The organism is Ideonella sp. sgz306126 (assembly GCF_056032705.1).
Genome location: NZ_JBVYWP010000006.1, coordinates 56,141 through 110,800, shown reverse-complemented (window position 1 = coordinate 110,800; position 54,660 = coordinate 56,141). Strand labels below are relative to the sequence as shown.

Sequence of the window (54,660 nt, the reverse complement as noted above, 5' to 3'; positions counted from 1 at the left end):
AAGCCGCCGCCGTCGACCCGCGCCGCCAGGAACAGCTCGTTCGGGATCGCCGCGTAGTAGTTGCGGAACAGCAGCGTCATCACCGGCATGCTGAACACGATGTGGATCAGCACGATGCCGGGCAGCGAGCTGTACAGGCTCAGCGCGGCTAGGATCTTCACCAGCGGATAAATCATCACCTGCACCGGAATGAAGGCGCCCATCATCAGCACCGCGAACAGCCACTGAGCGCCACGGGGTCGCCAGAAGCTCAGCGCGTAGCCGTTGACCGCGCCGATCAGGATCGGCACCAGGGTGCTGGGAATGACGATGCTGACGGAGTTCCAGAACCCGACCCGGATGCCTTGGCAGGACACGCCGGTACAGACCTCGCTCCAGGCCGCCCGCCAGGCGCTCAGGTCCAGCGCCTGAGGCAGGGCGAACAAATGCCCCAGGCGGATCTCGTCCATGGTCTTGAACGAGGTCGTCACCATGATGTAGAGCGGCAGCAGGAAGAACAGCGCGGCCATCGCGAGGAAGGCGTAGAGGCCGGCGCGGGCCACCGACCGCCGCGTGCGACGGCGCTGCGGCGGCGGACTCGATGCGCGGCTCATTGCGTCCTCCCCACGGCGGCCCGGCGCCACCGGACCAGCAGCAGCGGCACCACCAGCACCAGCACCATCAGCAGCAGCACGATGGAGCCCGCCGAGGCCAGCGCGATGTTGGCCCGGCCGAACAAATGGTCCATGATGAACTTGGCCGGTACGTCGCTGGCGATGCCGGGGCCGCCCTGGGTCATCGAGACGACCGAATCGAACACCTTGACCACGCCGGTGAACAGCAGCACGAACACGGTCGCCACCGTCGGCGCGAGCATCGGCAGCACGATCGACAAATAGGTGCGCCAGGCCGGAATGCCGTCCAGCCGGGCCGCCTTCCAGATCTCTTCGTCGATGCCCCGCAGGCCGGCCAGCATCAGCGCCATCACCAGCCCCGAGGCCTGCCAGACGGTGGCGATGACGATGGTGTAAATCACCTTGTCCTGGTCGACGATCCAGTCGAACGTGAAGCCCGCGAAGCCCAGCTGCCGCACCGCATGCTGCAGCCCGCTGCCCGGATTCAGCACCCATTGCCAGACCAGGCCGGTGGCCACGAAGGACATCGCATAGGGGTAGAGGAAGATCGTGCGCAGCACCCCTTCCCCGCGCACCTTCTGGTCGACGAAGACCGCCAGCACGAAGCCGATCACCATGCAGGCCGAGATGAACAGCACGCCGTAGACGGCCAGGTTCTGCAGCGACTGCAGCCAGCGATCGTTGTCGAACAGGCGTTCGTACTGCGCCAGGCCGACGAAGTCGCCGCTCGGAAAGGTCCGCGCGCTCGACAGCGACACGCGCAGCGACCACAGCGCCGTGCCGAGGTAGCCGACGAGGACGGTGAGCGCCATCGGCAGCAGCGCTCCCCAGGGCACCCAGCGGCGGCGCAGGCGGCCGAGCCGGGCGGAACGGGCGTCGCTCATCTCAGTCCCTCAAGGCCGCGACGATGTCCTTCTGCACCTTCTCGACCGGCATGTTGCGGTTCCAGTAGGTCGTCAGGATGTCGGCCAGCGCGCCGTTCTGGTCCGGCGTCAGGTAGATCTCGCCGTTGCCGAGCTGGCGCGACTTGTCCTTCATGATCGCGATGCCCTGCTGCGCGCACAGGTCCATCTTCGACGCATCGACGTCGGTGCGGATCGGGATCGAGCCCTTCTTGATGCTGAACGCCACCTGGGTCGCCGGCGTCGTCACCACGCTCGCCAGCAGCTTCTGCGCCTTGATCGCGTCGGGCTTGTCGGTCTTCGGAAACACCAGCACGTCGCCCTGGATGATGTAGGGCGAGGCCGGGCCGAAACCGGCGATGCAGCCGTAGTCCCGGCCCGCCACCTGATGGGCCAGCGAGAACTCGCCCTTGGCCCAGTCGCCCATGAACTGGACGCCGGCCCGGCCGTTGATCAGCATCGCGGTGGCGTCGTTCCAGTTGCGCCCGGGCGACGCCTTGTCGACATAGCCCTGCAGGCGCTTGAAGGTCAGCAGCACGTTGCGGAAGGCCTCGGACTCGATCGCCTTCGGGTCGCGGTCGCGCAGCACCTTCAGGTACAGCTCGCGCCCGCCGACGTTGGTCAGCACCGCGGTGAAGACGATGTTGTCCTGCCAGGACTGGCCACCGTGCGCCAGCGGCACCAGGCCGGCTGCCTTGAGCTTGTCGAGCGCGGCGAACAGCTCGTCCATGGTCTTGGGCTCGGCGGCGATGCCGGCCTTCTTGAACGCCGCCTTGGAGTACCAGATCCAGGTCGGCATGTGGATGTCGACCGGCACCGCGTAGAAATGGCCCTTGACGCGGATGACGTTGAGCACCGTCTCGGGCAGGAAGTTGGCCCAGCCGTCGCGCTGCGCCACGTCGTCCATCGGGTTGAGCATGCCTTGATCGACCAGATCGAGGAATTGCTTCGAGGTGTTGAATTGCGCCGCCGTGGGCGGGTTGCCGCCGACGATGCGGTTGATCGTCACGGCGCGGGCCTGCTCGCCGAGCGCCACCGCCATGTCGGTCCAGACGCCGCCCTGGGCGCGGTAGGCGTCGGCCAGCGTCTTCACCGCGGCCGATTCGCCGCCGGACGTCCACCAGTGGATCACCTCGGCCTTCGGTCCGGCCGCGTGGGCCGCCAGCGTTGCCGCGGCCCCCAGCGCGGCCAGCAGCGCGGCGCGGCGCCAGCCTCGTGCGACAGTCATGCGAATCTCCTTCATCTCAGGCTTTCAGGAAGTCGGCGTACCAGCGGCCGCTGGCCTTGACGGTGCGCCGCTGGGTCCGGTAGTCGACATAGGTCAGCCCGAAGCGTCGCACATAGCCCTCGGCCCACTCGAAGTTGTCCAGCAGGCTCCAGGCGAAGTAGCCCTTCAGCGGCACGCCGCGGGCCAGCGCCTGGCGGGCCGCGTCCAGGTGCCGCGCCAAGTAGCTCAGGCGCTGCGGGTCGTCGACGCGGCCGTCGGGCTGCACCACGTCGTCCCAGGTCGAGCCGTTCTCGGTCAGGTAGATCTCGGCCGGACGGTAGTCGCGATGAATGCGATCGAGCAGGCTCACCATGCCCTCGGGCGAGACCTCCCAGCCGAACGCCGTGCGCTCCACGCCCGGCCGCTCGACCACCCGGGTGGCGATCGGGCCGTGGCCGGGCGCGTCGGCCACCACCTCGGGAAAGTAGTAGTTGACGCCCAGGAAGTCGGCCGGCGTCGCGATCGCCTGCAGGTCGCCGTCGCGCACGGTCGGCGCCAGCGGGCCCAGCAGCGCCAGCAGATCCTGCGGATAGCCGCGGCCGTAGAGCGGATCGAGGAACCAGCGGTTGCGCGAGCCGTCGTGCCGCACCGCGGCCGCCGCGTCCTCGGCCCGGTCGGAGGCCGGGATGATCGGGTGCAGGCTCAGCGTGATGCCGACCCGCGCCTGCGCGACGTTGGCGCGGATCACCGGCAAGGCCTGCCCGTGCGACACCAGCAGGTGGTGGCAGACCTGCAGCGCCGCGCGCGGGTCGCGGATCCCCGGCGCGTGGTTGCCTTCCTGGTGTCCGAGGAACGCGGTGCACCAGGGCTCGTTGTGCGTGATCCAGTGCTTGACGCGGTCGCCGAGATGGCGGCTGACCACGTCCGCGTAGTCGACGAACGCGTCCACCGTGCCGCGGTGCTGCCAGCCGCCCTGGTCCTGCAACGCCTGCGGCAGGTCCCAGTGGTACAGCGTGGCCCAGGGCTGCAGGCCGCGCTCCAGCATGCCGTCGACCAGACGCGAATAGAAGTCCAGCCCCTTCTGGAGGGGGACCGCGCCGCGGCCCTGCGGGAAGATGCGCGGCCAGGCGATCGAGAAGCGATAGGCGTTGACGCCCAGATCGCGCGCCAGGTCCAGGTCCTCGGGCCAGCGGTGGTAGTGGTCGCAGGCCACCGCCCCGCTCGATCCGTCGCGGATCGCGCCGGGCTGGCGGCAGAAGCGGTCCCAGATCGATTCACCGCGGCCGTCTTCGGCGGCCGCGCCTTCGATCTGGTACGACGAGGTGGAGCAGCCCCACAGGAAATCGGCGGGGAACTGCTGGCGGCGCACAGCGGGCGCCGGCACGTCAAAGGGAGTATTCATGCGGACTCAGGATGAAAAGGCGCTGCAGGGCGCGGTGTCCGGGTCGTGGGCCGCGCCGGCGACGACGCGGATGCGCGCCAGCGACAGGCTCAGCGGCGCATCGGCCGTCAGGCGAAAGGGCACGTCGACCTGGTCGAGCCGGGCGCCCGAGTCGGCGAAGCAGCGCAGCGGGATCTTGAGCGTGGTGATCGTGTCCGGCGGGCGAGCCGCCAGCCAGCGGGTCAGGTCCAGCGCGCCTTCGCAATGCGCCGTGCAGCCCATCGCCAGCGTCACGCGGGCCGGGCCGGCGCGGTGCACGGCCACGTCGAACGCCAGCACGCCGTCGGCGTACGTGCTCAGCGCCACCGGACGGGGCGCGCCGAGCCACAGCCGGGCCGGCCCGAGCCAGGTCACGCGCTTGGCGTCCTGCTGGGTATGCAACTGGTTGGTGGCGACGCGGATCTGCGGCGTGGCGGCCGGTACCGACAGCACCGAGCCCAGGTCCTCGCCGACGCGGACCGGCTGCCAGCCGTCGGCCTGCGCCGCGACCTGCAGCGCATAGGGCGGGCGCGCCGATTGCTGGAACAACGAGAGTTCAGGCCGCGCCGCGCAGCCGCCGGTCGGCACGGGGACGTCCAGCCGCCCGAGTTCGCTGCGGCTGCCGAGGCCGAGCCCACCGCCCGGCGAGAACAGCGCCGGGATCGGCCGCGTCGTCGCGGCCGACGGGCAGTCCGACACTGGCCAGCGGAACGACAGCCGGCCTGTGAAATCGTGCGCACGGCTGCCGTCGGCCTGGCCGAACAGCAGGTCGGCGATGCCGCCGCCCTCGGTGCCCGGCAGCCAGGCCGCCACGAACGCGTCCGACAGGTTCAGCAAGTCGTTGACCATCAGCGGCCGGCCCGACAGCAGCACCGTGACGACCGGCCTGCCGTGGCCCGCCACCGCTTGCAGCAGCGCCAGGTCCTGCGGGTAGCGGCGCGTGTGTCGCAGCGTGTCCGAGGGCGCGATGTCGCCGCTGCCCTCGGCATAGGGCGCTTCGCCGAGCACTACAACCACGAGGTCGAAGCGGGCCGGGTCGACGTCCTTGGCGTCGACGCTGTACACCACGTTCTGCGGGCCGGCCGCTTCGCGCAGCGCCGCCAGGACGGTCTGGCCGGCCGGGAAGTCGGCGTTGTCGTTGCCCCGCCCTTGCCAGGTCAGGCTCCAGCCGCCGGTCTGCATCTCCAGGCTGTCCGCCCCGCGTCCCACCACCAGCAGCCGCCGCCCGCGCGCGATCGGCAGGGCCTGCGCGTGGTTCTTCAGCAGCACCAGCGATTCCCGCACGGCCTGTCGCGCCAGCGCGCGGTCCTGCAGGGCCGCCTGCCGGCCGGCGTCGGCGGCCTGCGCCGGGCCGTGCTCGAACAGGCCGGCGCGCATCTTGACCCGCAGGATGCGCGTCACCGCGTCGTCGATGCGGCTCATCGGAATCTCGCCGCGTTCGACCTCGGCGATGGTGTTGGCGATGAAGGCCTTCCAGTCGTCCGGCACCATCACCATGTCGATGCCGGCGTTGATCGCCTGAGCGCAGGCGGTGTTGCTGCAGCCGGGCACCTGGCCGATGCCGTTCCAGTCGGAGACGACGAAACCATCGAAGCCCATGCGCTGCTTGAGCAGGCCGGTCAGCAGGCGGTGGCTGCCGTGGAGCTTGCCGTAGCCGGGGCCTTCGGCGGCGTCGTGCCAGCTGTTGAACGAGGCCATCACCGTCTGCACGCCGGCCTGGATCGCCGCCTCGTAGCCCTGGCCGTGCACCGCGCGCAGCACCTCGAACGATGCGCGGTTCACGCCCTGATCGACCCCCTGGTCGGTGCCGCCGTCGCCGATGAAATGCTTGGCCGTGGCGACGACGCCGGTGGCGCCGCCCAGGCCCTGCTGCAGCCCGCTCACCGCCGCCGCCGCGAAGGCGCGGACCTCGGACGGATCCTGCGAAAAGCTTTCGTAGGTCCGGCCCCAGCGCACGTCCTGGGCCACCGCCAGCGTCGGCGCGAACACCCAGTCGATGCCGGTGGCCCGCACCGCACGCGCCGTGGCGACGCCGATGCGCTGCACCAGCGCCGGGTCGTGGGTCGCGCCGAGGCCGATGTTGTGCGGATACAGCGTCGCGCCATACACGTTGTTGTGGCCGTGCACGGCATCGGTGCCCCAGATCAGCGGGATCGGCGTGGCCAGGCCCGTGGCCAGCGAGGCCGCGTGATAGGCCTCGGACAGCGCCAGCCAGTCGCTCGCCCGCGCCTTCTTGTCGTTGCCGGGCCAGGAGCCGCCGCCGTTGAGCACCGAGCCGATCGCGTATCGCCGAACCTCGTCGGGGCTGATCGACTGGATCTCGGCCTGCGTCATCTGCCCGACCTTCTGGGCCAGCGTCATGCCGGCCACGATGTGCCGGATGCGGGCTTCGATCGCCGGGTCGCGGGACGACGCCGGGCCAGTGGCCTCGCGGCCGGCCGCGGCGCAGCCGGCGGTGGACAGCGTGGCGAGCCACGCCAGAGCAACCGCACCCGCGGCGAAGAGAGACGAACGACGGCGTCGGAAGATCATCAGAGGAACATGGAGAAGAAGGCACCGCCGCGGCGCCAGGCTCGCGGCGGTGACAGGGCGACGAGCTCGGCCCGTCAGAGCTTGTAGCTCAGTCCGACGAGGTACTGGCGACCGAAGCGGTTGAACTCCTGCGGTGCCGCGGCGCTGCCGAAGCCGGAGCCATCCTGGATGTTGCGGTCGGCCGCGTTGGTCAGGTTGACCACCTGGAACATCACCGACAAACCCTTGACCTGGCCTTGCTGGAATTCGTAGCTGGTCTGGAAGTCCACCGTGTTCTGGGCCAGCGTGCGCAGCACCGAGGTCGAGCCGAACAGCGACACGTACTCGCCGCGGAAGTCGGAGCGGTAGCGATCGTTGATGCGGGCCGAAAACCCGTTCTTCTCGTAGTACAGCGTCAGCCCCGCGACCCGCTTGGACAGGCCCGGCAGCGTGTCCCAGGCGGCGGTGGCCGAGCCCGGCCCGTTGACCTGGATCGAGCTGTTGGTCAGCGCCAGGCTGGCGGTGGCGCCGAAGCCGTCCAGGCTGCGCGCCAGCAGGCGCCCGTCGATCGCCGCACTCAGCTCCAGGCCGCGCATGTTGCCACCGTGGCCGTTGGCCTGCGTGGTGTAGGTGCCGGCGTTCGACAGCGGCACCACGGCCGGGTTGGGGTTGATGAAGCCGGTGTAGTCGAACGGGATGGTCTGCGAGTAGATGTAGGTGTCCAGGCTCTTGTAGAACAGCGCCCCGGCGACATAGCTCCGCTTGCCCCAGTACTGCTCGAGCGACAGGTCGAAGGACTTCGCACGCCACGGCTGCAGCGCCGGGTTGCCGCCGCCGCCGCCCCACAGGTGGGTGGTCGGGTCGACGCCGGCCGAGATGGCGGCGTTCATGTCGTCGATCCGCGGGCGGGCCAGCGTCTTGGCCAGGCCCAGGCGCAGCACCCGGTCGTGGCCGATGTCGCCGACCAGGTTCAGGCTGGGCAGCACGTCGTTGTAGCTGGCGCCGGCCGAGTAGGCCCCCAGCGCCGCGCCGGTGCTCGGGTCGAAGCGCTGGCTGTTGGACGACTGGTCGGTGTGGACCAGCTGGACGCCCAGGTTGCCATGCACCGGGATGTGGGCGATCTCGGTGTCGATGCCCGCCTTCACGTAGCCGGTGGTGATCTTCTCGTGGACACCGTAGTTCTTGGACAGGTCGCCGCCGGGCCCGCCGCTCATGTTGGGCACCATGTTGTAGTACTGGCTGGCGATGGTGTTGACGTCGTAGCTCAACACGCCCGGAATGCCCGCGAAGGCCAGCGAGACCGGCGACGCCGCCTGGCTGGGATCGATCAGCTGGGTGCTGCCGCCGTTCTTGAGCTGGGCGAAGTCGACCGCGAAGTTGCGGGTCTTGTCGCGGACCGAGTAGTCCACGCCCAGGTCCACATCGTTGAAGATGCCCGCCGTCAGGTCGTGCTTGCCATGCAGGTTGAGCGCCTTCATGACGTCGTTCTGCACCGCGTTCTGGCGCCGCCCGACGTGGCCCCAGCCACCCGGATCGCTCAGCGCCACCGAAGTCGGGTCGGCGAAGTTGACGCTGGGGGTGAAGGTCGGGAACGCCGGCGTGACCGGGATGTTGAACTGGATGCTGGAGGTCGGCGTGCCGGCGTAGGTCTCGAAGACGGTCTCGTTGCGGCGCGCGCTCGAATAGCTCAGGTCGGCGATCGCCTTCCAGCTGCCCAGCGTGGCCTCGTTGTTCCAGCCCAGCGAGGTGAGCTTGTCGTCGCGCCGGTTGTAGTCGTTGCGCACCACCGGCTGGTGCCCGGTGGCCGGGAAGGTGATGGTGCCGGAGTTCAGGATCGTGGCGTCGCCGACCTGCGCGAAGCCCGGGTTGGCGATCGTGTAGAGCGGCGCCCCGCAGGTGTAGTTCTGCGGCGCGGTGCACCAGGGGTTCGAGTCCCACATCACCCCGCGCATCACCTCGGTCTGGTTGAACTGCGAGTAGTAGGCGTCGAGGGTGCTGTGGAAGTTCTTGTTCGGCTTGTACTCCAGCACGCTCATCAGGCCGTCGCGCACCTCGTGGCGCGAGGTAGCCTCGACTTCCGCGCCGCCCAGCGCCTCGGCGCCGTTGTACCAGGCCGCCCCCGGGGCGCCCCACCACCAGGCCTTGTAATGCTGTTCCTGGCCCGGCGCGTCCAGATGGGCATAGCCCAGGGCCAGGCCCAGCGTGCGGTCCGCGAACTGGTCGATGTAGGCGGCGCTGAAGCGTCCGCCGTTGGCCGACGTGCCGCCCGCGCCGCCGTTCAGCGCGCCCAGCGAATTGTGCTCGGCACGCACGTTGAACGCCGCCTTGCGGCCATCGAGATCGAGCGGCCGCACGGTGTGCAGGTCGACGGTGCCCGACAAGCCCTGCCCCAGCAGCGTGGCGTCCGGCGTCTTGTAGACGGTGGCGCCCGAGAGCAGCTCGGACGGATACTGGTCGTACTCGACGCCGCGGTTCAGGCCGGTGGTCGTCTGCTCGCGGCCGTTCAGCAGCGTGCCGGCGAAGTCGGGCGACATGCCGCGGATCGCGATGACCTGCTCGCGCCCGTCGACCCGCTGGCCCGCCAGGCCGGGCAGGCGCGACAGCGATTCGGCGATGCTGACGTCCGGCAGCTTGCCGATGTCCTCGGCGGTCACCGCCTCGACGATCGAGTCGGCATTCTTCTTGACGGCGATCGAGCCTTCGATCGAGCCGCGGATGCCGGTCACGATCACCGTCTCGGGCGTGCCGGAGGCGGCCGGCGGCGAGGCCGGCTGCTCCTGCGCCCTCACGGCGCTCATCGTGAACAACAGGCCGGACACGGCCGCGGCGATCGGATGGATGCGCAGGCCGCGGTGGCGCGCCAACGCGCCATGGCGACCGGACCGGGAAGTACTCTTCATCGTTTGTCTCCTGGATTCGAAAGGGCGGGCACAAGGTCTTGGTGTTTGACTGAAATATTAACAACATTGAAACGTCGTTAATTTAGTGTTAACACTTAGGCCGTCGCATGAACACGACACGGCGCTATAGTCGCGGCCAGCCTCTTGGGGCGGCCGCGCGGTGCGGCCGCTGCCGCGGCTTTCACCGCCTGACGCCGGCCCGCCTTGTCCATGAACCTCCTGCTTGCCGAGGATGACGCGATCCTTGCGGACGCCTTGACGGCGCAGCTGCAACGGGCGGGCTTCCTGGTCGAACACGCGGCCAACGGCGCGGTGGCCGAGTACCTGCTGCTCAAGCAGCCCTTCGACCTGGCCATCCTGGATCTCGGCCTGCCCATGGTGGACGGGCTGACGGTGCTCAAGCGGGTCCGCCATGCGTCGCGCAACCTGCCGGTGCTGGTGCTGACGGCGCTGGACAGCCTGGACGACCGCGTGGCCGGACTCAACGCCGGCGCCGACGATTACCTCACCAAGCCTTTCGACTTTCCGGAGCTGGAGGCTCGCCTGAGGGCGCTGCTGCGGCGCACCCGGCCAGGTCATGGCCCGGCCGAACTGGGCCAGCTGGTGTTCGACCGGGAGGCGCGGCGCGCATCGCTGCAAGGCGAGGCGCTGGACCTGAGTCCGCGCGAATGGATGCTGCTGGACCTGCTGCTGTCGCAGCGCGACCGCGTGGTGACCAAGGAGCAGATCAACCAGGCCTGGGCGCCCGAACGCTCCGAGACCGGCGGCAACAATTCGATCGAGGTCTACATCCACCGGTTGCGCCGCAAGCTGGAAGGCTCCGGTCTGCTGATCCGCACCGTGCGCGGCCTGGGCTACCTGCTGGAAGCCGAAGGCGAAAGCGCCTGAGCCCGCCATGGCACGATGGCCGGCCTGGCTGCAAGGCGTACCGGGCGCGCGTTCGCTGCACCGGCAACTGCTGATCTGGCTGTTGCTGCCGCAGCTGGTGCTGTGGATGGCCGGCGCCTACTTCACCTACGACCTGGCGCTGCGCTACGCCAACCGCGCGATCGATGCCAGCCTGCTGCAGGCCACCAAGGCGCTGGCGCGCCAGGTCAAGCCGATCGACAGCGGCATGTTCATCGACTTCCCGCGCTCGGCACAGGAGATCCTCGAAGCCGACCCGAACGACCGCGTCTTCTACACCGTCAGCTCGCCGCCGGGCCAGTTCATCCTGGGCAATCTGCGGCTGCCGGCGCCGGCGATCGCCCGGCCGGCGCTGGGCGAGCCCTACTTCTACAACGACGCGGTGTCGGTGAGCTCGCGCGCCAATCCGCACCCGCCGTCCGAACCGGTGCGCGTGGCCGCGCTCTACCTGCATTTCGGCATCGACGCCAACACGCAGCAGACGATGCTGGTCCAGGTCGCGCGATCGAGCGCCAACCGCCAGGAGCTGACCCGGCGCATCCTGTTCGACACGGTGCTGCCGCTGTCGGGCGTGATCCTGCTGATGAGCATGATCGTCTGGACCGGCATCCGCGCCGGCCTGGCGCCGCTGGCCTTGCTGCAGCGTCAGGTCGAAGGCCAGGCCGCCAACCTGCTGGCGCCGATCCAGCTCGATGCGGCGCCGCCCGAGGTCCGCGCACTGGCCGGCGCGCTGAACGCGCTGCTGGCCGAGGTCAACCGCAACGTCAGCGCCCAGAAGCGCTTCCTCAGCGACGCCGCGCATCAGCTCCGCACCCCGCTGGCCGGGCTGAAGAGCCAGACCGAGCTGGCGCTCAAGGAGACCAGCGACCCGGCGCTGCTCGGCCGCCTGCAGCGCGTGCACGAGAGCGCCACGCGCAGCGCGCACCTGGTCAACCAGTTGCTGACGCTGGCCCGCGCCGAGCCCGAATCGGCCAGCCTGCAGGACCGCCACCCGGTGGACCTGCTGCGCCTGGCCCACGAACTGACGGCCGAATACGTGCCGCGCGCGCTCCAGGCCGGCATCGACCTGGGCGTCGACGAGCTCGACGAGCCTCCGGCGCTGCCCCTGCAGGTCAACGGCATCGCGCTGCTGCTGAGGGAGGCGCTGGCCAACCTGATCGACAACGCACTGCGCTACGCCGGCCGCGGTGCCACCGTCACCGTGCGGGTGCGGCGCGACGGCGCGCAGGCGCTGATCGAGGTGGAAGACAACGGCCCGGGCGTGCCCGAAGGCGAACTCGGCCATGTCGTCGAGCGCTTCGTGCGGGCCACCCACGACGGCAGCGGCTGCGGCCTGGGGCTGGCGATCGCGAAGGAGATCGTCGAGCGGCACGCCGGCACCTTCCGCCTGCTCGCGGTGTCGCCGCATGGCCTGATCGCCCAGGCCCGCCTGCCCGCCCTGCCTCCGGGTTAACACCTTATTCAATGCGTTAATGTTTCGTTAATATTGCGTGACACCCTGAACCCTTCGGGCAGGGCCCGACCTTCACGCGAGACGACGAACATGCGCTCCTTCGATCCCCGGCGCTCCTGGCGCCCCCTGGTTCTGCTGCTGGCCGGCGGCCTCTCGCTCGGCGCCGCGTCGCTGGCGCAGGCGGGCGAGGTCGAGGTGCTGCACTGGTGGACCAGCGGCGGCGAAGCCAAGGCCGCCGCCGCGCTGAAGGCCACGCTGCAGGCCAAGGGCGACACCTGGAAGGACTTTGCCGTGGCCGGCGGCGGCGGCGATGCCGCGATGACCGTGCTGAAGTCCCGCGTGATGGCGGGCAACCCACCCGCCGCCGCGCAGATCAAGGGTCCGTCGATCCAGGAATGGGCGCAGGAAGGCGTGCTCGCCAACATCGACGACGTGGCCCTGGCCGATCATTGGGACCAGGCGCTGCCCAAGGTGGTCAGCGACATGATGAAGTACCGCGGCCATTACGTCGCGGTGCCGGTGAACGTGCACCGGGTCAACTGGCTGTGGGCCAACCCGGCGGTGTTCAAGAAGGCCGGCGCCCGCGTCCCGGCCAGCTGGGACGACTTCTTCGTCGCGGCCGAGGCCTTGAAGAAGGCCGGCGTGGTGCCCCTGGCCCATGGCGGACAGAGCTGGCAGGACCTGACGCTGTTCGAATCGGTCGCGATCGGCGTCGGCGGCGCGGACTTCTATCGCAAGGCCCTGGTGCAGCGCGACCCGGCAGCACTGAAGAGCGCGACGATGGAGAAGGTGCTCGCGACCTATCGGCGCATCAAGCCCTACACCGATCGCAACGCCCCCGGGCGCGACTGGAACCTGGCCACCGCGATGGTGATCCGGGGCGAGGCGGCGATGCAGGTCATGGGCGACTGGGCCAAGGGCGAATTCCTGGCCGCGGGCAAGCTGCCCGGCCGCGACTTCGTCTGCGTGCCGGCGCCGGGCACGGCGAAGAGCTACACCTTCAACATCGACTCCTTCGCGATGTTCAAGCTGAAGAACCCGGCCAGCGTCCAGGCGCAGAAAGACCTCGCACAGGCCATCATGTCGCCGGCCTTCCAGGAGACCTTCAGTCTGAACAAGGGCTCGATCCCGGTCCGGCTGAACGTCAGGATGGACCGCTTCGACGACTGCGCGAAGGCCTCGTCGGCCGACTTCGTCGCCGCGTCGGCGGCCGGCACGCTGATGCCCTCGGTGGCCCATGGCATGGCGGTCCCGCCCGCGGCCGAGGGCGCGATCAAGGACGCCGTCAGCGAGTTCTGGAACAACGACCGGATCAGCATCGCGCAAGCCATGGACCGCATCGCCGCCGCGGCCCGCACCCGCTGAGCGCCGTGGCGATGCGCGCGCCCTCCGGTCGCGGCGAGGCCTGGCTGCCCAAGCTGGTGGTCGCGCCCTCGTTCGTGCTGTCGCTGTCGTTCATCTACGGCCTGATGGCGTGGAACGGCTACCTCTCGTTCTCGGCCTCGCGGATGCTGCCGAACTACGACTTCGTCGGCCTCGCGCAGTACCAGGACTTGTTCGCGTCGGACCGCTGGTGGGTCGCGATGCGCAACCTGGCGATCTTCGGCGGCCTGTTCATCGGCGGCGCGATGGCGCTGGGCCTGCTGCTGGCGATCCTGCTGGACCAGAAGGTGCGCGCCGAGGGCGCGCTGCGCACCATCTACCTCTATCCGATGGCCTTGTCGTTCATCGTCACCGGCACCGCCTGGAAATGGATCCTGAACCCGGGGCTGGGCATCGAACATCTGGTCCAGCAATGGGGCTGGAGCGACTTCCAGTTCGGCTGGCTGGTGGACCCCGACCGGGCGATCTACTGCGTGGTGATCGCCGCGATCTGGCAGTCCTCGGGCTTCGTGATGGCCTTGTTCCTGGCCGGCCTGCGCGGCATCGACGACGCGATCATCAAGGCCGCCCAGGTCGACGGCGCCAGCCTGCCGCGCATCTACGCACGCATCCTGGTCCCGTCGCTGCGGCCGGTGTTCTTCTCGACGCTGATGGTGGTCAGCCACCTGGCGATCAAGAGCTTCGACCTGGTGATGGCGCTGACCGCCGGCGGCCCCGGCTATGCCACCGACCTGCCGGCCACCTTCATGTACACGATGTCGTTCACCCGCGGCGAGATCGGCCTGGGCGCGGCCAGCGCCAACATCATGCTGGCCACGGTGGCGGCGATCGTGGTGCCCTACCTCTACTCCGAACTGCGGACCCGCACATGACGGCCTCTCCCGCCCCGCGCCACCGCCTCGCCGCCGCACGCGTGCTGCTGTGGCTGGCGCTGCTGCTCTTCGCCGCGTACTTCCTGCTGCCGCTCTACGTGATGCTGGGCACCTCGCTGAAGTCGCTGGACGAATTGCGCGACGGCACCCTGCTGTCCTGGCCGGCCCATCCCGGCCTGGCGGCCTGGGCCAAGGCCTGGTCGTCGGCCTGCACCGGCACCGACTGCAACGGCCTGCGCCCGTATTTCCTGAATTCGGTGTCGATCGCCGTGCCGGCGGTCGCCGTGTCGACCGCGCTCGGCGCGATCAACGGCTACGTGCTGACGAAGTGGCGATTCCGCGGCAGCGAGTTCCTCTTCGCGCTGCTGCTGTTCGGCGTGTTCATGCCGATGCAGATCGTGTTGCTGCCGATGAGCCAGGTGCTGGGCTGGGCCGGCCTCGCCAGTTCGGTGGGCGGCCTGATCCTGGTCCACGTGATCGCCGGCATCCCGTCGACCACGCTGTTCTTCCGCAACTACTACGTCGGCCTGCCGGACGAACTCGTCAAGGCCGCCAAGCTCGACGGCGCCGGCTTCTGGCAGATCCTGTGGCGCATCGTGCTGCCGCTGTCGACCCCGATCCTGGTCGTGACCCTGATCTGGCAGTTCACCAACATCTGGAACGACTTCCTCTATGGCGTGGTGTTCTCGGGCGCCGACAGCAAGCCGGTGACCGTCGGCCTGAACAATCTGGCCAACACCTCCGGCACGGTCAAGGAATACAACGTCGACATGGCCGCCGCGATGATCGCCGCGCTGCCCACACTGCTGGTCTACATGCTGGCCGGCAAGTTCTTCGTGCGCGGCCTGACCGCCGGCGCCGTGAAAGGATGACCCCCGCCCCATGAGTGCCCTGACCCTGCAGCAGATCCGCAAGACCTTCGGATCGGTCGACATCCTCAAAGGCATCGACCTGCGCATCGAGCCCGGCGAATTCCTGATCCTGGTCGGCCCCTCGGGCTGCGGCAAGTCCACCTTGCTGTCGATGGTCGCGGGCCTGGACACGCCGAGCTCGGGCCGCATCCACATCGGCGAGCGCGACGTCACCGACCTGCCCAGCAAGGACCGCGACATCGCGATGGTGTTCCAGAGCTACGCGCTCTATCCGAACATGACCGTGGCGCAGAACATCGCCTTCGGGCTGGAGATGCGCAAGGTGCCGCGGGTGCAGCGCGACCAGGCCGTGGCGCGGGTCTCCGAGATGCTCCAGATCGGCCACCTGCTGGACCGCAAGCCGGGTCAGCTCTCGGGCGGCCAGCGCCAGCGCGTGGCGATGGGCCGCGCGCTGGCCCGCAACCCGACCCTGTTCCTGTTCGACGAACCGCTGTCCAACCTCGACGCCAAGCTGCGCGTCGAGATGCGCGCCGAGATCAAGCTGCTGCACCAGCGCACCCGCACCACCACGGTCTACGTGACGCACGACCAGGTGGAGGCGATGACGCTGGGCGACCGCATCGCGGTGATGAAGGACGGCTCGGTGCAGCAGTTCGGCTCGCCCGACGACATCTACGAACGCCCGGCGACCCGCTTCGTCGCCGAGTTCATCGGTTCTCCGGCCATGAATTTCCTCGTCGCCTCGAACGCTCCGGCCGGGCTGCAATGCCAGGGCCGCCCGGTGCCGGGTGAACGCCCGCGCGAGTCCGGCACCGAGCCGCTCGCCTACGGCATCCGCCCCGAGGACGTGGCGCTCTGCGCGCCCGACCGGGCGCCCGCCGTCACCGGCCTGATCACGATGATCGAACCCACCGGACCCGAGACCTTCGCCCGGGTGAACACGGTGTTGGGCGAACTCACGCTGCGCACCCCCGGCAAGCTCGCCCAGCGCGTGGGCGAGGGGGTCGGGCTGAGCTGGCCCGCGGCCAAGGTGCATCTGTTCGACGGCCGCTCGGGGACCCGCCTGAACTGAGCGCCGCGGCGCGCCCGTCCCGAGGTCACGCACCCATCAGCTGGATCGCCCAGAAGGACAGGAAGCCGCCGAACAGCACCAGCGTCGAGATCGGCTGCTCCTGCACCTCGTGGGCTTCGATCAGAAGTTCCTCGGTGACCAGATAGAGCAGCGCCGCCGCGCTGAACGACAAGGTGCCCGCCAGCACCGCCGCCGAAGCCCCGGCCAGCAGCACGCTGCCCAGCGACGCGAAGCCCAGCACGGTGAGCCCCAGCGCGGCGGTGACCGCCACGATGCGCCAGCCCGAGATCCGCTCCGAGGTCAGCGCCAGGCCCAGGAACAGCAGTTCGACCGACAGGCCCAGCGCCAGGATGGTGCCGGTCTCGCCGCCGGCCGCGAAGCCCGCGCCGATGATGAAACCATCGGTCGCCACGTCCACGAAGGTGGCCAGCAGCAACCCCACCGGCAGGCCGATGCCCGCCAGGCCGGCGCCGGCCGGCGCCTCCAGGTGCTCCGTCCAGAGCTTGAGCAGGTACATGAACAGGCTGCCGGCGGCGAACGATCCCAGCACCACCGGCTTGGTCGCATGTTCGCGGCCGATCTCGGGCAGCAGCTCCACCGCCAGCGCCGCCAGGATCACCCCCGCGGCGAAATGCTGGATCAGGCTGCGCACCGCGTGCGAGGGCTTCCACACGGCGGCCAGCGCGCCGCCCGCGACGACGACCGTGGCCGGAATGGCCATTAGGAAAAGGGCGTGTTCATTCATGGATGCGGCAGATCATGTCACGAGTCGTGCGGGGCGCGGGCGGCGGATGCCGGCGTTCAGGTCATGTGGCTGGTTGCCGAGGCCTGCGCCAGCCGCGGCTCGCCGGGATGGCCTTCGAGGGTGAACGGCACCGACATGAACACGGTCAGCACGACCGGTGCCAGGGTCAGGCACACGGTGCCGGCCAGGCGCAACAGGAAGGCTTGCAGAGAGGAGTTCATCGAGGTCTCGCGGAAAGTTTGGAATGGGCGCATCTTGCAGGCCGCGCCTTAAGGCTGTCTGAGCCGCGGCGGTCCCGCGCGGCAACCTGCGATGCCGCGACGCTGGCCGCATTCATGGCTGCATTAATGGCCGCTTAATCGACCTCTGCGACCATCGCAACCCGCCCCTCATGACGCCCCTGCCGACGCCCCGCCTCGCCCTGACAACCCGCCCGGCCCGCCCCGACACGGAGGCCGGCGCATGATCTCGACCGTGCCGCTCGGGCCGCTGGCGGTGCCGACGGCGCCACTGGTGTTCGCCGTGGCCGCCTGGCTCGGACTGGCCGTCGGTCGACGCACGGGGCGCGGCGCGGGCATCGACCCGGAACCGCTGCTGCTGCGCATGCTGCTGCTCGGACTGGTGGCGGCGCGGCTGGCCTTCGTCTGGGAGTGGCGCAAGGCCTACCTGGGCGCGCCCTGGAGCGTGCTCGATCTCCGCGATGGCGGATGGGAGCCGGTCGCCGGCCTCGTGGCCGCCGTGCTGTACGGACTGAGCCAGGTCACGCGCGAAGCGGCACTGCGCAAGCCGGTGGTGCGCGCCACGCTGGCAACGCTGGCCGTCTGGGGCGCAGGCCAGCTGGCGCTGCTGGCCTGGCCCGGCGAGACACCGCAACCGATGCCCCCGCTGACCCTGAGCTCGCTCGACGGCCAGCCGCTGCCCCTGGCCCGCTTCGCCGGCAAGCCGACCGTGCTGAACCTCTGGGCGACCTGGTGCCCGCCGTGCCGGCGCGAGATGCCGCTGCTGCAGCAGGCGCAGGCCGCCCACCCGGAGATCGATTTCGTGTTCGTCAACCAGGGCGAGAGCGTCGCCGCCGTGCAGCGCTACCTGCAGGCGGAGCGGCTGCCGCTGCGCAACGTCGCGCTCGACGCGGCGCAGACGGCCGGCGCCGCCTTCGACTTGCAAGGCCTGCCCACCACCTTGTTCTTCGACGCCCAGGGCCGCCGCGTATCGACCCGGACCGGCGCGCTGTCCGAAGCCACGCTCGCGCAGGCGCTGCAGCGCCTGCAAAGCCCCACCCCCTCCGATCCACCTCATCCCGCCACCCCATGACGATGCCCTTGTTCTTCCCCCATCGACGCACCCTGGCCGGCCTGGCCCTGGGCCTGGCCACGCTGCTGCCGGCCTTCGGCCAGCCGCGGCCAGCGCCGGTGCAGGCGCTGGAAAAGCGGGGCCTGACCATCGTCGGCACGCTGCCCAGCGTCGGCGGCCTGAACGCCTACGCCGGCTACATGGGGCAGGAGCCGGTGGCGCTGTACCTCACGCCGGACGGTCAGCACGTGGTGGCCGGCCGCGCGTTCGACGCCGCCGGCCACGACCTGACCAGCGCGATGCTGCAGAAGGCGGTGGCCAAGCCGATGTCCGACGGCCTGTGGCAGCAGCTCGACAGCAGCCACTGGATCGCCGACGGACGCCAGGGCGCGCGCGTCGTCTACGTGTTCACCGACCCGAACTGCCCGTACTGCAACAAGCTGTGGTCCGACGCGCGCCCCTGGGTCGCGAAAGGCAAGGTCCAGCTGCGCCATGTCATCGTCGGCATCCTGACGCCCACCAGCGCCGGCAAGGCCGCCGCGTTGCTGGCCGACAAGGACCCGGTCGCCACCTTCGCTGCCTACGAGGGCCGGCATGCGGCCGCCACCGCGCAGTCGCTCGCCAGCGGGCGGCCACGGCCGCTCGACGACGGCACGCTGAAGCCGCTCGCCACCATCGCCCCGGCCCAACAGGCGCAGCTGGACGCCAACGAGCACCTGATGGCGTCGCTCGGCCTGCAGGCCACGCCGGCCATCGTCTGGCGCGAAGCGGACGGCGCATTGCAGGTGCGCCAGGGCCTGCCCGAGGGCGGGCTGGGCAGCGTGCTGGGCGCCCCCTGATCGGAGGCCGCGGGGCGGCCGCCTAGCATCAGCCCGCGGCCTCGGCCCCGCCCAGCGAGGCCAGCAGCATGTCGACGAACACCCGGGTCTTGGCCGGCATCAGCTTGCGGCCCGGAAACACCGCCCAGGCGGTGTGGCTCGGTGAGCACCAGCGCGGCAGCACGCGCCGCAGCAGGCCCTTGCGCAGATGCGGCTCGGCGAAATGGTCGGGCACGGCCGCGATGCCGGCGCCGGCACGGGCCAGCTGGATCAGCAGCTCCGGCGAGTTCGCGCCGACCCGGCCCGGCGGCACGCCCTGCCACCGCTGCTCGCCCTGCACCAGCACCCACGGTGCCGGCTCGCCGTTGCCGCGCAGCTGGCGCACCGCATCGTGCCGGGCCAGGTCGTCCGGCTGCTGCGGCTCGCCGCGCTGGCTCAGGTAGTCGGGCGAGGCATACAGGCCGATCGAGAACACCGCCAGCCGGCGCGCGACCAGCAAGGCATCGTCGGGCAGGTCGCCGACGCGCAGCGCCAGGTCGAATCCCTCGCCCAGCAGATCGACCCGGCGCGCCGACAGATCCAGCTCCAGCGAGATCGCCGGGTACAGCGCCACGAACGCCGCCAGCGTGTCGGCCAGCATCAGGTGGGCGAAATCGCCGGGCATCGACACCCGCAGCCGCCCCCCGGGGACGGCCTGCCGGTGCGCGCTCAAGGCCGCCACGGCGTCGACCTCGGCCGCCACCTGGCGCGCGTGCTCCAGCAGTTGCAGGCCGAACTCGGTCAGCGTCTGGCGCCGGGTGGTGCGCAGCAACAGGCGTTCGCCCAGCCGCTGCTCCAGGCCGGCCAGGCGCCGCGAGACGGTGGACTTGGGCAGGCCCAGCTGTTCGGCGGCGCGGCTGAAGCTGCCCCGCTCGGCCACGCGGGCGAAGATCAACAAGTCGTTGGGGTCGATGCCCGCGGCGTATTGTTCCATTGGAAGAACAATCATAGCCATGATCCGGTCTTTTCACCGCGATTGTCGACGCTTAAAGTGCAGTCATTGCTTCCATCTCCCCGAAGACACACCGCGCCCCGCCTGCAGGGCCCGAGCCGGTGCCACCTCACTCCTCCAAAAGGCACTCCATGACCGCACCGCGCACCCCCACCCCCGTGACCACCCCGCGCCGCGTCGAGCGCCTGGTCGCCGGCCAGGCCACGTCCGACGGCGCCGGCGTCAAGCTGACCCGCGTGCTGACCCAGAACCTGCAGCAGCGGCTCGATCCGTTCCTGATGTTGGACGCCTTCGGCAGCGACAACCCCGACGACTACATCGCCGGCTTTCCCGACCATCCGCACCGCGGCTTCGAGACCATCACCTACATGATCGCCGGGCGCATGCGCCACCGCGACAGCGCGGGCCACGAGGGCTTGCTGGAGAACGGCGGCGTGCAGTGGATGACCGCCGGCCGCGGCGTGATCCATTCCGAGATCCCGCAGCAGGAAGACGGCGTGATGGAAGGTTTCCAGCTGTGGCTGAACCTGCCCGGCCGCGACAAGATGAACCCGCCCTGGTACCGCGACTTCAAGGCCGCCGACCTGCCGCGCTTCGAGACCGCGCAAGGCGTGACGGTGACCGTGATCGCCGGCGAAAGCCACGGCGTGACGGGCGCGGTGACGCGCGAGGCCACCGCACCGCTGTACCTGGACCTGCACCTGCCGGCCGGCACGCGCTTCGAGCAGGCCCTGCCGGCCGGCCACAACGCCTTCGCCTACGTCTACCGCGGCCGGGTGACGATCGGCGGCGAGGCGGTGCCGGCGCAGCGCATGGCGCTGCTCGCCAACGACGCGCAGGCCGACGGCGTGATCGTCGAGGCCGGGGCCGACGCCCGGCTGCTGCTGATCGCCGGCCGGCCGCTGAAGGAGACGATCGTGCAGTACGGCCCGTTCGTGATGAACAGCCAGCAGGAGATCTACCAGGCGCTGAGCGACTTCCGCGACGGCCGCCTGGGCGAATCCGCCTGACGGCGGCACGTCAATGCCGGCGCGGTCCCGCGACCGGGACCGATCGGGCGACCCCATGGCTTCTGACGAACGCGTTGACCGCCTCGCCCATGGTGTCGAAGAAGCGCTCCTGCCCCCAGGCGGTGAGCAGGCCGAAGCGCTTGAGCTTGTCCTTGACCGGATCCTTCATCTCGGCGAAGCACAGCGTGATGCCGGCCGCGCGCAGCGTGCCGTCCAGCTCCAGCAGCACGTCGGCCGCGGTGACGTCCACGCTGGTCACCGGTTCGGCGCCCACCACCAGCCAGTTCACGGTGCCGGGCGCGGCCAACGCGGCCTCCAGCACCCGGTCGCGGAACAGCTCGGCATTGGCGAAGAACAGCGGCGCATCCCACCGGAACAGCACCAGGCCGGGCACCAGCCGGGCCTCGGGGTGGCGGGTGACGTCGTGGTAGCCCTTGACGCCGTCGACACGGCCCAGCACCGCCGAGTAGGGGCGCCAGCCATCCCAGAGAAACTCGATCACCGCGGCGACGATCGCCAGCGCGATGCCGGGGATGGCCCCGAGCACGACCACGCCGACCAGGCAGCCGATCGACAGCCAGAACTCCCAGCGCTGAATGCGGTAGATGCGGCGCAGGTCCGCCACCTCCATCAAGCCGATGGCGGACGCCACCACCACCGCCGCCAGCGACGCGGTGGGCAGGTGGCGCAGCCACGGCGGCGCCGCCATCACCAGCCCCATCAAGGTGACCGCGCCCACCACGCCGGTCATCTGGGTGCGGGCGCCCGCGGCCTCGGCCACCGGCGTGCGTGACGCACTGGCGCTGACGGGCAGCCCCTGGAACAGGCCCGCCGCCAGGTTGGCGGCCCCCAGGCCGACCATTTCCTGATCGGCGTCCGCCGTCGCTCCCGCCTTCGCGGCGTAGATGCGCGACACCACGCTGGTGTCGGCGAACGACACCAGCGCCACGGCCGCGCCGCCGAGCAGCACGGACACCGCATCGCCCGCGGCCAGCGTGGGAAAACGCAGCGCCGGCATGCCCTGAGGCAGCGCCGCCAGCACCGGCACGCCGGCCTGCCGGCCCAGATCGCCGAAAGCCACGAGGGCCGTGGCCCCGGCCACCGCCATCAGCACCCCGGGCCAGGGCTTGTGCCGGTTCAGCAGCAGGATCAGCACGAGCGTTGCGCCGCCCAGCGCCAGTGCGGTCAGGTTGGTGCGACCCGCCAGCACGCCCGCAGCGAACGCCTGCAGCTCCGGCAACGGGCCCCGGGCCGGCGCGGAAAAGCCGAACAGCGTCGGCAGCTGGCTGATCAGCACCGACAGCGCGATGCCGTTCATGTAGCCGTAGCGGATCGGCTTGGACAGCAGCTCGGTGACGAAGCCGAGCCGGGCCACGCCGGCCACGATGCACAGGCCGCCCGAGACCACCGCCATCATCGCGGCCAGGCCGACCGCGCGCTGCGGGTCGCCCGCCGACAGCGGCAACACCACCCCCAGCACCAGCGCCACCAGGGACGAATCGGGTCCCAGCACCAGCACGCGGCTGGGCCCGAACACGGCGTAGGCCAGCAGGCCGAAGATCGTCGCGTACAGGCCGCTGATGGGTGGCACGCCCGACGCGACGGCATAGGCCACGCCCACCGGCACCAGCACGGCGCTCAAGGCCAGGCCGGCCATCAGATCGTGCGGCAGGCTCGCCCATTCGTAGCGCTGCAAGGCGAGCAGGCCCGGAAACCAGCGGCGCCAGCCGCGCTGCGCACGGGCACGGCCGCGCCGCAGCGGCACCGGCGGTGCGGGGGATTCCGTCTTGCTCGCGCCCTTCGCCACCGACTCGGCCTCGTGTTCCTCTGCAGACCGGTGGCATCGTACACAGTCGGCGCGGCATTCCTCGTGGCGTCGCGCTGGTCCGACCGTGGCAACGCAAGGGTCGGTGACCACGACGCTCGATCGGACATCAGCCAGGTGACCCCGACAGCATCGGGCCAGGCCCTCAGCCGGTGGCCTCGTCGACGTGGCAGGTGCTGCGCTTCATGCTGTCGCGCAGCGCGCGCAGGCGCTTGATCGCGCCGCTGCGCTCGTCGAACTCGGCCACCATCAGGTCGAGCGCGCCGCGCCGCTCGTGGTCCTCGACCGGCAGCCAAGGCGCGCCGAGCGCGGCCCACTGCGCGTCGGTCAGCGGCAGCTCGCCGGTCAGGAAGATCTGACGACACGGGCCGGCGGCCTCGAACGAGGCCGCCACCGCCTGCCCCTGGTCGCCCGGCCGGCACAGGCCGTGCGCCATCGACGGATCGAAGACGAGCAGGTCGCCGGGCGCCAGCGCCAGCCGCACGCCGGCATGCGGCATCACGAACTCCACGTCGGCCAGGTCGAGGGCCAGCAGCCAGAACAGGCAGCGCGACCAGTGGCCATGGACGTCGTTGTGGAATCCCGCGCCGCAGGACGCGAGGTAGTCGACCCGGCCCGCGACGCTGCGCCGGTAGCCGGCCAGGCCGTCCCCCAGCACGCCGGTCGGCTGCAGGGCGTCGGCCAGCCGCTCGGCCAGCGGCTCGCCGCGCGGGGCCGCCGCGGCCAGCGCCTCCCAGGTCGTGGCCGCGTAGTCGATGTCCGAGAACGCCGTGATGCTCACCCGCGACAGGCCTTCGGCCGCCAGGCTCGCGAGCGAACCGGCGTCGAGAAGGTCCGCCCGCACGAGGTGCAGGCGCCGGTAGGGTGCGCGTGCCGCGAAGGCATGCCGGGGCTCGTCGCTGCGCACCGCGAAGGAGCGGAACGGCGCAGGCACCTGGTGCGCGTCGGCGGCGACGACGTGGTGGGCGAAGGACGGTGGCATCGCCCGATTGTCGCGAACGGCGCGGCGCGCCCGCGCGGTTCGAATGATGACGAACGCTGTTCGCTCGAATGTCACACGGGCGCCATTTTCCGCCTCTATCGTGTTCGCATGAACATGCCGGACCCCGCCACCGCCTCGGGTCGCGCCGCCGCCCATCGCGTGGCCGACGAGCGCGCTCGGGCCATCGTCGACCGTGTCCGCCAGCGCGGCTTCCAGACCATCGAGGCGCTGGCGGCCGAATTCGGCGTGACGCCGCAGACCATACGGCGCGACGTCAACGCCCTGTGCAACCAGGGCCTGGCCCGGCGCCGGCATGGCGGCGTGGAACTGCCGGCCGCGGGCGACCCGCTGGGCGAGAACCTGGCCTACCAGGCGCGGCAGGTCCTCCACATCGAGGCCAAGCGCCGCATCGCGCACCTGGTGGCGGCGCAGGTGCCGCCGCGCGCCTCGCTGTTCTTCGGCATCGGCACCACGCCCGAGCAGTGCGCGCTGGCGCTGGTCGAGCGGCCGGGCCTGCGCGTGATGACCAACAACCTCAACGTCGCAATGCTGCTGTGCCGCAACGACGGCTGCGAGATCACGATCGCCGGCGGCCGCCTGCGCAACCGGGACCGCGACGTGATCGGCAGCGAGGCGCACGACTTCTTCGATCGCTTCGCCGTCGACATCGGCATCTTCGGCGTCGGCGGCGTCGCGTCCGACGGCACCTTGCTGGACTTCAGCCTCGACGAGGTGGCGCTGCGCCGCAGCCTGGCCCGCCATTGCCGCCAGCGCTTCCTGGTGCTGGACCGCAGCAAGTTCGGTCGCGGCGCCACGGTGCGCGGCGGCCACATCACCGAGGCCAGCGCCGTGTTCACCGACGCGCCGGTGCCCGACGCCATCGCCGCCCAGCTCGCCGCCGCCGGCGTGCAGCTGGTGATGCCGGCCACCGCCGCCCCGCCGTCCCCTTCCCCCCTGCCACCCCTGGAGAATCTCCGATGACCCTCGCCCGTTCCACCCGCCGGCTCGCGCGCCACCTCGCCGCGGCCGCCTTCGGCGGCCTCGCGCTGTTCAGCGCCGGCCACGCCGCCGCCGCCGAACAACATGCCATCTGCTACAACTGCCCGCCGGAATGGGCCGACTGGGGTTCCCAGCTGAAGGCCATCCAGGCCCGCCTGGGCATCACCGTGCCGCCGGACAACAAGAACTCGGGCCAGGCCATCGCCGCGCTGATCGCCGAGAAGGCCAACCCGGTGGCCGACGTGACCTACCTGGGCGGCATCGCCGCGGACCCGGCCAAGGCGGCCGGCGTGCTGATGCCCTACAAGCCCAAGGGCTGGGACAAGATCCCCGCCGGCCTCAAGGACCCCGAAGGCTACTGGTTCGCGATCCACTCCGGCACCCTCGGCCTGTTCGTGAACCAGGCCGCGCTGGGCAAGCTGCCGGTGCCGCAGAAGTGGACCGACCTGCTCAAGCCGGAATACAAGGGGCTGGTCGGCTACCTCGACCCGACCTCGGCGGCGGTCGGACAGCTGGGCGTGATGGCGGTGAATCTCGCGCTGGGCGGCACCTACGACAACCTCGATCCCGGCATCCGGTTCTTCAAGGCGCTGGCGAAGAACCAGCCCATCGTGCCGAAGCAGACGTCCTACGCCCGCGTGATTTCGGGCGAGATTCCGATCCTGCTCGATTACGACTTCAACGCCTACCGCGGCAAGTACAAGGACCACGCGCCGGTGCAGTTCGTGATTCCGCAGGAAGGCACGCTGACCTTTCCGTACGTGATGGGCCTGGTGAACCACGCGCCGCACGCCGAGAACGGCAAGAAGATGCTCGACTTCGTGCTCTCGGACGAAAGCCAGACCCTGTGGGGCAACGCCTTCCTGCGGCCGGTCTTCGCCGAGCATCTCTCCGCCGAGGCGAAGGCGAAGTTCCTGCCCGCGGCCGACTACGCGCGAGCCCATCCGGTGGACCTGAAGAAGCTGGCCGCCGCCCAGGACAAGATCGTCGAACGCTACCGCAACGACGTGCAGTGACCCCCGTCGCCGGATCGCGGGCGGCGTGCCGCGCTGCCCGCGATCCGGCCCCGAACCCGAGCCCATGATGTCCTCGTCCGCCCGCGAGCGCCGCCGCCTGGTGGGGCTGCTGTTGCCCACCGCGTTGTTCTTCACGCTGTTCTTCCTGCTGCCGATGCTGCGCCTGTTCGTCATCGGCGGCAGCGGCGGAACCGGTTGGTGGGCCTATGCCGCCATCGTCAGCAACGCCCTCTATGCCCGGGCCCTGGCGGCGACCCTGGGCGTCGCCGCCGCCACCACCGTCGTCACGCTGGCGATCAGCAGCGTCTGCGGGGTGTTCCTGCAGCGCCACGCGTTCCCAGGCAAGTCCTTGCTGGTGTCGCTGATCACGCTGCCGCTGGCTTTTCCGGGGGTGGTGGTCGGCTTCATGGTCATCATGCTGGCCGGTCGCCAGGGGCTGATCGGCCAGGTCTCGCAATGGCTGGGCGGCGACCGCCTGGTGTTCGCCTATTCGCTCACCGGCCTGTTCATGGGCTACGTCTATTTCTCGATTCCGCGCACCCTGCTGACGATCATGGCGGCGGCCGAGAAACTCGATCCGCGGCTCGAAGAAGCCGCCCGCTCGCTGGGCGCCACGCCCTGGCAGGTGGTGCGCGACGTGATCCTGCCCGGCCTGCGGCCCGCGCTGATCTCGGGCGGCGCGATCTGCTTCGCCACCGCCGTCGGCGCCTTCGGCACCGCCTTCACCCTGGCCACGCGCATCGACGTGCTGCCGATGGTGATCTACACCGAATTCACCCTGTCGGCCAACATCGCGATGGCCGCGGCGCTGAGCTTCGCGCTCGGCGCCTTCACCTGGGTCGCGCTGGCCCTGGCCCGCAGCGCGGCCGGGGCCGGCGTGGCCGCCGCCGGCTGAGGACGCCCCATGCGACGCCATTCCTGGATCTTCGGCCTGCAACTCGGCTTCACGCTGGCGGTCTGCGCCTTCCTCATCGTGCCGGTGCTGCTGTCGATGCTCGCCGGGCTGACGGTGAACTACTTCGTCGGCCTGCAAAGCGGCTTCACGCTGCGCTGGGTGATCGAGGTCTGGACCGGCTACCGGGACACGCTGGTGCTGTCGGTCGGACTGGCGCTGGCCTGCCTCGCCGCGACCCTGCTGCTCGGCGTGCCGACCGCCTATGTGCTGGCCCGCTCGCGCAGCGCGCTGAGCCGCCTGATCGAGGAGTTGCTGGTGATGCCCATCGCCGTCCCCGGCCTAGCCACGGCGCTGGCGCTGATCGTCACCTATGGCGGCCTGACCGGGTTCCGCACCTCGGCGGCCTTCATCCTGGTCGGCCACGTGTTGTTCACGCTGCCCTTCATGGTGCGCTCGGTGCTCGCGGTGTTCAGCGTGATCGACCTGGCGACGCTGGAGGAAGGCGCGGCGTCGCTCGGAGCCGGCTTCTGGCGGCGCTTCGTCGACATCGTGCTGCCCAATGCGCGCCACGGCATCCTGGCCGGCTCGCTGATGGTCGTGACCCTGTCGATGGGCGAGTTCAACATGACCTGGCTGCTGCACACCCCGCTGACCCAGACCCTGCCCGTCGGCCTGGCCGACGCCTATGCGTCGCTGCGGCTGGAAGTCGGCAGCGCCTACACCCTCGTCTTCTTCCTCTTGATCATGCCGCTGCTGCTGGCGCTGCAGGCCTTCTCCCGTCCGCGCCGGACGAGGTTCGCCGCCGCCACGGACGACGCCGATGGAATCACCCCATGACCGCTTTCGCCGCCCCCGTCTCCATCACCCTCGAGGCCTGCGCCAAGACCTTCGCCGACGGCACCCGGGCGCTGGAGCCGCTCGACCTGTCCATCCGTGCCGGCGAAACCGTGGTGCTGCTCGGCCCGTCCGGCTGCGGCAAGACCACCACGCTGCGGATGATCGCCGGCTTCGAGGCCCCCGATGCCGGCGGCCGGGTGCTGTTCGACGGCGTGGACGTCAGCGCGCTGCCCATCGAGCAGCGCCACGTGGGCATGGTGTTCCAGTCCTACGCCTTGTTTCCCAACATGAGCGTGGCGGCCAACGTCGGCTACGGCCTGCGTCTGCGGCGCACGCCGGCGCCGCTGCTGCGCGAGCGGGTGGCCGAGATGCTGGCGCTGATGCGCATCGAGGCCCTGGCCGACCGGCAGATCGACCAGCTCTCCGGCGGCCAGCGCCAGCGCGTGGCGTTGGCCCGCGCGCTGGCCGTGCAGCCGCGCGTCCTGTTGCTGGACGAACCGCTGACGGCGCTCGATGCCAAGCTGCGCGACGCGCTGCGGCTGGAGATCGACACCTTGCTGCGCCGGCTCGGCATCACCGCGATCTACGTCACCCACGACCAGGCCGAGGCGATGGCGCTGGGCGACCGCATCGTGGTCATGGACCATGGCCGCGTGGCGCAGATCGGCGCGCCCCGGGAGATCTACCAGCGGCCGGCCTCGCGCTTCGTCGCCGACTTCATCGGCACCATGAACCGCCTGGGCGGCCACCTCGAAGGCGATGCCTGGTGCTGCGCGTCGGGCCGCATCGCCGGCGCGGCGCTGCAGCGCGATGCGCGCGAGGTGCTGTTCCGTCCCGAGGACATCCGCATCGCCGACGTTCCGGCGCCGGAAGGTAGCATCGCGGACGGCCTGCGCGGCACGGTCGCCGCCGCGTTCTATTGCGGCGATCGCACGCGCCTGTTCGTCGAGGTCGGCGAGGCGCGGCCCCTGGTGGTGGAGAGCACCGCGCGGCGCGATTTCCGACCCGGCGATCCGGTCACGCTGCACGTCGACCCGCGCGGCCTGCTGGTCCTGTAAGGAGTCCGAGATGCTCATCGCCCAGATTTCCGACACCCACGTCAAGCTGCCCGGCAAGCTCGCCTACGGCCGGGTCGACACCGCGGCCATGCTCGCCCGCTGCGTCGACAGCCTGGTGCGGCTCGACCCGGCGCCCGATCTGGTCGTCCTCACCGGCGACCTGGTGGACCTGGGTCGCCCGGAGGAGTACGCCTACCTGCGCCAGCTGCTGGCGCCGCTGAAGATGCCGCTGCGGGTGATCCCCGGCAACCACGACGAGCGCGAAGCCTTGCGCGCGGCCTTCGCCGCCGACGGCTACCTGCCCGACCGCGGCTTCCTGCAGTTCGTCGACGACGGCCCGGCGCTGCGCCTCGTCGGCCTCGATACGCTGATCCCGCAACAAGGCGGGGGCGAGCTGTGCGCCGAGCGCCTGGCCTGGCTGGACGAGACGCTGGCGGCCCGGCCGGCCGCGCCGACGCTGATCCTGATGCACCACCCGCCGTTCGCCACCGGCATCGGCCACATGGACGCGATCGGCCTGGACGGGCGCGAGGCCTTTGCCGCGATCGTCGCGCGCCATCCGCAGATCGAGCTGATCCTCTGCGGCCACCTGCACCGCAGCATCCACGCCCGCGTCGGCGGCCGCGCGGTGCTGACCTGCCCCAGTCCGGCCCATCAGGTGGCGCTGGACCTGCGGCCCGACGCGCCCAGCTGCTTCCGCATGGAGCCGCCGGGCTACCTGCTGCACCGCTGGCAGGATGGCCAGCTGACCAGCCACCTCGCCGCGATCGGCGACTACGCCGGCCCGTTCCCCTTCTTCGACGCCGACGGCGGGCTCATCGACTGACCATGCACCTCGCACTCTTCGATCTCGACCACACCTTGCTGGACGGCGACAGCAACAGCCTGTGGCTCCACTTCCTCGCCGACCATGGCCGGGTCGGCCGCGAGGCCTTGCAGCGCCAGGCCGAGGAATACGCCCGCTACGAGGCCGGCCGCCTCGAGATCGAGGGCTATCTGCGCTTCCAGCTGTCCCTGCTCGCGGAACACCGCATCGACGACTGGCTGCCCTGGCGGCAGCGCTTCGTCGCCGAGATCGCCGCGCCGCGCATCGCCGAGGCCGCCCGCGCCGCCGTGGCCCGCCACCGCGCGGCCGGCGACCGCGCGGCGATCATCACCGCGACCCACAGCTTTCTGGCCGAAGGCATCGCCGAGTCGTTCGGGCTGCCGGTGCTCGCGCCGCAGGCCGAGGTCGCCGAGCAGCGCTTCACCGGCGCCATCCAGGGCGAGATCTGCTTCGCCGAGCGCAAGTGCGACTGCCTGCGCCAGTGGCTGGCGCGCGACGGCCTGCGCATGGCCGACTTCGCCAGCGTCCACTTCTACTCCGACTCGATCAACGACCGCCCGCTGCTGGAGCAGGTCAGCCATCCGGTCGCGGTGAACGCCGATGCGCGCCTGGCCGCGCTGGCCGCCGAGCGCGGCTGGCCGTGCGAGCGCTGGCGCAGCGGTCTCTGACCCGCGCCGTCAGCCGCGGTGGCGGCGCAGCGCACGCATCCGGGCGCTGCCGATCAGCATCAGCAGGGCCAGCGTGCTGCCGCAGACCCGCAGCGCCACCGCGACGCCGAAGGCCTGGACCAGCGCCCCGGAGGCCACGCCCGACGCGGCGGGCACCACCTGCGAGATGATGGTGTACAGGCTGACCACGCGGCCGCGCACCGCGTCGCCGGCGTTGGCCTGGATGCCGGCGACGATCAGCGACAGCGCCAGCCCGCCGGCCACGCCGACGGTGCACAGCAGCGCCACCGCGAGCCGCGTGTCGTGGGCCGACCCCAGCGCCGCCAGCGCCAGGCCCGCCAGCGTCGTCGCGGCCAGGATCGCCGGCCCGTGGCGCAGCCGGCGGGCGGTGGCCAGTGCCACCAGGCCGCCGCCGATCAGCGACAGCGCCAGCGTGCCGAGGAAGGCGCCGCGCTGCAGGTCGCTCAGCCCGAGCTGGGTGGTGGCCAGCTTGGGCAGCAGCACCGTCATCGGCCCCATCGCGAGGTAGCCGGCCATCGCCGCCACCATCAGCTGCAGCAGCAGCGGCTTGGCCGCCACGGCGTCCAGCCCTTCGCGGATCTCGACCCTCACCGGCTGGTGGACGCGCCGGCTGCGGTGCGTGCGCACGCCCAGCAGCGTCGCCGAGGCCAGCGCGAACAGCAGCGCGGCGCCGCCGAACACGCCCTGCCAGCCGAAGTGGCGCCGCGCCAGCGCGATCACCACCGGCCCGAGGCCGAAGCCCAGCATCACCAGCAGGTTGAAGATCACCGAGGCCGGCTTGAGCTCGCCGGTGCTGGCGATCTGGCCGAGCGCGGCCATGCGCGCCGGCGCGACGAAGGACCAGCCGACGCCGGCCAGCGCCGCCGCGGCCACCAGCCAGGGCACCCGCGCCGCGGCCTCGGCCACGCCCCGGTCGGCCCACCACAGCAGGCCCGCCGCGACGATGAACAAGGCCTGCGCGGCGAGGATCAGCCGGCCCGGCGCGAGCCGGTCGCACAGCACCCCGGCGTACCAGCCCAGCAGCAGCGGCGGGCCGAAGCACAGGCCGAAGCCGATGCCCGACAGCAGGTCCGAGCCGATCACCTCCTGCGCGTAGATGATCACGGCGTAGTTGATCATGTGGCCGGCGGTGAAGGCGGCCAGGCACGACAGGTAGAACCAACGGTGGCGCAGCAGGATCATCGCGCCGCTCCGCTGCCCGGCGCGGCGGGACCGCGCCGCCACGGCCGCGCCAACCCGATCGACCACGTCATTTCGTCTCGCCGGTCTGCACCCGGATCAGCGTCGGCTGCGCGCCTTCCGCCTGCCAGCTCGGGAAGTTGGAGTTCGAGCTGTAGACCGTGCCGTCGTCGGCGATCTCGATGTCGCGGGTGAAGGTGACGCGGCGCGGCAGCGGCACCCGGCGCCAGGTTCCGGTGGCGATGGTCAGCGCGTAGAGCGAGTCGGACTGGTCGCCGTCGACCCAGACGACGCCGCGCTTCTTGTCGACGTTCAGCGCGTAGGGCGTCTCGCTGCCCTTCGGCTGGACCGGCAGGTCGAAGCGGGTGAAGCGGCCGGACGCGGGCTCGTAGCGGGCGATCGCCGACTCGGGGAAGGCGGTGATCCACAGGTTGCCGTCGGCATCGCTGCGCAGCCGGCGCGGCCCGGCGAACGGCGTGGCGATCATCGTGACCTTGCCGGTGGCCGGGTCGATGCAGCCGATCTCGTCGGTGTGCAGGCGCGCGAACCAGACCTTGCCGTCGGGCGTGATGTCGATGCCGTAGGGCAGCGGCGTGCCGGTCGAGGCGCGGTCGATCGGCAGCCAGTTGGCCAGCGGCACGCCCCAGCTCATCAGCGTGAACAGCGGGCGGATCAGCGCCACCGTGAGCCGCTCGCGCAGCGAACGCGTCGGCAGGTCGTAGAGCGTGAAGTGCTGCGTGCTGCGGTCGAACATCGCGACCTGGTTCGACAGCGCCAGCGTGAACCAGACGCGGTCCTGCGCGTCGACGCGCACGGTGTGCGGATAGAGGCCGGCCCCGATCTCGTGCAGCGTGAAGGCGTGGGTCTTGGGGTCGAATTCGATCAGCCGCTGCTGCGCCGGCGGGGTGATGAAGATGTGCCCGTCCTTGGCCGACTGCGCCATCGAATGCGCGTTGGAGGTGTCGTCGTGGCGCGGAAAGTCGCGCAGCCGCGCGGCGATCAGGCCGCCCGGCGTGTCGTCGGCGCGGTGCGGGATCCGGAACACCGTGACCGCGTTGGTGCGCGGATCGACCCGGTAGAGCCGATCCTGGATGTTGTCGGCCACATAGACCTGGCCGTCCGCCGCCAGCAACTGGTCGTGGGTCTGCGACATCGCGTCGCCGATCGGCCATTCGGTGATGGTGGTGGCGGACAGCGCGGGATCCCAGGGCGCGGGCTCGGCCAGCAGCGACGGGTTCTCGCGCAGCTTGCGCCAGCCGGCGCTCAGCATCTCGGGCAGGACCTTCTGGTCGGCGCTGGACAGCCGCGAGCCGTAGCGCACCATGCGCGGGATCAGCGCGCGCCACTCCGCCGGCGAGCGCTCGCGCCGGGTGAAGGCGCTGCCCTGCTGGTGACAGAAGCCGCACTGCAGCATGAAGTGGTGCTTGCGCTTCGCATCGCCCAGGTCGAGCGCGCCCAGCCAGACGTTGGCGGGCTTGGCCTCGGCGAGCTTGACCGGGTCGGTCTCGCGCTGCAGCACCACGCTGACCGCCGCCTGGCCGGGCGCGGCCGCGACCGTGGCGTCACGGTAGCCCGGCTTGCGCACCAGGTAGCTCACCGCGCCGCTGCGCGGAGCCCAGGCGGCGCGGCCCGCGGCATCGGTGAAGCGGGTGATCTCGGTGGCGACGACGTGCGCCACGCCGGGCGCCGGGTAGCCCGCGTCCGAGGTGTCCAGCGGCGGCAGCGGGCGGGCGCTCTCGCGCACCATGGCGGTGGCCAGCGGCCGGCCCGCCGCGTCGGTGACGGTGAGCGTGGCGGCGGGCGCGGCCGTCGCCGCGGCCAGCCCGAGCGCGATGCTGGCGGTCGTGACGGTGCGCCGCGCGAGCCTGCGGCCCGCGGCGACGGGCGCCTCCCGGCCGGGCGCGGAAGACGGGGGGACGGTCAAGGAACGGTGACAGGTCATGAGGATCTCCGGGTGAGCAGGTCGAATTCCGCGCCGGTACGGCGCAGCATCAAATGGTCGTAGGCGGGTGGCAGCAGCCGGCTCAGCCACCAGGCCAGGCGCGCGGTGGCGCCCGGCAGGCACAGGCGCCGACGCCGGCCCGCGGCGGCGACGATGTGCGCCGCGACCGCGTCGGGCTGGGCCTGGCCACCGGGGTTCAGGCGCGGTGCGGCGGCCGGGCCGCCATCGCCGGCCAGCGCGGCACGATCGATGCCGGTAGCGATGAACGACGGACAGACCATCGTCACGCCGACGCCGTCGCCGCGCAGCTCGCTGCGCAGGCTGTCGAAGAAGCCGTGCAGCGCATGCTTGCTCGCGGCATAGGCGGTGCGGCCCACCAGCGGCGAGAAGCCCGCGATGCTGGAGATCACGACGATCTGCCCGCGCTGCGCCGTCAGCGACGCCAGCGCGGCCTGCGTGGCATGGACCGCGCCGAAGAAATTCACCGCCATCACGCGGTGGATGACCTCCGGCGCGGTGTCGCGCAAGAGGGCGCGGGCCGAGATGCCGGCGTTGGCGACGAGCACGTCGATCGCTCCGAACGTCGCGACGGCGCGCGCCATCGCGTCCCGGCAGGCGGCTGCGTCGCCGACGTCGCAGGCCAGCCCGAGCGCCTGCGCGCCTTGCGCCTGCAGCGTCGCCGCCAAGGCTTCGGCGCGGGCACCGTCCAGGTCCAGCGCGACGATGCGGGCCCCCAGGCTCGCGAAGCGGCGGGCCAGCGCGCTGCCCAGCCCGCCGGCGGCACCGGTGATCACCACGGTCTTGCCGCGATACCGGCGTGCGGTGTCCGTCACGTCGGGCCCCCCGGGCCGCGGCGGCGGGCCGACCACCAGGCGTCGAAGACTTCGGCGGAGGTCTTGCGGGGCGTGTAGCCAAACACCTCCTTCAGCCGCCGGTTGTCGAGCACCGGCCGGTAGCGCAGGAAGCGCAGCTGCTCGGGCCCGTAGGCCGTCAGGCCCAGGCGCCGGCCGATCCACAGCGCGGCCTGCAGCACGCCGGCGGGCAGCACGCGGCAGCGCTTGCCCATGCGCCCGGCGATCTGGTGGATGCTGAGCGCGCCGTCGCCGGCGACGTTGTAGATGCCGTCGCGGCCGCTGCGGATCGCGTGCAGGATGACGCCGACGACGTCCTGGTCCCAGATGAAGACGAAGGGGCTGTCGGCGCCGGCGATGGCCAGCGGACGCGGCTTGTCGAACAAGGCGGTGATCTGGTTGGCCACCGTCTCGCCGAGGATGGTGCCGATGCGCAGGACCGTCTGGCGCAACTGCGGCGCGCGCTCGCGGTAGTCGGCCAGCATCTCCTCCACCAGCCGCTTGTGCCAGGCGTAGGCGAACTCGGGGTTGCCGCGGATCGGGTCGGTCTCGCTCAGCCACGCCGGGTTGTCGGCGTGGTAGCCGTAGGCCGCGCCGGACGACGACACGATCACCTGCCGCACGCCCGCGGCCACGCAGGCCTGCAGCACGTTGCGCGTGCCTTCGACGTCGACCTGGTACTCGAACGCGCGGTCGGAGCGCCGGCCCGGCGTGACGATGGCGGCCAGATGCACCACGGTGTCGATGCGGTGGCGGCGCAGCAGGTCCGCCAGGCCCGGATCGCGGATGTCGGCGCAGGCGTAGTCCACGCCGCCCAGACGCTGCTCGGGCGGCATCTCCCGCACGTCGAGGCAGACGATGCCGCCGTCGGGCGCCGGGCCGGCCTCGGCCAGCGCGGCGATCACCTGCCGGCCCAGATAGCCCCCACCGCCGGTGACGAGAACACGAACGCGAACGGGGCTCATGCCCGAACTCCTGCTGCGGCGGCGGGGCGCGCCATCCAGAAGCTGGACAAGGCCACGCCGGCCACGATGTGCCAGATGCCCCACCAGGCGGTGACGATGGCCATGCCGCCCAGGCCGCCGAAGAAGTTGAACACCAGCACCAGGCCCAGGCCGGAGTTCTGGATCCCGGTCTCGAACGCCACCGCCCGGCGGTCGCGCTCGGGCAGCCCAGCGGCGCGGGCGAAGCCGTAGCCGCCGGCCAGCGCCAAGGCGTTGTGCACCAGCACCACGGCGATCACGAAGCGGCCGTACTCGCGGAAGATCGCCCAGTTCATCGCCAGCGCGCCCAGCACGAAGGCGATGAACACCAGCAGCGACAGGCTGCGCAGCGGCGCGTGCAGGCGCTTGGCCAGGGCCGGAAAGCGGTGCGACAGCGCCAGCCCGGCGGCGAGCGGCGCGCCCAGCAGCATCGCCACGTCGGCCAGCATGCGCAGGGCGTCCAGCGAGAAGCTGCGCAGCAAGGCCGCCATGCCGGGATCGAGCGAGCCCCAGAACGCGACGTTCAGCGGCGTCATGACGATGGCCCCCAGGGTCGACAGCGTGCTGATGGAGACCGACAAGGCCGCATTGCCGAGCGCGCGGTGGGTGAAGAAGTTGGAGATGTGGCCGGCCGGGCACGAGGCCACCAGCAGCATGCCCAGGCCGATCGACGGCAGCGGGCGGACCAGCAGCACGAGGCCGAAGGTCAGCGCCGGGAACAGCAGGTGATGGCAGATCAGCCCGATGGCCAGGGCCTTGGGCGTACGCAGCGCGGCGCGGAAATCGGCCAGCTTGAGGTCCAGCGCGATGCCGAACATCACCAGCGCCAGCACCAGGTTCAATCCCAGCTGCGCCTGCGGGTTGAAGTTCAGCCGCACCAGATCGATGCCTGAGCCCATGGGTGTCTCCTCGGGTCTGTCTCTGCGGGTTTCGAGCGAACCCGCTGGCCGCGATTCTTGACCGCGCAGGGCGGCGCTGGCGAGGTTGCAGGCGACCAGGAGAGGTGAAATTCGGACAGCCCCCGGGTTCACCTCTACACTGCGAACCCCTGTCCTGCCGCGCCACGATCCGATGCATCCGGTCCGTCCCGCCTTGAGTGCCCGTCTCGACGATCGCCTGCATCGCCCCGACAAGATCGCGGTGCTGGTGGACGCGCTGGCCGCGCTGGGCGTGCCGGCCGAAGCGGTGCTGGCCGGCAGCGGCCTCGCGGTGGCCGCGCTGCGCGACGCCGCCACCCGGGTCTCGGTGCGGCAGTTGCTGGCCGTGCACGAGCAGGCGCAACGCCTCTCGCCCGATCCCGCGCTGGCGCTGCGCACCGGCGCGCGCATCCGCCTCACCCATTTCGGCCTCTACGGCTACGCGCTGCTGGCCAGCACCACGCCGCGGCAGGCGATCGACTTCGCGATCAAGTACCGCGCGCTGGCGTCGCCGCTGATCGGCCTGGCCTTCGGGCTCGATGGCGACGAGGCCGTCTGGTCCTTCGACGACGTGCTGGGCCTGGGCACAGGCAGCGACCTGTTCCGCTTCGTGTTCGAGCTGCAGCTCGGCACCCAGATGTCGCTGCACCGCGATCTGCTGGGCGCCGCGCTGTCGCCGACCCGGGTGCGCGCCCGCTACGCCGCGCCGCCGCATGCCGCGCAGTACGGCGAGTGGCTGGGGTGCCCGGTGGCCTTCGGCTCCGCGGCCAACGAGGTGCGCTTCGAGTCGCGCTGGCTGGCCCATCCGCTGGCCTTCGCCAACCCGATCACCGCGACGGTGGTCCAGCAGACCTGCGACCAGCTGCTCGCCGAGATGCAGGGGGCGGCGGGCCTGGCCGGCCGGCTGGCCAACCTGCTGCTGCAGTCGCCGGGCCACTTCCCGGACATCGAGACCGCATCGGCCGCGCTGCAGATGACCTCGCGCACGCTGCGGCGCCGGCTGGCGGCCGAAGGATCGGCCTACCAGCAGGTGCTCGACGCGGTGCGCCGCCAGCTGGCGATCGACTACCTGCAGCGCACCGCGATGAGCGTCGACGACATCGCGGCCTCGCTGGGTTTCAGCGATGCCGCCAACTTCCGCCACGCGTTCAAGCGCTGGACCGGCCGCACGACGCGCGCCTATCGCGGCCCGGCGCCGTCAGGCCCCCCGGGCGAGGCGCCAGCGACACCGCAGTGAGCGTCGGCTACCCGTCGCCGCGGGGGCCGGCGTTCGGCCGCACGGCCCTGGCCGGGTCGGCGAGCGGCGGCGTCGCCGCGACGCAGCGATCGCGTCCCGCTCCCTTGGCCTGGTACAGCGCCACGTCGGCGCGCACGAGCAGTTCGGCCGGGCTTTCGCCGGGCTGCGCCTGCGCGAGGCCGGCGCTGATGGTGTAGCTGAAGTCGGGCTCGTCGCCGAGGGGCCGCGACTGCCGCACCGCGGCCAGCAGGCGTCGAACCACCTCCTGGGCGTCGCCCAGGCTGGCGTCGGCGAACACGACGAGGAACTCCTCGCCGCCATAGCGTCCGCAGGCGTCGGCGCGCCGCAGGCCGGCCTGCAGCCGTTGCGCGAAATCGCGCAGCACCTGGTCGCCCGCCGCATGGCCCAGGCGGTCGTTGATGCGCTTGAAATGATCCAGGTCGATCAGCGCCGCGCAGGGCCGGCCGGCGCGGCGCGCCATGGCCGCCGCCAGCTGCTGCAGGACCGACGCGCGGTTGGCGATCCCCGTGAGCGGATCGATCTGGCTGGCGCGCAAGGCCAGATCGCGGGCGATGCGCAGTTCGCGATGATTCCGGCCCAGATCGCTGATGTCGACACCGAGGCACAGGATCCACCCGTGCTCGTCGACGGTCTGCGTCAGCAGGATCCAGCGGCCGTCGCACAACTCGACCTCGAACTGGCGGTAGGGCTGCTTGCCCCGGCGCGATGCGGTGGACGCCAGCCAGTGCTCGAAGTCGGCGCTGTTGATCACCGGACCGACCTGGTTCTGGTAACTCCGGCGCATCAAGTCGGACCAGGTCATGCCCAGGCCTTCGGCGATGCCCATCATGTCGCGATAGAACGGGTTGGCCCAGCGCAGGCGGTCTTCGCTGTCGAAGACCGCGACCATGCCACCGTAGCGGGCCAGGGCCGGCGAGACCAGGGCCTCGACATCGGAGGGGATGCTTTCAATCCGTGGCATCCCTGAAGTATCGGCCGCGCCAGCGCGATCTTGAACCGGTGCGGCGGCGCCCGGCGCGGCAAGCGGGGCCGCCCGCCGGGTCACCGGCCCGGCGCCTGGCGCAGGGCGTCGACGACCAGGGCCAGCGCGGGCGAGGAACGGCGGCTGGCGTAGTACAGGTGGTATCCGGGGAAGGTCTGCGACCAGTCGTCCAGCACCGAGACCAGGCGCCCCGCGGCGAGGTGCTCGGCGACGGCATCCTCGGGCACCCAGGCCAGCCCGTGGCCGGCCAGCGCCGCGGCGACGACCATGTCGCCGGCGTTGAACACCAGCCGCCCCTTGACGTGGGCACGCAGGCTCTTGCCGCGTCGCTTGAACTCCCACGGCAGCAGCCCGCCATGGGACGGCAGGCGCAGGCCCAGGGCATCGTGCTCGGTGAGATCCTGCGGGCTGCCGGGCCGAGGGTGGCGCGCGAAGTACGCAGGGCTGCCGACCACGACCAGGCGCAGGTCCGGGGCGATGCGCACCGCGATCATGTCCTTGGCCACGTCGGCGCCCAGGCGCACGCCGATGTCGAAGCGCTCGGCCACGATGTCGATGAAGCGGTTGTCGCTGCTGATCTCGAGCTGGATGTCGGGAAACTTCGGCAGCCACGGCAGCAAGCGAGGCCAGATCAGCGTCCGCACCGCGTGCTCGGAGGCCGTGATGCGCACCGTGCCCGCCGGCTTGCCGCGCAGCTCGGCCAGCACCGCCAGCTCGGCCTCGATGTCCGCGAAGCGCGGGCCGACGGTCAGGTAGAGCCGCTCGCCGGCCTCGGTGGGCGAGACGCTGCGCGTGGTCCGATTCAGCAGTTTCAGGTCGAGCCGGCGCTCCAGCGAACGGACCGTCTGGCTCAGCGCGGACTGGGTGACGCCCATCTGCGCCGCGGCGCGCGTGAAGCTGCCCACGCGCACGACGGCGGCGAAGGCCGCCAGGTCGTCGAACCGTGCCATTGATTAGCCTTTCTTATGACTCCATATCGGTTCAGCAGTCTAGTCATTCGCCGTCCCGCTGCCTAGAGTTCCACCCTGGACTCGACACAAGGACACCCCCGCATGAACACGCAACGCACCCTGGGCCGCAGCGGCCTCCAGGTTTCGGCCCTCGGCCTGGGCTGCATGGGCTTGAATTTCGGCTACGGCACCGCCGTGTCCAAGGAAGACGGCATCGCGCTGATCCGCGCCGCGGTGGAGCGCGGCGTCAGCTTCTTCGACACCGCCGAGGTCTATGGCCCGTTCACCAACGAAGCAATGGTGGGCGAGGCGTTGAGGCCGTCGCGCGACCGGGTCGTGATCGCCACCAAGTTCGGCTTTGCCATCGATCCGGGCGGCCAGCCCGGACTGGCCGCGTTGAACAGCCGGCCCGAGCACATCAAGGCCGTGGCCGAGGCCTCGCTGAAGCGGCTGGGCATCGAGGCGATCGACCTGTTCTACCAGCACCGCGTCGACCCCCAGGTGCCGATCGAGGACGTGGCCGGCGCGGTGAAGGACTTGATCGCGTCCGGCAAGGTGCGGCACTTCGGCCTGTGCGAGGCCTCGGCCGCGACGATACGGCGCGCCCATGCCGTGCAGCCGCTGGCGGCGGTGCAGAGCGAATACTCGTTGTGGACGCGCGGGCCGGAGACCAACGGCGTGCTGCAGACACTGGAAGACCTGGGCATCGGCTTCGTGCCCTACAGCCCGCTGGGCAAGGGCTTCCTGACCGGCAAGATCGACGCGTCGGCCACGTTCGCGCCGGGCGACTTGCGCAACGTGATCCCGCGCTTCACCCCCGAAGCACGCGAGGCCAACCAGGCGCTGGTCGCGCTGCTGAGCCGCGTGGGCGCACGGCACCAGGCCACGCCGGCGCAGGTGGCGCTGGCGTGGCTGCTGTCGCGCAAGCCCTGGATCGTGCCGATTCCCGGCACCACCCGGCTGCAGCGCCTGGAAGAGAACCTCGGCGCGGCGGCGCTGACGCTGAGCACCGAGGACCTGGCCGACATCGAACAGGCCGCCTCGCACATCGCCGTGCAGGGCGCCCGCTATCCCGAACAGCTCGAGAAGCTGACCGGTCTGTGATCGCCGCCGCGAGGCCGGCCCCCCCTTCCACCCGCAGGAACCTTCATGAAGACACGTCGACTCGGCAACAGCACCCTCGAAGTCTCGGCCCTTGGCCTGGGCTGCATGGGCATGACGGGCGTCTATGGCACGCCCACCGACCCGCAGGCCATGGTGAGCCTGCTGCGCGCCGCCGTCGAGCGCGGCGTCACGTTCTTCGACACCGCGGAGGCCTACGGCCCGTTCGCCAACGAGCGCCTGGTGGGCGACGCGCTGGCGCCGTTCAAGGGCCAGGTCGTCATCGCCACCAAGTTCGGCTTCGACATCGACCTGGCAACGGGCCAGCGGCGCCCCGGCCTGAACAGCCGCCCGGCGCACATCCAGGCCGTGGCCGAGGCCGCGCTCCAGCGCCTGCGGGTGGACGCGATCGATCTCTTCTACCAGCACCGCGTGGACCCCGCGGTGCCGATCGAGGACGTGGCGGGCGCCGTGAAGGCCTTGATCGCGCAGGGCAAGGTCAGGCACTTCGGCCTGTCCGAGGCCTCCGCCGCCACCGTGCGCCGAGCCCATGCGGTGCAGCCCGTGACGGCGGTGCAGAGCGAGTATTCGCTGTTCTACCGCGACCCCGAGCGGGAGCTGCTGCCGACCCTCGAAGAACTCGGCATCGGCTTCGTGCCCTTCAGTCCGCTCGGCGCCGGCTTCCTGACCGGCGCGATGGACGAGCACACGCGCTTCGACCCCAGCGACTTCCGCGCGCAGGTGCCGCGCCTGGCGCCCGAGGCCTTGCAGGCCAACCTGGCGCTGGTGGATCTGCTGCGCGAGGTGGCGCAGCGCAAGCGGGCCACCCCGGCGCAGATCGCCCTGGCCTGGCTGCTGACGCGCAAGCCGTGGATCGTGCCGATCCCGGGGACGACGAAGCTGCAGCGCCTCGACGAGAACCTGGGCGCGGCGGCCGTCGACTTGAGCGCCGAGGACCTGCAGCGCATCCACGCGGCCGCGTCCCGGATCACCGTGCAGGGCGCCCGGCTCCCGGAGGCGGTGCTGCGCATGACCGGCGGCTGACGACGGCCTGCGGCGCGGCGCAGAATCGCCGCTTCGCGACTTGCAGGACGAACTCATGCGGCAGATGCCCTTGCCCCGAGGGGCGGCCCCTCTTTCCTTGCCCGTGCTCGGCCTGGGCACCTGGCGCTTCGGCGAATCGCACGCCCGGCGGGCCGCGGAGATCGCCTCCGTGCGAACCGCGCTCGAGCTCGGCTACCGCCTGATCGACACCGCCGAGATGTACGGCGAAGGCGGCGCCGAAGAGGTCGTGGGCACGGCGCTGAACGACGCGATCCGCGCCGGCGACGTGCGGCGCGACGAGGTGACCATCGTGAGCAAGGTGTACCCGCACCATGCCAGCCGCGCCCGCACCCGGGCCGCCTGCGACCGGAGCCGGCGCCGCCTGGGGCTGGACCGCATCGACGCCTACCTGCTGCACTGGCGCGGCGACTACCCCCTCGGCGAGACCGTCGAAGCGATGCAGGCCCTGGCCGCGGCCGGCCACATCGGGCGCTGGGGCGTCAGCAACTTCGATGTCGACGATATGGAGGAGCTGACCGCGATCAGCGGCGACTGCGCGCTCAACCAGGTCTGGTACTCGCTGGCCGAACGGGGCCCGGAGGTCGCGCTGCTGCCCTGGCTGCGCACGCACGGCATGCCGTTGATGGCCTACAGCCCGATCGACCAGGGCCGCGCCGCGGCAGATCCCGTGCTCGGCGAGATCGCCGCCGCGCGCGGCCTGACGGCCGTGCAGGTGGCGCTGGCCCGCCTGCTGGCCCAGCCCGGCGTGATCGCGATCCCGAAGGCGACCGGCGCGACCCACCTGCGCGACAACCTGGCGGCGGTCGACATCACCCTGAGCCAGGCCGAACTGCAGGCCATCGACCGGCGCTTCCCGCCGCCGGACCGCAAGACGCCGCTGGCGATGAACTGAGGGGCGGGGGCATGGGGGTCGGGCGCGGGAGCTACCACCCACATGCTGGCGGGCAGCTATGCAGCGGCAGCGGTCCTCAGCGTTGCTGAACTCGACGTCCGAAACCCGTCGCTCAACATTGCTGCGGAACCTTGTGCGTCTAGGTTGCCGCCTGCATTGCAGGCCATAACCGACGCGCCAGCGCCTGGTAATGGGCAGAGCTGCATACAGCGCAATTTGCGCGGGCAGGAAGGTCCTGCTGCAAATCAACAAAGGTTCCGCGCCAAGGGCTCACGCGCCAATAGTTGAAGCTATTGCTGCGCTCCAGCCCCGCGCGACGTAGGAACAACTCGACGGCAGCCACCGTGCCAGCGAGCTGTGACACGAAGGCGAAGGGCGCGAGCACTTGCCGCTCTTCGGCCGTGCGCAGGCGCTGCGTCGCGCACATTTCCCTGAACACGGAGTCGTACGCCCTGCCGACCAGCTGATCGGGATGAGCCTGTGGGTTGGCGGCGGAGATCCTGGCCGCGGCCTCCGGCGTTATGAGATAGGACTGAACGTCGCCGAGCGTGACACCTAACGATTCGGCAACATGCCGCTCGAATAGAGATTCCTGCGTAGTCTGCGTATAGACGCAGGCCAGGCAAGCTCGGCCACTCACCTGGCGGTTGTAGTGGAAAACAACTTCTTCGACGCCCGTAGTTGAAGCGTCGAACACCTCTTGGGCGAGTTCCTCTTGGAGGCTGCGTCGCGCGCGACGACTGTCCACACCGACGATCAAGCGCTCAATCTCGCCGGGCCGCTGAATCCGATGCTGTTGGAGAGTTCCCCGAAATGGGCTCGCGGTGAGGCCTGGACAATGGTTCTCGATCCAGTCAGCCAATTGCTCTGCCTTGGGCAGGCCCACGTCACTGGCCTCGAAGCAAAGGCACCGATTGAGAATCCCATCGGTCACGTCCTTCGGATCGATGACAGCAAGGTGACCTGTCACCGGCAACGTGCGCAAGGCGAGCGCTATTGCGTTGCCAACCGCGCCGGCACCGATCATCTGACACGGGCCCAAGCCAACGGTGCGGCCGAACACGTCGAGGGGGACGCCTGGCCACTCCGCGAAGTTCAACCGGATGCCTGTCGGAGAGACCCAGCCCTCCGGCAACCCCAGCGCCGCGTTGGCAACGGCGGCAGCCGCGAAGCACGCCGAAAGCAACGCCAACACGGGCGGCAATGCGCGCGCCGCTGTACTGACCAGGCCATTCGTTTGGCCGACATGCAAGCCCTCGGCATCGAGGTGCGCAAGCACTTGGCGGGCCATCGCGCAGCGTGCTGGCGCGGCGTTGATTGCCAGTTCGCAACTTGCATGCGAATTGGGCGCGTCAGGCGTCCCAACCCTATGGAAGGTTCTACTGAGAAGCTGCACCACGAAAGGGCCGAGCAAGGAACCCGCCGGATCGTCCGGCATCCAGGTGATCTGGACGACTTGAAGCAGCAGATCTGCAGCTTCGTCCTCCGCCACACCCAGAATGCTTGCGAGCAGCCTCTGGTTCTCGCGTTGCTGGCCCGGGCTCATCCCACGATCTCCAGGTTGCCCGCAGCCGGCACGCGATGCCAGCGGTCGTCAGCGCCGAGGCGGAAGATCGCCACTTGGTCGACGAAGTTTTCCAACGAGGTCGCCAGGGCAAAGGTTGGCAGAACCAGCGAGAACGCGCCGACATGCCGCACGATGGCCCACTGGTCATCTGCCCTTGAGTGGAAGGCATCTTCCGGATGGGTGTGAATCTGGGCGACGACGCAAGTCTCCGTCTCCTCCATCTTGCGCATCAGGGCTTGAATGCCATGCGGCGGGATATGGAAGAAGTCCACGGCCGCCGCGTGGATCGGCTCGTATGGCAGCTTCACCAAATCGGCTTCGGCGCCGCGCTCGCCCAGCCACAACGTGATCCCCTCGTGACGCAGAAGGCCCGCGCGCTTGAGGATGGCGAGCGTCTGCGCTAGGGCGTCACGTCGGATCCGCAGTACTTTGCTCATTTGTTCACCTTGCTCCATCCATTCCAGATCTGCGTGACGATCTCTAGCAGCCTGAACCCCGACAAGTTGCGACGAGGTTCCCAGTGGTCCGTGAGATGGTTGCTGTGGGTGTGGTACTCGAGCACGCCCGGCATGCATACAAACGGCCTGCCCGTGTTCGTGTGGGGCCCCTGGTGAAAGATGTTCGTGCTGCTGGCGATGGCCGAGGTTATGGGTTGGCCGGACCTGTCGAGCAGCGCGATCGAGGGCGGCCGTTCGTTCCAGTTCTCGCAGTTCATGCGAAGCCGCAGATAGCTCCCCTGAACGGCGGTGAATGCGATGTCCAGGATCGGGTAGGTCCGCTCGAGCAACTGCCAGCCTCGCATCTCGGCAAGCTCGGCGGGCAGCGCCGCCAAGTCGGCCTCAAAGCATGCTTTTGCCAGCTCGGGGTGCATCAGCCACCACCACCTTCGCGCTTGCCGAAGTCAATCTTGACTTCGCCATGCAGATGCAGCTCCGTATAGGTGCGCGAGGGGTCGATTTCGTTGCCGTCAATCTTGGCCACCCAGTCGGCCGTGTTGGCGATACCCAGCGCCTCCGCCGCGCGCAGCAGGATCTGCCGCACGGCCTCGCTCGCCGGCACGGCTTCATGACCCTTGGCCGGGTAGGAGCCGGACGTCGTGAGGACGCGCACCGCAACATGGGGGCCGCCAGGCTTGTCATCAGGGGCTTTGTCGTACTGCATAGGAACTCTCCTTTGCCACTTGGGCACTAGGTCAACCTTGCTTTCCTATTTCTGCTTCAGTGAAGCCGTTGAAGGGGAGGCGAGGGACCGCCATCTCTAGGTCGACACCATGGATTCTGCTTCAATGAAACAGTTGAAGCAAGAGAAAATTTTTAGGGGATGGCCGAGTACACGTACTCCACTCCGCCGGACTCAGCGATCTCTTCGTGACGCAGAACGTAGCCCATCTCCCAGAGGTCTTTGAGCTGCGTGCTCGCGTTCGTAGTCTTGAGTCCGAGGTCTGCGGCCAGCTGCGCGGTGCGCACAGCCTTGTGTTCCATCACGTAGTCCAGCAGTGCTTTCTTGGCAGGAGAGAGCTCTCCCCCAATCAAATCCCAACCGGTCTTCCCTTTGACGAAGAGTGGTTGCTGCTTCTTGTCCGCGGCGACCAGCCAGTTGTACAGGATGTCTTCGTGAGGAACGTCTGTGAGCACGAAGGCCAGTTGCTTGCGAAACCGACGTGCCAGTTCGACCACGCTCTCTCTAGGGAAGGACGCGTCGGTGCGCTTGACTCCCTTCAGAGAAATCTCAAAAACCCGAGCGCCGGGATGTTCCTCAACGGCAATTAGCAACTTGGCATAGACCTCCCGGCCTTGCTCGTTACCCCAGCCTTCCTTGCCGGCGCCCAAATAGTCCGCCAAATGAAGCTGTGCAGTCTCGTTCATTGGCTACATTGAAGCAGAATGGATGTCAAGCGTCAAGCTTGAATACGAAGGAGACGTGCGTTCCCCAAATGGGTGTGAGATCGTGCCGATGACGGGCAACCACAAACGATCTTCCGCCCTGTGGCTCAAGGACCAGGCTCGAGTTGTAAAGACGAAAGTGGATGCTGGTATCGAACGCAAGCGCGTGCTGGGCGCTTGTTCGGATGCCGCAGCCATTCTCCGGGCCGAAGCGGGACAAGCCATCGGACACGACTCGAAGAAGTAGGTCAGGATCCGACAGCGCAGCAGACTTCGGGTCGCTCTTCTCAAGAGCGGGGCGTAGTGTTTGAAACAACCCGAGCCCCGAATCGGAGACGCTGACGACAGCCCGCTGCCCTTCGCGAGCGCTGTAGATCTGCATGGCTGCATAGCCTTCGATATCGGTATTCGCGTGTCGATGTATGTTCTGGATCAGTTCCGCGAACGCGTGCCAAGCCGCAAAGCCGAACTTTTCGAGGCGGGCTTGTGTCATGCCTTTTGCTTGGCCGGCCACCCGGTCAGCCAAGTGCCGGGGCAAATCAGGGTCTCGCTCTGAAGGATGGATCCTTGCGAACTCCACTAGCATCCTGTGCTGCCGTTGTGCTGGCAGGCCCCTCGATTCGAGCTTCGGCTGCACCAACACTGTTGGATTGATGTAGGCGAAGAAGCCCATCCGCTGCAAGTACCCCATGGTGCCCGACGAGCCGTCCTCGAACACCAGCTTCACCGACTTGGTTGCGGCGGCGGCTTGGTTGACCAGGGAAAGCAAGCGAGTGCCGGCGTCGACCATCACCTTGCAGCCACGCGGAAAAGTAATCTGGACCCGTGAGATCTGCGGGTCGTGTACTGCGCGCTGCAGCCTAAGCGAGTCATCCAACGAGATTGCGTCAACCCATCGAGCTGGCAGCAAAATTTCGGCTTGCATCCAAGTGAATTGTGCACCGACTGCCGCTCTGGTCCGACGCTAGGCCAAGCCTGAGGTGCCACAAAGCTGCCATTGGTGAACTACCGCCTGCAGCCTGATTCGGTCAGCCAACCGTCTTCAACTCGCTTGCGAGCACCAAGGCGTCGCGGACCCCGACAACGCACCCCGCGAATTCTCGACGTTAGTTGGCCGAAACAGCGTTTCGGCCACCCCGCCCCCTCACTCCACCGTCACGCTTTTCGCGAGGTTGCGCGGCTTGTCGACGTCGGTGCCGCGGGCGCAGGCGGTGTGATACGCCAGCAATTGCAGCGGCACCACGTGCAGGATCGGTGAGAGCGCACCGTAGTGCTCGGGCATGCGGATCACGTGCAGGCCTTCGCCGCTGTGGATGCGCGAGTCGGCGTCGGCGAAGACGAACAGTTCGCCGCCGCGGGCGCGCACTTCCTGCAGGTTGCTCTTGAGCTTTTCCAGCAGCGCGTCGTTGGGCGCCACGGTGACCACCGGCATCTCGGCGGTGACCAGCGCCAGCGGGCCGTGCTTGAGTTCGCCGGCGGGGTAGGCCTCGGCGTGGATGTAGCTGATTTCCTTGAGCTTCAACGCGCCTTCGAGCGCGATCGGGTAGTGCATGCCGCGGCCCAGGAAGAGCGCGTTTTCCTTGCGCGCGAAGGCCTCGGCCCAGGCCACCACCTGCGGCTCCAGCGCCAGCACGGCCTGCAGCGCGGCGGGCAGGTGGCGCATCGCCTTGAGGTGCGTGGCCTCGTCGGCCTCGCCGAGGTGGCCGCGGCTTTGCGCCAGCGCCAGCGTCAGCAGGAACAGCGCGGCCAACTGGGTCGTGAAAGCCTTGGTGCTGGCCACCCCCACTTCCACGCCGGCGCGGGTGATGTAGGCCAGTTCGCACTCGCGCACCATCGCGCTGGTGGCGACGTTGCAGATGGTCAGCGTGTGCGGCATGCCCAGGCTGCGCGCGTGCTTCAGCGCGGCCAGCGTGTCGGCCGTCTCGCCGCTCTGGCTGATGGTGACGACCAGGGTGCGCGGGTCGGGCACGCTGTCGCGGTAGCGGTATTCGCTGGCGATCTCGACGCTGGTGGGGATCTTGGCGATGCTTTCCAGCCAGTACTTGGCGGTGGAGCCCGAGTAGTAGCTGGTGCCGCAGGCCAGGATCAGCACCCGGTCGATCTCTTTGAAGACGCGGTAGGCGCTGTCGCCGAACAGCTCGGGGGTGATGCCTTCGACGCCTTCCAGCGTATCGGCGATGGCGCGCGGCTGCTCGAAGATTTCCTTCTGCATGTAGTGGCGGTACGGGCCCAGCTCGGCCGCGCCGCTGTGGGCGTGGACGATGCGCACCTCTCGCAGCACCGGCTTGAATTGGCCTTGCGCGTCGCGCGCGACGATCCAGTGCTTGCCCAGCTGCACGTCGACCACGTCGCCTTCTTCGAGGTAGACGATGCGGTCGGTGACGCCGGCCAGCGCCATCGCGTCGGAGGCCAGGTAGTTGGCGCTGGGGTCGGCTTCGCCGCCCAGGCCCAGGATCAGCGGCGAGCCCTCGCGCGCGCCCACCACGCGGTGCGGCTCGTCGCGGCAGAAGACGGCGATCGCGTAGGCGCCGCGCAGGCGCGCGGTGGCGCGCTGCACGGCGTCGAACAGGTCGCCGTCGTACAGGTGGTGGACGAGGTGGGCGATGACCTCGGTGTCGGTCTGGCTCTCGAAGTGGTAGCCCTTGGCCTTCAGCTCGTCGCGCAGTTCGTCGTGGTTCTCGATGATGCCGTTGTGCACCAGCGCGATCACGCCGCTGCGGGCCTGCGATCCGGTGCCGCTGGAGAAGTGCGGGTGGGCGTTGTGCACCGCCGGCGCACCGTGGGTGGCCCAGCGGGTGTGGGCGATGCCGGTGCCGCTGGCCACGCCGTCGGCGTCGACCTGGGCCTGCAGTTCGGACACGCGCGCGGTGGAGCGGGTGCGGCGCAACGCGCCGCCCTGGTGCACGGCCACGCCGCACGAGTCATAGCCCCGGTATTCCAGCCGTTGCAGGCCCTGGACCAGGATGGGAACGATGTTCTGGGTGCTGACGGCGCCGACGATGCCACACATGGGATGCTCACTTGCGAAGCGGGGAGGACGGCATCCTAGCGGGCCAGGATGGATAGATGCTTTCTCAATCAATTCATCAGTGGAATAATATTCCACCGATGCCATTGATTGATCTAATATTTCATCATGTCAATTCAATTGGAAGAATCCATCTCTCTCGATGCGATCGACCATCGCCTGCTGGAGCTGTTGCAGGCCGACGCCAGCCTGACCAACCAGGCGCTGGCCGACGCCGCGCACGTCTCGCCCGCCACCGCGCTGCGGCGCGTCAAGCGCCTGCGCGACGCCGGGGTGATCGAGCGCATCACGGCCCTGCTCGCGCCGCGCTTCGCCGACCGCGGCCTGAGCGCGATCTGCGAGGTCACGCTGGATCGCCAGGGCGCCGAGCATCTGGACGCGTTCGAGGCCCGCGCGGTGGCCGAGCCGGCGGTTCAGCAATGCTGGCGGGTCTCGCCGGGTCCGGATTTCGTGCTGGTCGTCTGGGCCGCCGACATGCCGTCCTTCCACGCCTTGACCCAGGCCTTGTTCACCCAGGACGCGAACGTGCGCAACGTGAAGAGCTTCTTCGCCATCAAGCGGGCCAAGTTCGCCCCGCGCGTGGCCCTGCCCGAAACGGCCTGAGCACCCTCTCGGAAGGCGGTGGCGGCTTGCCGTCGTCGGGTGCGCCTCTCAGGCCAGCGCACGGCCGCTCCGAAGCAGCCTGAGCACCCTCTCGGAGGGTGGCGGTGGCTTGCCGCCGCCGGGTGCTCCATTCACGTCGGCCGCCGGTACCCGCCGCGCACGCCGCCCGGCGACAGCACCCATTGCCAGAGCTGGATGTCGCGGGCGCGGAAGGCGCCGGCGCAGCTCAGCAGGTAGTAGCCCCACATGCGGTGAAAGCGCTCGCCCAGGCGCTCGGCGAAACGCGGCCAGGCGGCCTCGAAGCGCTGGTGCCAGGCCATCAGCGTCAGGTCGTAGTCGGCGCCGAAGTTGTGCAGGTCCTCGACGACGAAATGCGGCTCGCAGGCGCGGCCGATGCGGGCGATGCTGGGCAGCTCGCCGTTCGGGAAGATGTAGCGATCGACCCAGGGGTCGGTGCCATGGCCGCTGTCGTTGCGGCCGATGGTGTGCAGCAGGAACAGGCCGTCGTCCTCCAGGCAGCGCCGCACCACCGCCATGTAGGCCGCGGCGTTCTTGTGGCCCACGTGCTCGAACATGCCCAGGCTGGCGATGCGGTCGAAGCGCTCGTCGAGTTCGCGGTAGTCCTGCAGCCGGAATTCGACCGGCAGGCCGGCACAGCGCTCGCGCCCGAGTTCGGCCTGCGCGGCCGACACCGTCACGCCGACGCAGCGCACGCCATAGCGCTCGGCGGCAAACCGCATCAGGCTGCCCCAGCCGCAGCCGATGTCGAGCAACCGCATGCCGGGCCGCAGCCCCAGCTTGCGGCAGACCAGGTCCAGCTTGGCTTCCTGGGCCTCGTCCAGGTCGGTGGCGCCCGGCCACAGCGCACAGGTGTAGGTCAGGCGGCGGTCCAGCATCGCTTCGTAGAAGTCGTTGCCGAGGTCGTAATGGCGCTCGCCGACCTGCCAGGCCCGCTGGCGGTTCTGCAGGTTGCGCAGCCGGGCGCGCAAGGCCTGCCACAGCACCGGCCACGGCAGCAGCCGATCGCCCAGGCGGGCCGCGCTGAGGTGCTCGAACAACTGGTCGAGCCGGGGCGCGCTCCACAGGCCGTCCATGAAGGTCTCGCCCAGGGCCAGCGAGCCGCCGGCCAGCACCCGCTGCGGCACCTCGGGTGACAACAGGCGCAGATCCCAGGGCCGCTCGCCGTCCAGCTGCACGTCGGCCACGGCCAGCCAACGTGCCAGCGCATCGCGTGCGGCCAGGGGGTTGCTGTGCCAGCGCGCCGCCGGCAACGTCTCGGTGCCTTGCACGTCCATGCTCGTCCACCTCGTGAGCAAAGGAGTCAGGCCGGCATGGTGCGCCCCGCCCGCCCGGAGCGCCATCCCGCGCTTGAAGGCCGGACCGGGCCGATGGGCCCGGCAGCTCAGGCGCGGCGCAGAATCGCCAGGCCCTTGAGGTACTCGCCCTCGGGAAAACACAGCGTGGTCGGGTGGTCGCTGGCGGCTTCCAGGCGTTGCAGCAGGTAGCCGTCGACCTCGGCGTCCATCGCCGCGCCGGCCACGATCTTGTGGAACAGGTCGGCGCCGATGCCGCCCGAGCAGCTGAACGTCAGCAGCAGGCCGCCCGGGTTCAGCAGCATCAGGCCGAGGCGGTTGATGTCCTTGTAGGCGCGGCTGGCGCGATCGGCATGGGCCGCGCTGGGCGCGAACTTGGGCGGATCGAGCACGATCGCGTCGAAACGGCGGCCCTCGGCCAGCAGCCGCCGCAGCGTCGCGTTGACGTCGGCGTCCAGCACCGCATGGCGGGCCGGGTCGAAGCCATTGAGCTGCACATGCGCCTGGGCGCGGGCCAGCGCCGGGGCCGAGGAGTCGACGCTCAGCACCTCGGTCGCGCCGCCGGCCAGGGCCGCCACGCTGAAGCCGCCGGTGTAGCTGTAGCAATTGAGCACCGAGCGGCAGCCGAAGCGGCGCACCAGCGTCGCGAACAGCGCGCGGTTGTCGCGCTGGTCCAGGTAGTAGCCGGTCTTGTGGCCCTCGGCCACGTCCAGCGTCAGGCGGATGTCGTGCTCGCGGATCGTCACCGCGGTGTCGCCGCCGCCGCGCAGCCAGCCGGTGACCGGCGCCAGGCCTTCGAGCTCGCGCACGCTCACGTCGCTGCGCTCGTACAGGCGGCTGCAGCCGGTGGCCGCGAGCAAGGCGTCGGCCAGCACGCTCTTCCAGCGCTCTGCGCCGGCCGACAGGAACTGCACCGACAGCAGGTCGTCATAGCGGTCGACCACCAGCCCTGGCAGCCCATCGGCCTCGCCATGCACCAGGCGCACGCCGTTGCTGGCCACGCCCAGGCGTTCGCGCATCGCCACCGCGGCCCGCACCCGCCGCGCGAAAAACGCGGCGTCGATGCGCTCGGCCTCGACGAAGCTCCAGGCCCGCACCCGGATCTGCGAGGCCGGGCTGAACGCCGCCCAGGCCAGGAAGCGTCCGTCGTGCGTCTCGACGCGCACCGTCTCGCCGGCGTCGGCGCTGCCTTTGGCGATGCTGCCGGCAAAGACCCAGGGGTGGTGGCGCAGCAGCGAGCGCTCTTTGCCTTCGCGCAATCGGACGGATTTCATGGCCCGGATTGTCGCCGCCGCGCGCGATCGGGCCGCCGGTACCGTCTGCGGCGTCGCCGGCCCGCAAGCGGCGGACTCAGCGCGATGCGCGAGGGCCAGTCAGCGGCGCCGCCTCGCCAGGCCGCCGACGATGCCCAGGCCGGCCAGCATCAGCGCGAGCGAGCCTGGCTCGGGCACCGGGCTGGTGACGTGGTACAGGTCGGCATGCGACAGGCCCTGGCCGAAGTGCTCATGCGAGCCGCCGGAATAGAACCCGACGCCCAGCGTGTCGAAGGACAGCGCCGACAGCGCCCCTCCGGCGTTCGCCGCGTTGAACTCGTAGAGGCTGAACGCCTTGCCGGCCTTCAGCGCGATCACGAAATAACCGCTCTGCTGCGCAAAGCTCAGCGTGCCCGACGTGCTGCCGGCCCAGTTGCTGGTGATGTCCGTCATGCCGGTGACGGTCAAGCCCCAATCCGACGCGATCTGGCTGGAGACGCTGCCGGACTGGTTCAGGTTGTTGCCGCTCCAGGAACCGGAACAGCCGACATAGCCGGCCAAGCTGGTCATGCCGGTCGCCTGCCCGCTGCACGACACGCCGGTCGCCGTCAGCGAAGCCTGCGCCGGCGCGCTCGCGAGCAACCCGGCGCAAAGGCCTGCGGCCGCCCAGCCGCTGAAAAACGAGCGAATCTGCGATGCCATGGTGTTCCCCTTGCTGGCGGCGGGACGACATCCCCACCGCGCATGTATGCCGTCAGTGTGCCCCATCAGGTCGGAAATGCAACCGACGCGCCGCCGGCCACCTGTGCGGAAAACGGGGCCGCACCGGCCGGCGGATCGGGCCTGACGCCCGGGACATGGCACGACACGACCGGTCCGGACGGCGCGAGGTCCAGGCCGGCGGCATCCCTAAATTGACGAGGCCGGCTCAGGGCTTGCGCCGGGCGCGCGGGTGCGCTGCGTCGTAGACCTTGGCGAGGTGCTGGAAATCCAGTTGCGTGTAGACCTGCGTGGTGCTGATGTTGGCGTGGCCCAGCAATTCCTGCACTGCGCGCAGGTCGCCGCTGGACTGCAGCAGGTGCGACGCGAAGCTGTGGCGCAGCATGTGCGGATGGACCGAGGTGGGCAGGCCGGCGTCCAGCGCCAGCGTCTTGAGCCGGCTGCGCACCTGGCTGTCGGTCAGGCGCGTGCCGCGCCGGCTGACGAACAGCGCGGGCTCGCCGGGGTGCGCCAGCGCCGCGCGATGCGCCAGCCAGGCCGCCAGCGCCTGCAGCGCCGGCCCGCCCACCGGCACGCTGCGGCGCTTGCGGCCCTTGCCCAGCACGTGGGCCAGCGCATCGCCCGCATCGACCCAGCCGGCCGCCGCATCGCTGGCCACGGCGTCCAGGCCCACCAGCTCGCCCACCCGCAGGCCGCTGCTGTAGAGCAGCTCGGCGATCGCATGGTCACGGGCCCGCAGCGCCGGGTCGCCATGCCCGGGCTCGTGGCGCGCCAGCGCGACCGCCTGGTCCACCGCCAGCGCCTTGGGCAGGGGCTTGGGCGCCTTGGGCGCACGCACGCCATCCACCGGGTTGCTGGCCACGCCGCCTTCACGGCCCCACCAGCGGTAGAAGCCGCGCCAGGCCGAGAGCTGCAGCGCCAGGCTGCGCGGCGCCAGGCCCTGGCCATGCAGTTGTGCCACCAGACTGCGCACATGGTGCGGCTGGACGCGGGCCAGCGCCACGCCCTGGTCTGCCGCGCCGGCCGCAAGCCGGCCCAACGCATCGGTGTAGAGCGCGAGGGTGCGCGCCGCGACACGGCGTGCCACCCGCAGGTGGCTCAGGTACTGCGGCAGCGGCTCGGGCAGCGCGGCCGTCGGCGCCGGGGCGCTGCCCGAGCCCGCGCCCTCCATGGCCGTCAGCGATCGGCCGGCAGCAGCCGTGCCAGCGCGGCGCCGGCGATGTCGCCGACCTGGTCGAGGAACTCGGTGCCCATGTCGGCCTGGTAGCGCAGCGCATCGGGCGAGCCCAGCACCAGCAGGCCGAAGCAGGCCGAGGCGTCCGGGCTGCGGCGCAGCGGCACCATCGCCAGCGACTGCACCGGCGCGCCCTCGCCCAACCAGCGCGCGGCTTCGAAGCCGGCGTTGAGGCCGCAGTACGGCACGGTGAGGCTGGCGGCAAAGGTCTTCACGTCGTCGCTGACGCCGGCCGCCCAGCTGGGCTCGGCATCGGCGACGTCCCAGACGCGCACGGCCACCTGCGGGATCAGGAACTGCTGCCTGAGCCCGTCGACCAGCACCTCGTGCAAGGCCTCGGCGTGGTCCGCGCGCAGCACCTCGCAGGTCCACAAATGCATGCGGTGGGCGATCGCGGCGTTGTCGCTGCCGGCGCGCACCATGTCCATGAAGCGCCGCTCCAGGCCCTTGATGCGCTCGCGCAGCAGGTCCATCTGGCGCTCCTGCAGCGACACCGCGCGCAGGCCGTGCGGGCTGGTCAGCTGCACCGTGGCCAGCAACTCGGCATGGCGCTCGAAGAAACCGGGGGTGTTGGCCAGGTAGGCGGCGATGTCGTCTTCGGTGATGCCCTGGACGCCGTGGGGGGGGGTGCTCGTCACAGCTCGATGTCTCCTTCAAAAACCGTCACTGCGGGGCCGGTCATCAGCACCGGCGCGTCGCCACCGGCCCATTCGACCGTCAAACGGCCGCCGCGCATGTCCACGTCGACGCGCGGCGCCAGCCAGCCCAGGCGGATGCCCGCCACCACCGCGGCGCAGGCGCCGGTGCCGCAGGCCAGCGTCTCGCCCGCATCGCGTTCGTAGACGC

The 54,660-nt window shown here is 70.3% G+C and carries 52 protein-coding genes (2 of these 52 only partly in view); 21 read left to right on the top strand and 31 right to left on the bottom strand.

From position 1 onward, the window contains the following. The 6 genes from AC0N04_RS16750 to AC0N04_RS16725 form a co-directional block, all read right to left on the bottom strand. Window positions 1–593: the 5' portion of a carbohydrate ABC transporter permease gene (locus tag AC0N04_RS16750; protein ID WP_474283439.1), read on the bottom strand. It extends 298 nt beyond the left edge of the window; 593 of the gene's 891 nt are visible here — the first part of the coding sequence; its start codon is at window positions 591–593; its stop codon lies off the left edge, out of view. Beyond that, window positions 590–1,498 carry a carbohydrate ABC transporter permease gene (locus AC0N04_RS16745; RefSeq protein WP_474283437.1) on the bottom strand — a complete coding sequence of 303 codons (909 nt, stop codon included), beginning with the start codon at window positions 1,496–1,498 and terminating at the stop codon, window positions 590–592. The genes AC0N04_RS16750 and AC0N04_RS16745 overlap by 4 nt, the downstream gene beginning before the upstream one ends. Window position 1,499: 1 nt before the next feature. Then, on the bottom strand, window positions 1,500–2,744 hold the full coding sequence (locus AC0N04_RS16740; protein WP_474283435.1) for an ABC transporter substrate-binding protein: 1,245 nt from the start codon (window positions 2,742–2,744) through the stop codon (window positions 1,500–1,502). Window positions 2,745–2,760: 16 nt separating this feature from the next. Further along, window positions 2,761–4,125, bottom strand: a complete 1,365-nt coding sequence (locus tag AC0N04_RS16735; RefSeq protein WP_474283433.1) for a GH1 family beta-glucosidase — start codon at window positions 4,123–4,125, stop codon at window positions 2,761–2,763. 6 nt (window positions 4,126–4,131) lie between these two features. Further along, window positions 4,132–6,675: a glycoside hydrolase family 3 protein gene (locus AC0N04_RS16730; RefSeq protein WP_474283431.1), complete on the bottom strand. Its 2,544-nt coding sequence runs from the start codon at window positions 6,673–6,675 to the stop codon at window positions 4,132–4,134. A gap of 74 nt (window positions 6,676–6,749) precedes the next feature. Then, a complete protein-coding gene (locus AC0N04_RS16725) occupies window positions 6,750–9,554 on the bottom strand; it encodes a TonB-dependent receptor (protein WP_474283429.1) in 2,805 nt (934 codons plus the stop codon). Between the two features lie 210 nt (window positions 9,555–9,764). Here AC0N04_RS16725 and AC0N04_RS16720 point away from each other — a divergent pair, with 210 nt between their 5' ends. The 6 genes from AC0N04_RS16720 (at window position 9,765) to AC0N04_RS16695 (ending at window position 16,112) form a co-directional block, all read left to right on the top strand. Then, complete coding sequence (locus tag AC0N04_RS16720) at window positions 9,765–10,442, top strand: response regulator transcription factor (protein WP_474283427.1); 678 nt, start codon at window positions 9,765–9,767, stop codon at window positions 10,440–10,442. A gap of 7 nt (window positions 10,443–10,449) precedes the next feature. After that, a complete protein-coding gene (locus AC0N04_RS16715; RefSeq protein ID WP_474283425.1) occupies window positions 10,450–11,913 on the top strand; it encodes a sensor histidine kinase in 1,464 nt (487 codons plus the stop codon). Between the two features lie 90 nt (window positions 11,914–12,003). Beyond that, the gene (locus AC0N04_RS16710; protein ID WP_474283423.1) at window positions 12,004–13,278 is read left to right on the top strand and encodes an ABC transporter substrate-binding protein; all 1,275 of its coding nucleotides are present in this window, start codon (window positions 12,004–12,006) and stop codon (window positions 13,276–13,278) included. An 11-nt stretch (window positions 13,279–13,289) separates the two neighbouring features. Next, entirely contained in the window at window positions 13,290–14,168 is an 879-nt protein-coding gene (locus tag AC0N04_RS16705; protein WP_474283421.1) for a carbohydrate ABC transporter permease, read from the top strand. Further along, window positions 14,165–15,040 (top strand): carbohydrate ABC transporter permease, encoded by an 876-nt coding sequence (locus tag AC0N04_RS16700; RefSeq protein WP_474283419.1) that lies wholly within the window; start codon window positions 14,165–14,167, stop codon window positions 15,038–15,040. Before AC0N04_RS16705 ends, AC0N04_RS16700 begins: the two co-directional genes overlap by 4 nt. Window positions 15,041–15,050: 10 nt before the next feature. Further along, on the top strand, window positions 15,051–16,112 hold the full coding sequence (locus AC0N04_RS16695; protein ID WP_474283417.1) for an ABC transporter ATP-binding protein: 1,062 nt from the start codon (window positions 15,051–15,053) through the stop codon (window positions 16,110–16,112). A gap of 25 nt (window positions 16,113–16,137) precedes the next feature. Here the strand turns inward: AC0N04_RS16695 and AC0N04_RS16690 are convergent, their stop codons facing one another. Together AC0N04_RS16690 and AC0N04_RS16685 are read right to left on the bottom strand one after the other, a co-directional pair. Further along, a complete protein-coding gene (locus AC0N04_RS16690; protein WP_474283415.1) occupies window positions 16,138–16,857 on the bottom strand; it encodes a ZIP family metal transporter in 720 nt (239 codons plus the stop codon). A gap of 56 nt (window positions 16,858–16,913) precedes the next feature. Continuing rightward, on the bottom strand, window positions 16,914–17,078 hold the full coding sequence (locus tag AC0N04_RS16685; RefSeq protein ID WP_474283413.1) for a hypothetical protein: 165 nt from the start codon (window positions 17,076–17,078) through the stop codon (window positions 16,914–16,916). Window positions 17,079–17,319: 241 nt separating this feature from the next. Here AC0N04_RS16685 and AC0N04_RS16680 point away from each other — a divergent pair, with 241 nt between their 5' ends. Together AC0N04_RS16680 and dsbG are read left to right on the top strand one after the other, a co-directional pair. Beyond that, complete coding sequence (locus AC0N04_RS16680) at window positions 17,320–18,168, top strand: TlpA family protein disulfide reductase (RefSeq protein ID WP_474283411.1); 849 nt, start codon at window positions 17,320–17,322, stop codon at window positions 18,166–18,168. Then, entirely contained in the window at window positions 18,165–18,986 is an 822-nt protein-coding gene (gene dsbG, locus AC0N04_RS16675) for a thiol:disulfide interchange protein DsbG (RefSeq protein WP_474283409.1), read from the top strand. Before AC0N04_RS16680 ends, dsbG begins: the two co-directional genes overlap by 4 nt. A 28-nt stretch (window positions 18,987–19,014) precedes the next feature. Here the strand turns inward: dsbG and AC0N04_RS16670 are convergent, their stop codons facing one another. Further along, window positions 19,015–19,953: a LysR family transcriptional regulator gene (locus tag AC0N04_RS16670; protein ID WP_474283407.1), complete on the bottom strand. Its 939-nt coding sequence runs from the start codon at window positions 19,951–19,953 to the stop codon at window positions 19,015–19,017. A 134-nt stretch (window positions 19,954–20,087) separates the two neighbouring features. Here AC0N04_RS16670 and AC0N04_RS16665 point away from each other — a divergent pair, with 134 nt between their 5' ends. Continuing rightward, window positions 20,088–20,966, top strand: coding sequence for a pirin family protein (locus tag AC0N04_RS16665; RefSeq protein WP_474283405.1), 879 nt, complete (start codon window positions 20,088–20,090; stop codon window positions 20,964–20,966). A 10-nt stretch (window positions 20,967–20,976) separates the two neighbouring features. Here AC0N04_RS16665 and AC0N04_RS16660 read toward each other — a convergent pair whose 3' ends face one another. Both AC0N04_RS16660 and AC0N04_RS16655 read right to left on the bottom strand, forming a co-directional pair. Further along, entirely contained in the window at window positions 20,977–22,731 is a 1,755-nt protein-coding gene (locus AC0N04_RS16660) for a SulP family inorganic anion transporter (protein ID WP_474283513.1), read from the bottom strand. A gap of 205 nt (window positions 22,732–22,936) precedes the next feature. Then, window positions 22,937–23,773 carry a hypothetical protein gene (locus AC0N04_RS16655; protein WP_474283403.1) on the bottom strand — a complete coding sequence of 279 codons (837 nt, stop codon included), beginning with the start codon at window positions 23,771–23,773 and terminating at the stop codon, window positions 22,937–22,939. A gap of 108 nt (window positions 23,774–23,881) precedes the next feature. Between AC0N04_RS16655 and AC0N04_RS16650 the strand changes: the two genes are divergently transcribed. The 7 genes from AC0N04_RS16650 (at window position 23,882) to AC0N04_RS16620 (ending at window position 30,072) form a co-directional block, all read left to right on the top strand. Then, window positions 23,882–24,754: a DeoR/GlpR family DNA-binding transcription regulator gene (locus tag AC0N04_RS16650; RefSeq protein WP_474283401.1), complete on the top strand. Its 873-nt coding sequence runs from the start codon at window positions 23,882–23,884 to the stop codon at window positions 24,752–24,754. Then, on the top strand, window positions 24,751–25,788 hold the full coding sequence (locus tag AC0N04_RS16645; protein WP_474283399.1) for an extracellular solute-binding protein: 1,038 nt from the start codon (window positions 24,751–24,753) through the stop codon (window positions 25,786–25,788). The genes AC0N04_RS16650 and AC0N04_RS16645 overlap by 4 nt, the downstream gene beginning before the upstream one ends. Window positions 25,789–25,855: 67 nt before the next feature. Then, window positions 25,856–26,683, top strand: a complete 828-nt coding sequence (locus AC0N04_RS16640) for an ABC transporter permease (RefSeq protein WP_474283397.1) — start codon at window positions 25,856–25,858, stop codon at window positions 26,681–26,683. A gap of 9 nt (window positions 26,684–26,692) precedes the next feature. Beyond that, window positions 26,693–27,520, top strand: a complete 828-nt coding sequence (locus AC0N04_RS16635; RefSeq protein WP_474283395.1) for an ABC transporter permease — start codon at window positions 26,693–26,695, stop codon at window positions 27,518–27,520. Beyond that, complete coding sequence (locus AC0N04_RS16630) at window positions 27,517–28,578, top strand: ABC transporter ATP-binding protein (protein ID WP_474283393.1); 1,062 nt, start codon at window positions 27,517–27,519, stop codon at window positions 28,576–28,578. Before AC0N04_RS16635 ends, AC0N04_RS16630 begins: the two co-directional genes overlap by 4 nt. A 10-nt stretch (window positions 28,579–28,588) precedes the next feature. After that, a complete protein-coding gene (locus AC0N04_RS16625) occupies window positions 28,589–29,404 on the top strand; it encodes a phosphodiesterase (RefSeq protein ID WP_474283391.1) in 816 nt (271 codons plus the stop codon). Window positions 29,405–29,406: 2 nt separating this feature from the next. Further along, a complete protein-coding gene (locus AC0N04_RS16620) occupies window positions 29,407–30,072 on the top strand; it encodes an HAD family hydrolase (protein ID WP_474283389.1) in 666 nt (221 codons plus the stop codon). A 9-nt stretch (window positions 30,073–30,081) separates the two neighbouring features. On the opposite strand, the gene AC0N04_RS16615 is transcribed toward AC0N04_RS16620, so the two are convergent. From AC0N04_RS16615 to AC0N04_RS16595, 5 genes are all read right to left on the bottom strand, one after another. Further along, on the bottom strand, window positions 30,082–31,275 hold the full coding sequence (locus AC0N04_RS16615; protein ID WP_474283387.1) for an MFS transporter: 1,194 nt from the start codon (window positions 31,273–31,275) through the stop codon (window positions 30,082–30,084). A gap of 67 nt (window positions 31,276–31,342) precedes the next feature. Continuing rightward, window positions 31,343–33,214: a Vgb family protein gene (locus AC0N04_RS16610; RefSeq protein WP_474283386.1), complete on the bottom strand. Its 1,872-nt coding sequence runs from the start codon at window positions 33,212–33,214 to the stop codon at window positions 31,343–31,345. Next, window positions 33,211–34,047 carry an SDR family oxidoreductase gene (locus tag AC0N04_RS16605; protein WP_474283385.1) on the bottom strand — a complete coding sequence of 279 codons (837 nt, stop codon included), beginning with the start codon at window positions 34,045–34,047 and terminating at the stop codon, window positions 33,211–33,213. Before AC0N04_RS16605 ends, AC0N04_RS16610 begins: the two co-directional genes overlap by 4 nt. Next, entirely contained in the window at window positions 34,044–35,030 is a 987-nt protein-coding gene (locus AC0N04_RS16600; RefSeq protein WP_474283384.1) for an SDR family oxidoreductase, read from the bottom strand. Before AC0N04_RS16600 ends, AC0N04_RS16605 begins: the two co-directional genes overlap by 4 nt. Next, a complete protein-coding gene (locus AC0N04_RS16595) occupies window positions 35,027–35,947 on the bottom strand; it encodes a bile acid:sodium symporter family protein (protein WP_474283383.1) in 921 nt (306 codons plus the stop codon). The genes AC0N04_RS16600 and AC0N04_RS16595 overlap by 4 nt, the downstream gene beginning before the upstream one ends. Before the next feature lie 193 nt (window positions 35,948–36,140). On the opposite strand from AC0N04_RS16595, the gene AC0N04_RS16590 reads away from it, so the two are divergent. Beyond that, window positions 36,141–37,202 carry an AraC family transcriptional regulator gene (locus tag AC0N04_RS16590; RefSeq protein WP_474283382.1) on the top strand — a complete coding sequence of 354 codons (1,062 nt, stop codon included), beginning with the start codon at window positions 36,141–36,143 and terminating at the stop codon, window positions 37,200–37,202. Window positions 37,203–37,209: 7 nt separating this feature from the next. Here AC0N04_RS16590 and AC0N04_RS16585 read toward each other — a convergent pair whose 3' ends face one another. Further along, entirely contained in the window at window positions 37,210–38,184 is a 975-nt protein-coding gene (locus AC0N04_RS16585) for a sensor domain-containing diguanylate cyclase (protein WP_474283381.1), read from the bottom strand. A gap of 80 nt (window positions 38,185–38,264) precedes the next feature. Beyond that, on the bottom strand, window positions 38,265–39,155 hold the full coding sequence (locus AC0N04_RS16580) for a LysR family transcriptional regulator (protein ID WP_474283380.1): 891 nt from the start codon (window positions 39,153–39,155) through the stop codon (window positions 38,265–38,267). 102 nt (window positions 39,156–39,257) lie between these two features. On the opposite strand from AC0N04_RS16580, the gene AC0N04_RS16575 reads away from it, so the two are divergent. From AC0N04_RS16575 to AC0N04_RS16565, 3 genes are read left to right on the top strand one after another with little or no spacing between them, the layout of a single operon-like run. Beyond that, complete coding sequence (locus AC0N04_RS16575; RefSeq protein ID WP_474283379.1) at window positions 39,258–40,259, top strand: aldo/keto reductase; 1,002 nt, start codon at window positions 39,258–39,260, stop codon at window positions 40,257–40,259. A 45-nt stretch (window positions 40,260–40,304) separates the two neighbouring features. Continuing rightward, window positions 40,305–41,300: an aldo/keto reductase gene (locus tag AC0N04_RS16570; RefSeq protein ID WP_474283378.1), complete on the top strand. Its 996-nt coding sequence runs from the start codon at window positions 40,305–40,307 to the stop codon at window positions 41,298–41,300. A gap of 55 nt (window positions 41,301–41,355) precedes the next feature. Further along, window positions 41,356–42,213 (top strand): aldo/keto reductase, encoded by an 858-nt coding sequence (locus tag AC0N04_RS16565; protein ID WP_474283377.1) that lies wholly within the window; start codon window positions 41,356–41,358, stop codon window positions 42,211–42,213. Window positions 42,214–42,352: 139 nt separating this feature from the next. Here the strand turns inward: AC0N04_RS16565 and AC0N04_RS16560 are convergent, their stop codons facing one another. From AC0N04_RS16560 to glmS, 7 genes are all read right to left on the bottom strand, one after another. Beyond that, window positions 42,353–43,759, bottom strand: coding sequence for a ThiF family adenylyltransferase (locus tag AC0N04_RS16560; RefSeq protein ID WP_474283376.1), 1,407 nt, complete (start codon window positions 43,757–43,759; stop codon window positions 42,353–42,355). Beyond that, entirely contained in the window at window positions 43,756–44,217 is a 462-nt protein-coding gene (locus tag AC0N04_RS16555; protein WP_474283375.1) for a Mov34/MPN/PAD-1 family protein, read from the bottom strand. The genes AC0N04_RS16560 and AC0N04_RS16555 overlap by 4 nt, the downstream gene beginning before the upstream one ends. Continuing rightward, a complete protein-coding gene (locus tag AC0N04_RS16550; protein ID WP_474283374.1) occupies window positions 44,214–44,651 on the bottom strand; it encodes a hypothetical protein in 438 nt (145 codons plus the stop codon). Before AC0N04_RS16550 ends, AC0N04_RS16555 begins: the two co-directional genes overlap by 4 nt. Further along, window positions 44,651–44,941 carry a hypothetical protein gene (locus tag AC0N04_RS16545; protein ID WP_474283373.1) on the bottom strand — a complete coding sequence of 97 codons (291 nt, stop codon included), beginning with the start codon at window positions 44,939–44,941 and terminating at the stop codon, window positions 44,651–44,653. The genes AC0N04_RS16550 and AC0N04_RS16545 overlap by 1 nt, the downstream gene beginning before the upstream one ends. Window positions 44,942–45,093: 152 nt before the next feature. Beyond that, the gene (locus AC0N04_RS16540) at window positions 45,094–45,645 is read right to left on the bottom strand and encodes a DNA-binding protein (protein ID WP_474283372.1); all 552 of its coding nucleotides are present in this window, start codon (window positions 45,643–45,645) and stop codon (window positions 45,094–45,096) included. 25 nt (window positions 45,646–45,670) lie between these two features. Beyond that, entirely contained in the window at window positions 45,671–46,588 is a 918-nt protein-coding gene (locus AC0N04_RS16535) for a hypothetical protein (protein WP_474283371.1), read from the bottom strand. Between the two features lie 219 nt (window positions 46,589–46,807). After that, on the bottom strand, window positions 46,808–48,673 hold the full coding sequence (gene glmS, locus AC0N04_RS16530) for a glutamine--fructose-6-phosphate transaminase (isomerizing) (protein WP_474283370.1): 1,866 nt from the start codon (window positions 48,671–48,673) through the stop codon (window positions 46,808–46,810). 126 nt (window positions 48,674–48,799) lie between these two features. Between glmS and AC0N04_RS16525 the strand changes: the two genes are divergently transcribed. Beyond that, complete coding sequence (locus AC0N04_RS16525; protein ID WP_474283369.1) at window positions 48,800–49,294, top strand: Lrp/AsnC family transcriptional regulator; 495 nt, start codon at window positions 48,800–48,802, stop codon at window positions 49,292–49,294. Between the two features lie 131 nt (window positions 49,295–49,425). Here AC0N04_RS16525 and cfa read toward each other — a convergent pair whose 3' ends face one another. From cfa to dapF, 6 genes are all read right to left on the bottom strand, one after another. Next, window positions 49,426–50,589, bottom strand: a complete 1,164-nt coding sequence (cfa, locus tag AC0N04_RS16520; protein WP_474283368.1) for a cyclopropane fatty acyl phospholipid synthase — start codon at window positions 50,587–50,589, stop codon at window positions 49,426–49,428. Between the two features lie 107 nt (window positions 50,590–50,696). Beyond that, window positions 50,697–51,881, bottom strand: coding sequence for a class I SAM-dependent rRNA methyltransferase (locus AC0N04_RS16515; protein WP_474283367.1), 1,185 nt, complete (start codon window positions 51,879–51,881; stop codon window positions 50,697–50,699). 99 nt (window positions 51,882–51,980) lie between these two features. Next, window positions 51,981–52,562, bottom strand: coding sequence for a PEP-CTERM sorting domain-containing protein (locus AC0N04_RS16510; RefSeq protein WP_474283366.1), 582 nt, complete (start codon window positions 52,560–52,562; stop codon window positions 51,981–51,983). 226 nt (window positions 52,563–52,788) lie between these two features. Further along, window positions 52,789–53,751, bottom strand: coding sequence for a tyrosine recombinase XerC (locus AC0N04_RS16505; RefSeq protein ID WP_474283365.1), 963 nt, complete (start codon window positions 53,749–53,751; stop codon window positions 52,789–52,791). Between the two features lie 5 nt (window positions 53,752–53,756). Continuing rightward, a complete protein-coding gene (locus tag AC0N04_RS16500) occupies window positions 53,757–54,452 on the bottom strand; it encodes a DUF484 family protein (protein WP_474283364.1) in 696 nt (231 codons plus the stop codon). Beyond that, on the bottom strand, window positions 54,449–54,660 hold the final stretch of the coding sequence (gene dapF / locus AC0N04_RS16495; RefSeq protein ID WP_474283363.1) for a diaminopimelate epimerase. The gene runs 646 nt beyond the window's last position; 212 of the gene's 858 nt are visible here — the last part of the coding sequence; its start codon lies off the right edge, out of view — the gene reads right to left on this strand; it ends in the stop codon at window positions 54,449–54,451. Before dapF ends, AC0N04_RS16500 begins: the two co-directional genes overlap by 4 nt.

What these genes read in the sequence shown, in the direction of transcription:
- AC0N04_RS16725 (WP_474283429.1), bottom strand. Translation starts at nt 9,554, where the DNA reads ATGAAGAGTACTTCCCGGTCCGGTCGCCATGGCGCGTTGGCGCGCCAC.
- AC0N04_RS16525 (WP_474283369.1), top strand. Translation starts at nt 48,800, where the DNA reads ATGTCAATTCAATTGGAAGAATCCATCTCTCTCGATGCGATCGACCAT.
- AC0N04_RS16735 (WP_474283433.1), bottom strand. Translation starts at nt 4,125, where the DNA reads ATGAATACTCCCTTTGACGTGCCGGCGCCCGCTGTGCGCCGCCAGCAG.
- AC0N04_RS16740 (WP_474283435.1), bottom strand. Translation starts at nt 2,744, where the DNA reads ATGACTGTCGCACGAGGCTGGCGCCGCGCCGCGCTGCTGGCCGCGCTG.
- AC0N04_RS16510 (WP_474283366.1), bottom strand. Translation starts at nt 52,562, where the DNA reads ATGGCATCGCAGATTCGCTCGTTTTTCAGCGGCTGGGCGGCCGCAGGC.
- AC0N04_RS16595 (WP_474283383.1), bottom strand. Translation starts at nt 35,947, where the DNA reads ATGGGCTCAGGCATCGATCTGGTGCGGCTGAACTTCAACCCGCAGGCG.
- dsbG (WP_474283409.1), top strand. Translation starts at nt 18,165, where the DNA reads ATGACGATGCCCTTGTTCTTCCCCCATCGACGCACCCTGGCCGGCCTG.
- AC0N04_RS16620 (WP_474283389.1), top strand. Translation starts at nt 29,407, where the DNA reads ATGCACCTCGCACTCTTCGATCTCGACCACACCTTGCTGGACGGCGAC.
- AC0N04_RS16670 (WP_474283407.1), bottom strand. Translation starts at nt 19,953, where the DNA reads ATGATTGTTCTTCCAATGGAACAATACGCCGCGGGCATCGACCCCAAC.
- AC0N04_RS16535 (WP_474283371.1), bottom strand. Translation starts at nt 46,588, where the DNA reads ATGCAAGCCGAAATTTTGCTGCCAGCTCGATGGGTTGACGCAATCTCG.
- AC0N04_RS16600 (WP_474283384.1), bottom strand. Translation starts at nt 35,030, where the DNA reads ATGAGCCCCGTTCGCGTTCGTGTTCTCGTCACCGGCGGTGGGGGCTAT.
- AC0N04_RS16585 (WP_474283381.1), bottom strand. Translation starts at nt 38,184, where the DNA reads ATGCCACGGATTGAAAGCATCCCCTCCGATGTCGAGGCCCTGGTCTCG.
- AC0N04_RS16505 (WP_474283365.1), bottom strand. Translation starts at nt 53,751, where the DNA reads ATGGAGGGCGCGGGCTCGGGCAGCGCCCCGGCGCCGACGGCCGCGCTG.
- AC0N04_RS16580 (WP_474283380.1), bottom strand. Translation starts at nt 39,155, where the DNA reads ATGGCACGGTTCGACGACCTGGCGGCCTTCGCCGCCGTCGTGCGCGTG.
- AC0N04_RS16635 (WP_474283395.1), top strand. Translation starts at nt 26,693, where the DNA reads ATGCGACGCCATTCCTGGATCTTCGGCCTGCAACTCGGCTTCACGCTG.
- AC0N04_RS16710 (WP_474283423.1), top strand. Translation starts at nt 12,004, where the DNA reads ATGCGCTCCTTCGATCCCCGGCGCTCCTGGCGCCCCCTGGTTCTGCTG.
- AC0N04_RS16690 (WP_474283415.1), bottom strand. Translation starts at nt 16,857, where the DNA reads ATGAATGAACACGCCCTTTTCCTAATGGCCATTCCGGCCACGGTCGTC.
- glmS (WP_474283370.1), bottom strand. Translation starts at nt 48,673, where the DNA reads ATGTGTGGCATCGTCGGCGCCGTCAGCACCCAGAACATCGTTCCCATC.
- AC0N04_RS16745 (WP_474283437.1), bottom strand. Translation starts at nt 1,498, where the DNA reads ATGAGCGACGCCCGTTCCGCCCGGCTCGGCCGCCTGCGCCGCCGCTGG.
- AC0N04_RS16685 (WP_474283413.1), bottom strand. Translation starts at nt 17,078, where the DNA reads ATGAACTCCTCTCTGCAAGCCTTCCTGTTGCGCCTGGCCGGCACCGTG.
- AC0N04_RS16630 (WP_474283393.1), top strand. Translation starts at nt 27,517, where the DNA reads ATGACCGCTTTCGCCGCCCCCGTCTCCATCACCCTCGAGGCCTGCGCC.
- AC0N04_RS16705 (WP_474283421.1), top strand. Translation starts at nt 13,290, where the DNA reads ATGCGCGCGCCCTCCGGTCGCGGCGAGGCCTGGCTGCCCAAGCTGGTG.
- AC0N04_RS16645 (WP_474283399.1), top strand. Translation starts at nt 24,751, where the DNA reads ATGACCCTCGCCCGTTCCACCCGCCGGCTCGCGCGCCACCTCGCCGCG.
- AC0N04_RS16555 (WP_474283375.1), bottom strand. Translation starts at nt 44,217, where the DNA reads ATGAGCAAAGTACTGCGGATCCGACGTGACGCCCTAGCGCAGACGCTC.
- AC0N04_RS16640 (WP_474283397.1), top strand. Translation starts at nt 25,856, where the DNA reads ATGTCCTCGTCCGCCCGCGAGCGCCGCCGCCTGGTGGGGCTGCTGTTG.
- AC0N04_RS16720 (WP_474283427.1), top strand. Translation starts at nt 9,765, where the DNA reads ATGAACCTCCTGCTTGCCGAGGATGACGCGATCCTTGCGGACGCCTTG.
- AC0N04_RS16655 (WP_474283403.1), bottom strand. Translation starts at nt 23,773, where the DNA reads ATGCCACCGTCCTTCGCCCACCACGTCGTCGCCGCCGACGCGCACCAG.
- AC0N04_RS16730 (WP_474283431.1), bottom strand. Translation starts at nt 6,675, where the DNA reads ATGATCTTCCGACGCCGTCGTTCGTCTCTCTTCGCCGCGGGTGCGGTT.
- AC0N04_RS16680 (WP_474283411.1), top strand. Translation starts at nt 17,320, where the DNA reads ATGATCTCGACCGTGCCGCTCGGGCCGCTGGCGGTGCCGACGGCGCCA.
- AC0N04_RS16615 (WP_474283387.1), bottom strand. Translation starts at nt 31,275, where the DNA reads ATGATCCTGCTGCGCCACCGTTGGTTCTACCTGTCGTGCCTGGCCGCC.
- AC0N04_RS16610 (WP_474283386.1), bottom strand. Translation starts at nt 33,214, where the DNA reads ATGACCTGTCACCGTTCCTTGACCGTCCCCCCGTCTTCCGCGCCCGGC.
- AC0N04_RS16695 (WP_474283417.1), top strand. Translation starts at nt 15,051, where the DNA reads ATGAGTGCCCTGACCCTGCAGCAGATCCGCAAGACCTTCGGATCGGTC.
- AC0N04_RS16625 (WP_474283391.1), top strand. Translation starts at nt 28,589, where the DNA reads ATGCTCATCGCCCAGATTTCCGACACCCACGTCAAGCTGCCCGGCAAG.
- AC0N04_RS16560 (WP_474283376.1), bottom strand. Translation starts at nt 43,759, where the DNA reads ATGAGCCCGGGCCAGCAACGCGAGAACCAGAGGCTGCTCGCAAGCATT.
- AC0N04_RS16700 (WP_474283419.1), top strand. Translation starts at nt 14,165, where the DNA reads ATGACGGCCTCTCCCGCCCCGCGCCACCGCCTCGCCGCCGCACGCGTG.
- AC0N04_RS16550 (WP_474283374.1), bottom strand. Translation starts at nt 44,651, where the DNA reads ATGCACCCCGAGCTGGCAAAAGCATGCTTTGAGGCCGACTTGGCGGCG.
- AC0N04_RS16575 (WP_474283379.1), top strand. Translation starts at nt 39,258, where the DNA reads ATGAACACGCAACGCACCCTGGGCCGCAGCGGCCTCCAGGTTTCGGCC.
- AC0N04_RS16715 (WP_474283425.1), top strand. Translation starts at nt 10,450, where the DNA reads ATGGCACGATGGCCGGCCTGGCTGCAAGGCGTACCGGGCGCGCGTTCG.
- AC0N04_RS16540 (WP_474283372.1), bottom strand. Translation starts at nt 45,645, where the DNA reads ATGAACGAGACTGCACAGCTTCATTTGGCGGACTATTTGGGCGCCGGC.
- AC0N04_RS16665 (WP_474283405.1), top strand. Translation starts at nt 20,088, where the DNA reads ATGACCGCACCGCGCACCCCCACCCCCGTGACCACCCCGCGCCGCGTC.
- AC0N04_RS16570 (WP_474283378.1), top strand. Translation starts at nt 40,305, where the DNA reads ATGAAGACACGTCGACTCGGCAACAGCACCCTCGAAGTCTCGGCCCTT.
- AC0N04_RS16545 (WP_474283373.1), bottom strand. Translation starts at nt 44,941, where the DNA reads ATGCAGTACGACAAAGCCCCTGATGACAAGCCTGGCGGCCCCCATGTT.
- AC0N04_RS16565 (WP_474283377.1), top strand. Translation starts at nt 41,356, where the DNA reads ATGCGGCAGATGCCCTTGCCCCGAGGGGCGGCCCCTCTTTCCTTGCCC.
- AC0N04_RS16515 (WP_474283367.1), bottom strand. Translation starts at nt 51,881, where the DNA reads ATGAAATCCGTCCGATTGCGCGAAGGCAAAGAGCGCTCGCTGCTGCGC.
- cfa (WP_474283368.1), bottom strand. Translation starts at nt 50,589, where the DNA reads ATGGACGTGCAAGGCACCGAGACGTTGCCGGCGGCGCGCTGGCACAGC.
- AC0N04_RS16650 (WP_474283401.1), top strand. Translation starts at nt 23,882, where the DNA reads ATGAACATGCCGGACCCCGCCACCGCCTCGGGTCGCGCCGCCGCCCAT.